The following is a 57,671-nucleotide window of genomic DNA, read 5'->3' on the forward strand; positions in this document are numbered from 1 at the left end:
GTCTAATTGGAGACGAAACATTATTAAATAACATAATATGAAACATGATCGCGCCAATTGTCATTTGATTATTCAACACAAAATAAGCGGTCAGAATAATTATAATTACAACTCCAATTTGCTCCACAAAACTTTTAATGCTTTCAAAAATAAAACTGGTTTTTCGGGTTTCCAACTGATTTTCGGTCATTTCATACTGAATCTTTTCATGGCGATCGGCTTCTGTAGATTCTCGCACAAAAGATTTAATCACCGTTATCGATTCAATCAAACTTATGATTCCGTTATTCTTAGTTTCACGATAATTACGCATTCTTCTTCTGAATCCGCTTAATCTTGTTGCCTGTAACTGGCTAATATAAAAGTAAATCGGAATAATACACAAACTTACCAACCCAACATAAACATTAGCATAAAACATAATAACCAAAGCCACAAACGCATTGGCAAATAAAGGTAGAATGTCAATAAAGAAGTTTTGAACCAATCGTGTCAAACTGCTGATTCCGGCATCAATTCTGGTCTGTAATTTACCGCTTTCGTTTTCATCAGAAGTATAAAACTCCATTCTGTAGCTTAAGATTTTTTCGACTATGGTTTGAGAAATATCACGTGTAATAAAGATGCGGAGTTTTTCTCCATAGAATTTCTGTCCAAATTGCACAACAGAATTAACCAACTCTTTTGTCAATAGGACGATGCTAATAATTCCCAAAAGATGAAATCCTTTTGATAATGGTTCATGCGCTACCATTAAAGTATTAATGGTATCAACCGTATATTTTAAAATAATAGCATTTACCTGCGCTGCAAAGGAACCTAAAAACGTAAGCAGTAAAGTCGCAATTACCATTTTTCTGTAAGGCTTTACAAAAGGCAGGATTTTTTTATAAAGTACTGATAATTGCATTTATTTGAATTTTAGCTAACATATCAAATATAAGAATTCTAAATTTGTGTTGAAAATCATTTAAACACTTAATGCTATGAAACTCGTTTTCGCTTCAAACAACAAAAATAAAATTGCCGAAATTCAAAGTATGCTTCCTGAAAGCATTAAAATATTAAGTTTAGAAGATATTAATTGTTTGGAAGATATTCCAGAAACTGCAGATACCATTGAAGGAAATGCGATTTTAAAAGCAGATTATGTAACCCAGAAATATGGTTATGATTGTTTTGCAGATGACACAGGTTTAGAAGTTAATGCTTTAAATGGCGAACCTGGAGTTTATTCTGCACGTTATGCCGGCGAACAGAAAAATGCTGACGATAATATGAATAAACTTTTGGACGGATTAAAAGACAAAGAAAATCGCAACGCCCAATTTAAAACCGTTATCACTTTAAATCTTAACGGAAAACAATATTTATTTACAGGAATTGCAAAAGGCGAAATAACATTGAGCAAAACGGGTACAAATGGTTTTGGATATGATCCAATTTTTAAACCTGAAAATTTTGACAAAACCTTTGCAGAACTGCCTTTGGAAACAAAAAACACCATTGGTCATCGCGGAAAAGCGGTTAAGCAACTAATTGATTTCCTGAACACCACAAAATAATTGTTTAAAATACAACATTTTAATACTTAATTTTTACATTTTAAGACGTGTTTTTGGGACAAATTCTTGATTTCTTATAAAAAATCATTTTACCAAAATCGTAACTTTTTGATAATCAAATCATAACAAATACATAATTCTTGAAATTGCATTAGTTTATCTGAATAATTAACAGTAATTTTGCACCCTATTTTAAAAACACATATGAATAAATTTGAACAATTAGGATTAAATGAATCGTTACTGAAGGCGATTTTAGATCTAGGATTTGAAAATCCGTCAGAGGTACAGGAAAAGGCGATTCCCCTATTATTGGAAAAAGACACGGATATGGTTGCGTTGGCTCAAACAGGGACAGGGAAAACGGCAGCTTTCGGTTTTCCGCTAATTCAAAAAATTGATGCCGACAACAGAAATACACAAGCATTAGTTTTATCGCCAACACGCGAGTTATGTTTACAGATTACTAACGAACTTAAAAACTACTCTAAATACGAAAAAGGTATTAATGTGGTAGCAGTTTACGGAGGAGCTAGTATAACAGAACAAGCAAGAGAAATAAAGAGAGGAGCGCAAATTATTGTGGCAACTCCAGGAAGAATGCAAGACATGATTAACAGAGGTTTGGTTAACATTAAAAACATAGACTACTGTGTTTTGGATGAGGCTGACGAAATGTTAAACATGGGATTCTATGATGACATTGTATCTATTTTATCAGATACTCCAGATGAAAAAAGCACATGGTTGTTCTCTGCAACTATGCCGCAAGAGGTTGCCAGAATTGCAAAACAATTCATGAGCGAACCATTAGAAATCACTGTAGGAACTAAAAACTCTGGTTCATCTACAGTTTCTCACGAATTTTACTTAGTAAATGCTCGTGATCGTTACGAAGCGTTAAAACGTTTAGCTGATGCTAATCCAGACATTTTCTCTGTAGTTTTCTGTCGTACAAAAAGAGACACTCAAGCTATTGCTGAGAAGTTAATTGAAGATGGATATAGCGCCGCTGCGTTACACGGAGATTTATCTCAAGCGCAACGTGATGGTGTAATGAAATCTTTCCGTGGAAGACAAATTCAGATGCTCGTTGCTACTGACGTTGCTGCACGTGGTATTGACGTTGATAACGTAACACACGTTGTGAACTACCAATTACCTGACGAGATTGAAACTTACAACCACCGTTCTGGTCGTACTGGTAGAGCAGGAAAATTAGGTACTTCTATTGTAATTGTTACAAAAAGTGAGTTACGTAAAATTTCTTCTATCGAGAGAATCATCAAACAAAAATTCGAAGAAAAAACTATTCCTTCTGGAATCGAAATCTGCGAAATTCAGTTGTTGCACTTAGCGAACAAAATTAAAGATACTGAGGTTGATCACGAAATTGACAACTATTTACCAGCAATTAACAATGTTCTTGAAGATTTATCTAAAGAAGAATTGATTAAGAAAATGGTTTCAGTAGAATTTAACCGTTTCATTGCTTATTACAAAAAGAACAGAGATATTTCTACTCAATCTTCAGACAGACGCGAAAGAGGTGATTCTGAGCCAAGAGAATTCAACAATAACGGAGCAGTTCGTTATTTCGTGAATATCGGTTCTAGAGATAATTTCGATTGGATGTCATTAAAAGATTACTTGAAAGAAACATTAGACTTAGGTCGTGATGATATCTTTAAAGTTGACGTAAAAGAAGGATTCTCTTTCTTCAATACTGATCCACAGCATACAGACAAAGTAATGGACGTTTTAAACAACGTACAATTAGAAGGTCGTCGTATCAATGTTGAGATTTCTAAAAATGATGGCGGTGGAAGACGTGACCACAACAACCGTGGTGGAAGACGTGATTCTGGCAGAAGAGAAGGAAATTTTGCTCCAAGACGTGAAGGCGGATTTAGAAGCGATAGAAACTCTTCAAGAGACGGAGGTTCACGCGAAGGCGGATTCAGAAGTGATAGAAATTCATCAGCTCCAAGAAGAGAAGGTGGTTTTAGAAGTTCTGCTCCAAGAAACGAAAACGGAGGCTCAGACAGAGCTCCAAGACGTTCTGAAAGCTTTGGCGATTCGTCTAGACCAAGAAGACCGAGAAGAGATTAATATTTCAATTTCTTAAAATACAAAATCCCAAATTCCAGATATAATTGGAATTTGGGATTTTTTTATACATAGATTTTTTTTGCTATGATGAGCTCTTCAATCCAAAACAATATAACTTAATCTTCCCTATCTCTTTTTATTTAACACAAAAAAGCAATACTGCAGCCTTTGTTAATTTTCTTATAATTAAATTCCAAGACTGCGAGATATTTAATCCCGATTTACTACTTTTAGAGCTTTAAATCAGGATATGAAATATTTCGCAGTTTTCTTTTTTATTCTTATGGCTAACATTGGTTTTGCGCAAGATACGCAGCCAACGGTTCCCCAAAGAGTTTCAGGTTACATTATTAACGACAACAGCAAACAGCCCTTAGCAGGTGTAAACATTATTAATACCAACAAAGTTCGTGGTGCAAAATCTGACGAAAAAGGGTATTTTGAAATTGATGTGCAAGTCAATGATACACTGCATTTTTCTATTCTTGGTTTCCAATCTCTTAGAATTAGAGTTACAAATGACTGGATCAAAAACAAAGTAACACGAATTCAGCTTACCGAAAAAGCAATTGCTCTAGAAGAAGTTATTATTGCTCCGTTTACCTTAACTGGATATCTTGAAATTGACTCTAAATTAATCCCTACTAAAGAAAACTATCGTTATAGTATTTCTGGTCTTACGCAAGGTTATGAAGCTGGAGAATATGCTCCAAATGCTTTTGGTAAGGTTTTAGGATCCATCTTTAACCCCGCCGATATGCTTTATAATTTCTTCGGTAAAAATGGTAAAGAGCTCAAGAAATTGAAGGAAATGAAGAAAGACGATACCGTTCGAACGCTTCTAGAATCAAAATACGACCGTGAAACGGTTGCTGTATTATTAGGAATCAGCAAAGACGAAATCCCCGAAATCATGCATCGATGCAACTATTCTGATTCATTCATTCAAACAGCAAATGATTTGCAGATTATGGATGCCATTAGTGCTTGTTATGAACAGTATAAAGTTTTGAAAAGAAACTAAAGTTAAGTGATCAGTGGTCAGATTTTAGTGGTCAGTATATACAAAAAAAAGGAGTGATAAATCACTCCTTTTTTTATTATAAGTTTTCCAGATTACTGATCACTAAAAAAAAAACTGACCACTGAACACTAATTCTTAACTGGTATATTCTCAAGAATTTCTAAAACAAATTTCCAATATTTCTGAGCAGAAGAAATACTTGCTCTTTCATCTGGAGAATGTGCTCCGTGAATTGTTGGCCCAAAAGAAATCATATCCATATCTGGATAATTAGTGCCTAAAATTCCACATTCTAAACCTGCATGACAAGCTACAACTTTAGGCTGTTCTCCATTTTGCTTTTCGTAAATCTCTTTTAAAACTTCCAAAATCTCAGAATTTACATTTGGAGTCCATCCTGGATAAGAACCAGAAAGTTCTACTTCGCATCCTACTAATTCAAAAGCAGAACGTAAAGAATTAGCCAAATCAAATTTTGAAGATTCAACAGAAGAACGTGTTAAACATCCAACCAAAATTTCTCCATCTTTTATAACTACACGAGCAATATTATTAGAAGTTTCAACCAAATCAGCCATATCAGCGCTCATTTTATACACTCCGTTTTGCGCAGCATAAATTGCTCTAATAATTCCTTCCTGAACACCAAGATCCATTACTTTTTCAGGTAAATCTCCTTTTACAATTTCAATCGTTAAATTGGGCTCAGTTGTTTTGTATTCTGCTTTGATATCAGCAATTATTTCCTGCATGTCATAAACATACGCTTCATCAAACATTTGAGAAATGATTACTTTGGCAACACTTTCTCTCGGAATTGCATTTCGAAGACTTCCTCCATTGATTTCAACAATTTGTAAACCGAAGTTTTCAAATGCATCAAACAATAAACGATTCATAATTTTATTGGCATTTCCTAAACCTTTATGGATATCCATTCCTGAATGTCCTCCGTTTAGCCCTTTTACCGTAATCGTATATCCAACAGAAGCTTCTGGAACTTCTTCTTCATGATACGTTCTTGTAGCTGTTACATCGATTCCTCCAGCACATCCAATATCAATTTCATCATCTTCTTCCGTATCTAGGTTTAATAAAATCTGTCCTTGTAAAATGCCTCCTTTAAGATTTAAAGCTCCTGTCATTCCAGTTTCTTCATCGATTGTAAACAAAGCTTCAATCGCAGGATGCGGAATATCTTTGCTTTCTAAAATTGCCATAATAGTCGCTACTCCTAACCCATTATCGGCTCCAAGTGTTGTGCCACGAGCACGAACCCAGTCTCCATCTACATACATATCGATTCCCTGAGTATCGAAGTCAAAAACTGTATCTGCATTTTTTTGGTGTACCATATCCAAATGTCCTTGCATTACGATAGGTTTACGATTTTCCATACCAGGAGTTGCAGGCTTTCTGATAATTACATTTCGAATTTCATCTTCAAAAGTTTCCAGACCTAAGCTGCTTCCAAAGTTTTTCATAAACTCAATTACGCGCTCTTCTTTCTTTGATGGACGCGGAACAGCATTTAAATCTGCGAATTTATTCCAAAGTGCTTTTGGTTCCAGATTTCTTATTTCTTGACTCATTATATTTTGTTTGATGTTTAACAATTAAGCGCTTCAAAGTTACAAAGTTTAATTGCTTTTTTAGCCGCGAATTATATGAATTAGCACAAATTATAATGGCTCTAAATGGATTTAGAAATATGTACTAAGGATTAAGTACAAATCGAAAACAGTCTATAAAGGATATTTAGAAGGACTTAATGAAGTATTAAAAACAGACATGATGTATACCGTTTTAATTTTTTCATCAATAAAATAAAATATAATAAATGGAAATTTCCTGATAGGAAGAGCGCGGTAATCCTTATATCTAATTTCAAAAAAAGGATTCTTTGATAATATAACTAAGTATTCATCAACTATTTCGTAAAAATGTTCACCTAAGCCAATTCTTTTCGATTCGTAATAATCAATTGCTTCTTGTATATCAAGAATTGCTCTCGGCTCGATTACTACATTAAAAATCATTTTTTAGATTTAAATCGTAATTGTTTTTTTGCTTCATCCCAAGGAACAAAATCGCCTACTTTTGAAGTCGATCTCCTTTCATCTAATAAATTTTTCATTTCTTCAGTTACAGAAAACTCATTAATTACAGTTTCGTAATTAAATTTTTCAATTAACTGCATAAAGAAAGACAATTCATTATCTGGAATATTTAAAGTAATTTGTGTCATTTTTTCCTTATTATTGAATAACAAATTTACAAAAAATAATATCATCCGATTTTTTAATTAATATTTTTATAAAAAAAACAAAACTGTGAAATCAAAATATATTCTTCCCTTATTTCTTTTAGTTCAAATTATCTTTTTAAGAATTCTGAGGTATTTTCCAGATTATGTCGAAGGCTTTTACAGCAACAATCTCTTTCTAAGAATTTCGCATTTTTCGAGAATAGCTTTGGGGAAAATTCCTTTCTCTCTTGGCGATTGTATTTATGCACTTTTAATTTTATCTATAATTGGATGGTTTTGGAAAATCAGAAAAAATTGGAGGACAGATTGGAAAGACAATCTTTTAACAATCTTAGGAAAAATTTCTGTTTTTTATTTTTTCTTCCATCTTCTTTGGGCTTTCAACTATTATCGCAAACCTCTATTTGAAAAAATGGAAATTAAAAGAGAGTATTCAGATGCTGATCTTTATGCTTTTACCAAAAGGTTAATAGTAAAAACAAATGAAATTCAACTTGCCATTACAAAGAATAAGAGTGAAAAAATTGTGTTTCCTTATTCTCAAAAAGAATCTTTTGATATGATTTTGAACGGTTATGATAATTTGGCAAACGAATATCCATATTTCAAATATGAAACTTTAAGCGTAAAAAAATCTTTATTTAGCGTGCCTTTAACTTATATGGGATTTGGAGGTTATTTAAATCCGTTTACAAATGAAGCACAGATAAACTATTTACTTCCAATGTATAATTTTCCAGTCACCACTTCGCATGAAATGGCACATCAGATTGGATACGCTAGTGAAAACGAGTGTAACTTTATTGGTGTTTTGGCTTCAGTTAAAAATGATAATTTATATTACCAATATTCTGGATACAGTTTTGTTTTACGCTATTGTTTAGGAATCTGGAAATACAAAAATGAGAACGTTTTTAATCAATTAAAGAAAACAGTTCATCCCGGAATTTTGAAAAACTATAAAGAAAGTGAAGATTTCTGGAAAAAATACGACACTTTTATTGACAAAGGTTTTCATTTTCTCTATGATAATTTCTTAAAATCAAACAATCAGAAAGACGGAATGGAAAGTTACAGCAAGTTTATTGATTTGATGATTAATTATTATAGAGATAAAAAACTTTAATTCTTCAATCTGAAATCAAAAACACCTAACAGGTTTTGAAAACCTGTTAGGATATTCAACTTATTGAATTAAGGTAAAACCTCAATTTCTAAACCTTTATTCCAATTTTTGTGTTCCTTTTCGTAATATAAATAAGCTGACGAAGCAATTCCTTTATAATCTCCTGGAACAATAGCTTTAAAATCAACATTAATTTTACGGGTTTCTCTAGCGTTCAATTTTCTAAAATAAAACACCAATTCGTTGCCAAAGATTTCATAATAATCCACAGCATTTTTTTCTACTAATTCTTTAAGTTGCCAAGGTTCTGGAGTCAGTCCGCCCGGAATTCCTATTCTTGCAATTGGATTTGAAACTTCTTTTGCGGTTTTATTTTCAACTTCAATTTGAACTCTAAGCGTTTCGCTTATTTTTACTTTGTTTTGTAAAACGTTTGTTTTTAAAGACAATTTACATTCTTTAGAATTAATTGGTGTATACGTATTGTATTGAACATTCAAAGTATAAGGCAACATATTGTCTTCCTGAATTTGAATATCAAACTTATTTTGTCCTTCTTTTATTTTTAAATCATTTAAAGCTGCATTTCCACTTTTATCTTTTACAGACAAATCAATCAATTCATCATTAACACTCATTACCGCTTCTTTAACGGCTACTGTATTAATATAAAGCTTATTAAATTCTGTAATAGCTTTTAAAGCCAAAGCAGTAGCTTGTGTCGAACCAAATCCGTAAGATGTTCTGGAAGTTTGAATAAAATTTAAAGTTTTTGTTACTTCACCTGTAATTTCTTTTTCTTTTAATAAAGCAATAGCATACAAGGAAGCGATTTCTATATTCATCGATTTCCCGTAACTATTAATCACCGTTTGTTCTGCTTCTAAATGATTAAAAACTTGTTTATCCATTTTGGCTTTTATCAAACTCATAAGCGATTTGTACTCTGGAATTTTATTCAAATTAAATGCAGTTAAAGCTGCTAGTTCCATTCGGTATAAATCTCTGCTTTTTAAAGCTTCTTCTAAAGCCGTTTGATACTGCTTTTCAATATCAATTTTTCCAATTTCAGATAAAACATAAACGATATAGGCATTATTAACAGTATTTTTTATTCCAGAGAATCCATATTTTCCAGGATTTTGATTGAATCCACCTTTATCATCTTTTCTGGAATTCAACCATTCTATAGTTCTGTCAATCATTTTCTGATCTACATTAACAAACTCTTTCATTTCATGAAATTGCAATAAACCATAGGCTGTCAATGCTTCATTACCTGGATTGCCTCCATACCATTCAAAACCACCACCTTTTGACCCATAATTTTTAAGTTTTTGATAACCAACTTCTAAATACTTCAAGGCACGTTCTTTAAATTCTGGTGACATGTTTTTAAACTTAAGCAATTGCATCGCCATAATATTTGGATAATTTGAGGAAGAAACTTGCTCAAAACAGCCATGAGGTTCACGCATCATGCCTTCAAGAGAACTGAAAATGGCGGAAAATGGATTATAAAACAATTTAAAATCACTGGTAATTGATCCTGGAAATGCATCTTGAATTTCAAACGCTGCTGTTTGAGATTTTACCCCAGAAATATCAATATTCACAGGGAATCCCTTTGAATAGACATCAATTCTTTTTCTAATAGTCATTTTATAATCGTCTCCGGTTAAGGCGATTCCCAATGGTATATTTCTTCCAATTTTAGACGCAATTAATTTGATAGTAATACTTTTTGTTTCATTTGGTTTTAGTTCCACAGAAGAGGTTTGTTCAACTAAATCCTTTTGTTCATAAAAATTAACTTTATACGTTAAGTTTAAGTTCTTGTCTGAATTATTTTTCAGCCAAAGCGGTACTAAAATTACATCTTCCTGCGAAGCATAAAGTGGCACTTTTACATCGGTTTGAATTAACTCTTTTACAGCAAAAACAGCTTCCGATTTGCCTAAATCACCTTTATAAGATGTTCCTTCTGCTAGAATTTTAAAAGAAGTATTATCATCAGAAGTATAAAAATCAAAATTAGCCATACCGTTTTTATCTGTCTGAATGATTGAATTCCAGTAAATACAAGTTCTAAAATCTGTTTTTTCTTCAACGATTGTAGATTGGTATTTTGGCACATAAAATCTTTCTGCTACACTTATCACTTTAGCCGAAGTTTTATTTATCTGCTCAAAAGAGTATTTGTGTTTTTTTCCTAAAAGAATATTTCCTTGAAACATTCTATTTTTCGTCGTTATCAAAATCACTCCAGAATTTCCTGCAGATCCATAAATCGCTGTTGCCGAAGCATCTTTCAGAATTGTAACTGATTCTATTGAATTTACCGATAAATTGCCAAAAACAGAGGAATTTTCATTATTAACGTATGGAATTCCATCTACAACAATTAAAGGTTGCCCTCCTGCTCTACTTCCATAAACTGAACTTAATCCCCTAATTCTAACTTTGTCCGCAGATCCCGGCTGTCCAGAAGATTCTGTTATTTGAATTCCCGCTGCTCTTCCGCTTAAAGAATTAGTGATATCTGCAGCATTTATTTTTACAATAGCACCAGAAATCATTTTTTTGTTAGTACTTCCATAACCTACAACTACTACTTCTGATAAATTAGCCGAATCTGATGACAATACGATTGGAGTTCCTCTAATTTGACCACTTTCTGTTATGATTTCTTTTGTTTCGGCCGGCCTAAAACTTACTTCTAGAGGCGTTTTATTTCTAAGCGTATCTTTCATTGCCAAAAATTCATTACTATTTGTATATGAATTTGTTATCATATATTGTTTATTGCTTTTTCCTTCAACGACCAAATAAGCAAAGCTTGAAAAAGAAACTTTATTAAACACAAAATAACCGCCGGAATTACTTTTTGTTTCGAAGACTTTACCAGTATCTGAAAAAAGAAGTACTTTTTTCGAAACGCCTCTTTTTTTGTGATTGGTAACAAAACCTGCTATCCCTTTGTTTTGTTCTGGCAGGATGCTGTTTTTTACTTCTGAAATTAAATTTTGAAGATTCTCTTGATTGTATTTTCTCCAACCGTGTGTATTCAACAGCAGATCAATTGCTTCTTCTTTTATTTCCTGAGCTTTATTGTCATCAAAATAAAATCTTGGTTCATGTATTTTACCTTTTAATTCAAATCCAAGAAACAGCCAAGACAAAATATTGTCCTGTTTATCATCAATATAAGTGAGTAATTTTGAATCGACTACAGAAACAGCTAAACTTGACGGAATAGGCACATTATTTTTGTCTTTTGTCACAATTGAAACATTTACTTTTTCTCTAGGCAAATACGTTTCTTTATCGGTTTTAATTTCTATTTTTAGCCCATCTTGATAGTTTAGGAAAACCAATCTTTCGGCGACAACATTCTCTTTTATCAATAAAGAAAAAGAATGAATTCCAACAGGAAAATCTTTTGTACTGACTTCAATAGTATTCCATCCTTTTTTTAGATTCAGATTAATTGTTTTACAAATTTGAGCAAGATTTCTAACCAAAACTTTTCCTTCGATTTCCAATGGAGCATAAATATGCAACGAAACTGTTTCCGTTTTCTTTTTAGCATTTATTGCAAATACATTTTCTTCCGCTGCTGGAAGCGTTATTTTTTCATTCGATTTAAAAGGAGAAGTTACAACAGCAAAATATTTTTTAGTTCCTTCTGTTTTTAGGATTACATTTCCCATTCCATCATGAATACTTTTAAAATCTGTGATTTTATTTCCGCTTTCATCTTCAATAAATCCCGCAACATCCATTGGAAGTCCAAATTCATTTTTAGCAATAAAATATAACGATGATGGTTCATTTAAAACCAAATTCCCACTTTCTGCTAAAAATTGTAAATCAACAAAGTTTAAATTAATTGGGATCGAACGTGTTACTGATTCTTTAAAATTATCATAATCAAGCATTACATTTAGAATTCCATCATTAGAATCTAAATTTTCCGGTAATTTAAATTGAACCACAGCTTTCCCTAAATCATCCGTTTTTCCTTTAAGCGAATCGATTTTTTTTCCTGCAATAAAAACATCGTATCGAAATTCATAATTTCGAATTGGCTCATTTTCCAGATTTTTAAGTACAAAATCGGCCTCACAAGTTTCACCTTTTCCGTAAGCTTTCTTTTTAAAATCCAGATTCATCAAAATTCTTGGAGAGACTACTTTTTGAACAAAAAAGGTTTTCTCAAAAATATTTTCAGCTAACTGGTTTTGAATTTTAGTATACGCTACTATTTTGTACAAACCAGCAGCGGCATCATGTGGAATTTTATAGGAACATACGGCACTGCCATTTTCTATTTCATAATTCTGGCTAATTACTTTTTTATTGCCTTGAAAAATATCAACATATAAATAGGCACTTAATGTACTAGGTCTATTGTCGTTTTCGGTAACAAATGCTTTAAAAAATACAGTTTCACCAAGATTGTAGAGTACATTATTTAACTGCACATATACTTTTTCTGTATTAGAATTTTTACAAACAGAGTTCCAGTCGGCTTCTATGTTTTGAGCTGTAAGAGTTGTAAATAACAGCAAAAACAATATTGAGAGTATATTTTTCATCATCTTAAAATTTTATAGTTAAAGAAGAACCGAAACTTTTCATCATTGGCGAGTTGAAATATTCTAAACCGCTAGTATCTATAGAACCAAACATCGCATTGTTACTAAATGCCGTTTTACTTTTGGCAACAACAAAAACATTATTCATAAAAACAGAAATGGTAAACATTAGTTTATTTCTAAAAATGCCATAATCACTTGTATAGGCTAAATTGATTGAATTGAGCCTAAAATAACTGGCATCTTGAACAGCATCTTCGGCTACACCAGAAGTACCATATCGCACCCAGCGGTTTTGTTCCACCGGAAGATTGCTGTCGTAAAATGAAACTGTTTTGGTATTTAAATCGCCAGATGGTGTAACTCCATTAAAAACATAATTTACAACATCTCTTTGACTGCCTGTTAATTGCGATTTTCCGTAATAATTTAAAGTCTGTTCCGTTCCGTTCCAGATTTCTCCGCCTTTACTCCAGTCAAACGAAAGATTCAGACTAAAATCTTTGTAACGAAACGAATTAAAAAAGCCAACAACGAAGTCTGGATTTGGATCTCCTAAAATCTTTTGCTGTGGATCTACCATCGGAAAACCATCATTATCAACAATTACATTTTGATTTTGATCTCTTAAATACCCACTTCCAACAAGAACTCCAAGTGGCTGTCCTACAATATAGTTTTTATTGACATCTGCAAAACCTGCAAATGGAATTCGGGTTTGATTGTTATTTAAGCTTGTTACTTTGTTTTTGTAATAGGTAAAATTCAAATTGAAACCATAATTAAAATCCCTGCTTCGTTCTGTCTGTTTTTCAATTTCAAATTCAAGTCCATTTTGTTTGTAATTTACATCTGGAGACCAAGTAAAAGAATTAAGATTAGAAACTGGCGCATACAAATCTTGAACATTTTTATAATAATATTCTACATAAAAATTCCAGTAATAAGCAGCTCTATATGAAAGTGTTAAATTTGTAATATTCTCTTTTGTTGGAATTGCATTCTTCGGTGTTATGAGCTCCAAATTATTTCTCAGCTGCTTAAATTGGCTTACTTGATATTGTAAAGAATTAAAATTCAGATTATTGTTTTGTAATGATGGTTCTGTCTGTGTAAAGGTGTGACTCGCTGTAAAATTCAAAGAAGTATTAAACAATCTTTTCATTTCGGCAGCACCTGAATAGTTGAACAAAAGATTATTATTTACAGTAGAGGAATAATTTAAATTTGAACCTGCTTTCAGTATAAACTCTTCATTCGATCCTAAAGCATTACTAAAATAATATGCACCATTTATGTTGTACAAAATTTCAAATCTTTTTTGCAAAACATCGATTTTATCGTGAATTGATCCATTACTAGGAATATCCGATGGTACTATAAAACTAGAGTAAAAAGTACGATCTAAATCTCTTTGCTGGAATCTAAAATCGATTTTAGATTCTATAAATTTCATATATCCAAAATTGCGTCTAAGAACATCCGAAACAGAAAAGCTTCTAAATCCCTCAGATCTCTTGTCAAAATTTGGTGTATTAATTGCCGCAAGATAAAATCCCTGACCGCTTCTATTTCTAATTTCTGACGATTGAAAGCTTGTGTTAAATGTATTCGAATAATGATCATAGGAATAAATATGATTAAAATTGAAGGAAATTGTTTTACTTTTATTTTGATCTAAATTATTCTCTATCAAATAATACGGATTGTTCTCGTTTGCAGCATAACTTCTCTGTAATCCATTTGATAAGGTTGAAGCAAAATGATTATCAAAATGAATTGGAGTTACAGCATTCGCAAAAATGGCTTTATTTATTCCAAAATTTGAATTGGAGAAATTGTTTTCAAAATCATTATATGACAAAATCGCATCTATTGTACTATTGTAAGAAAGCGTTCTGGAATACTTTAAAGAAGTTGTAATTTCATTATTACGACTCGTCGGAATTACAGTATTTCCAGTCTTATATCCAAAATCAATCTTAAAAGTATTTCTCTTTGGACTTTCAATTTGTGCACTAAAAGATAATTTATTGTCCTGCGTATTCTGAAGAAAGCTATTTGAATTAAAAAGCTGTAATGGGTTTCCACTGCTAGAATTTCTATTGATAATATCGCCCTGCGGATAATATTCGGAAGGATTGGCAGAATATTGTAACGCGCTGACATTTGGTCCCCAGCTGAAAATTTCATTGGTTTGAGGTGATTGATAAGTCAAATCTCCATTTAGGCTTCTGCCTTGTGCAAATTGATTTTGGTATTTAGGAAGACGCATTGGCGTTGAATAAACAAACTCCTGATTGACCTGAAATGCAGCTTTCGAATATTGATGATACGTTTTAGCATTATAAACACCCGAATTATCACGACTGATTTTCATTAAGGTCTGATTGTACAGATTATAGAAATAATCAGTAATATCAAAATAATAATTGCCTGAAGATCGAGTCGCTTTTATAGAATCTTTTGGCTTTTTTAAATTTTCTAAATAATCATCACTTACTATTGGAGCAACACTACCATCACCTTCTAACTTCATATTAGCCCCAATTGTTATAATTTGTGTTTTCATTCCAAGATAGCTAATACGGAGTTTATCGCCATATTTCACTTCTATAGAATAATTACCATTAAAATCTGTAAATGTACATCTTGAAGTATTTACTACACAGACAGAAACGCCTGGAATAGGTGTTCCTTGATCACTTACATTACCTTTATAGATTTTTTGCGAAAAACTGGCTGTGGTTATAAGAAGTAAGAGTAATAGTTTTTTCATTTGGGCTGGTTGTTTTTTATATAGAGAACCATTTTTTGCAAAAGGTTGGGAACAATTAAAAAAAAACAAGAATAATACTAATATTTCTATTTCGTATATTTTTTTTATTTTTAAAGCTGTAACAAAATTGGTTGCAATACTACTAATACAAATATGAGCGAAAATCTAGAACAGTCATTTGTTGCGCAATTGCAGGCAAATCAGAATATAATCCACAAGATTTGTAGATTATATACTGATAACGAAGACGCTCATAAAGATTTATTCCAGGAAATCACTATTCAGCTTTGGAAAGCTTATCCTAAATTTAGAGGAGAGAGTAAATTTTCTACCTGGACGTATCGCGTAGCTTTAAATACCGCAATTACGTTGTACCGTAAAACCAAAAGAACAATATCTACCGTAGATTATGAAAGTCATCAACATTTTGTTAGAGATGTTGATTATAACTATGAAGAAGAAGAACAGATAAAATTGATGTACAAAGCTGTTTACCAGCTTAATGACATCGAAAAAGCATTAGTATTTATGTATTTAGAAGACAAAGATTATCAAGAAATAGCTGAAACGCTCGGAATCAGTGAAGTGAATGCACGCGTGAAAATGAACAGAATTAAGGGGAAACTTAAAAAAATACTAAATCCTTAAAAATTATTATGAAAGAACTGGATTTACTAAAAAAAGACTGGCAAAAGAACTCGGGTTCTTTTCAACAAATTTCTGAAACTGAAATCTACAAGATGATCCACAGAAAATCATCTTCTATTGTAAAATGGATTTTGATTATCAGCATTTTGGAAATTTCATTTTGGACTTTTTCAAATATATTTATCAATACAGATGATGTTTTAAGAAAAATGAATCATCCCGAAATTGTAACAGCTTTAGAGTTTCTAACCTACTTTAATTATGTTGTAGTTTTAATATTCGTTTATATCTTCTATAAAAATTACAGAACCATTTCGACCACAATAGCCACAAAATCTTTAATGAGCGCTATTCTAAAGACAAGAAAAACGGTTCAATATTATGTTTGGTACAATTTGGGAATGATTGTAATAACAGCAATTTTAAGTTTTTTTGTTGCCTTTGTTTACAATCCAGATATGGAATTTCTTAGAGATAAATTAGCCATGAACGGAAGAGCTATGTTTGTTACAATAGGCATCTTGTTTTTAGTAATTTTAGGTTTCTTCGGATTGTTCTGGTGTTTCTACAGAATCATTTATGGAACACTTTTGAGAAGATTATATGCAAATTATAAAGAGCTGAAGAAAATAGATTTCTAAGATGCTAAGGATCTAAGTTTTTTTTAGCTTAATATACATCTCCTTGCAAACGAGGCTTCGCCTTCGCTCAGCTTGACAATTTTAAAACAAATCTAAAATCATAAACTCCGAAATCTAAAATTCTAATAATCCCAACGTCTCAATTGGTTTAGTTCTTCTTGTGCTTTTATTTCTTCGGCAGGAATCACTTTTAAAAATGATGGGTGCTGTTCAATAGCATATTCTACTTTTTCTACAATTTCGTCAATTGTATCATTTTCATAATCAATCTGAAGTGGTTCTTTGATAATAAAGGATTGAAGAATATTTTTCTTTTTAAGACGTAAACCTTTTTTATCAAAAGATCTACGAAAACCATCAATTACAATTGGAATAACGATTGGTTTGTGCTGTTTGATAATATGTGCTGTTCCTTTACGAACTGGTTTAAATGATTTTGTAGTTCCTTGTGGGAAAGTAATAACCCAGCCATCAGCAAGAGCTATTTTAATATTTTCAGTATCGTTTGGATTTACTTCTCTTTTTTCAGTGACATCGACACCTTTTGCACGCCAAGTACGTTCAACTGTAATTGCACCAACATAAGCCAAAATTCTAGGCAATAAACCTGCCTGCATGGTTTCTTTTGCTGCAACATAATAAATATTCATTTTTGGCTGCCATAAGTAACCAATATTCTTAATCGTGTCCTGACGCCCGCTTAAACTTGCGTTAAACACATGAAACATCGCTACAACGTCTGCAAAATAGGTTTGATGATTGGATATAAATAAGACATTATTATCTGGTAGTGTTTTAATAATTTCAGATCCTTCAATCTGCAATTCATTAAAACCTCTATATCTTCTATGCGTCATAGCACCCAAGATTCGGATTAACCATTTCTTGATGAATAATATATGCCCAAAAGGATTTCGTTTAAACAATCCCATAACTACTTGTATCTTATTTTTTGTTAGGTCGCAAACATACAAAAATTATTCGTTTAGCAATAGATTTAAACATTTTCTCGGAATTAAAGTTATCCAAATGAATATCAAATTGTTAAATAAATATTTCTAAGCCTCTTTTTCAAAAGTAACTTTCAGCACATCTCTCAATTCACTCAAAATCATTGCCGTTGCTCCCCAAACCACATGATTTTGTATATTAAATGCAGGAACTAAAATATTAGCACCATAAGAAGTTGATAATCTGGCTTCAATAATAATTTCATCATTCAAAAAAATGGATAACGGTAGTTCTATAATTCCTGCAACTTCTCTAATATCAGGATAAAACGAAAGTTCTTCTCTTGCAATTCCTAAAAACGGATGCACTAGAAAATTACTTGGCGGAATATACATGGGAGAAAAATTTTTAACGATTTCTATTTTCTCTCGTTCAATTCCTACTTCTTCGTGAGTCTCTCTAAGAGCCGTATTTTCAAAATTAAAATCGTCTTTCTCAAACTTACCTCCTGGAAAAGCAATTTGTGCCGAATGAATTCCTTCGTATGTATTTCGAACAATCAAAACCAAATGTGTTTTTTCCTGTTTGGGATAAAACAGCATCATTACACCAGCCATTCTAGGATTTAATGCGTTGACATCAAGATTCTTTAAACCTTCAATACGTTCTTTTGGCGCCATTTTCAAATGTGATTCTACTGCTGGCAGCTTAACTGGAATTATATTGGGAACATATTTCAAAAAATCTTGAAAATTCATAATCAAAGCTTATTTTTGTACTTTCAAATAAAACATAAATATACTCCAGAAAACGCAGTACCGCAAGTTTTCTAAAATTAAAGCCTTAAAAAATGTACAGCAGAGAAGAATCACAAAGAATTAAAAGAGAATTTTGGGTAGCTTTTGCCGAAAAATATCCAAGAAAATGGGTTCTTTATGATACCAAAATAAAGGACTTCTCTTTTAAATTTTATGTAGATAATAAAAAAGCACAGGTTCTTATTGACATCGAACATAGAAGTGATGAAAAACGAACTGCTTACTTTGAAAAACTAGAAGCTTTAAAGAATATTCTTGAAGAAGAATTTATTAAAGATTTGGTTTTCGAAAAAAACTATACTTTGGAAAGCGGTAAAACAATCAGCCGAATTTGGGTTGAAAAAACAGGTGTTGGTTTTAGCAATAAAAATACTTGGGATATAATTTTTGATTTTTTCAACGAAAACATGCATGCTCTTGAGATGTTTTATTTAGAGTACGATGAATTTATTAAGGATGTTGAAGTCTAAGATGCTACCCCGATAGCTATCGGGGCTGAGATACTAAGATTCTGAGATGCTAAGTTTTTTTATATAGCAAACCCGACAGATTTTAAAAACCTGTCGGGTTTATTATTTTAAAAAGCTCAAAAGACTTAGCGACTTAAAATCTTAGTATCTCAGAAACTTTTATACCATAAAAATATTATAAACGATTATATGATCATCGTAGTTAATGTAAAGCTGTTTCCTGAAATCTTGTTTTTTACGTGTTATAATTGAAAGCTTACACTCTTTCCCATCATTATCTTTACACATAAAAGAATAGACGATATCGGTATCATTTTCTTCTCTTTCGATATAATCTAAAATATTGAACAACTGAATTTCCTGAGAATACACCACAATCCTATGTTTATCAGTATCTAAAACGATAGAAAGATTTACTAATTCTAAAGCTGACCAATTTCCCCATTTCCCTCTTTCATTTTTCTGTAATACGCTAAAACCAGAAGTTTTAAAATGATAAGACTGACTTTGAACCTGTTGCAATCCGAAAGCTAAAAACAATAATACTATATAAGTGCGTAGAGAATTCATAAATATTTCTTGCAGATAATTAAAACTCAAATGTAGCCTTTTCTTTGCTGGCAACTTCAAATTCGGCGATCATTTGTTTAACAATTTGTTCGACTGGTAAGATTTCATGAATTAGTCCTGAAATTTGTCCAATTTCTAATTCCCCTTCTTCCAAATCTCCTTCAAACATTCCTTTTTTAGCTCTTGCTCTTCCTAAAAGCTCTACTAAATCTTCTTTAGAAGGACATTTTTCATACAAAGCCTGAACATCATGAAAAAATTTATTTTTCACCAATCGAACAGGAGCTAATTCTTTCAATGTCAATTGAGTGCCTCCTTCTTGAGTATTAACTATCGTTTCTTTAAAATTATTGTGTGCAGAGGATTCTACAGAAGCAGCAAAACGGCTTCCTACCTGAACTCCATCGGCACCTAAAATCATTGCAGCCAGCATTCCTCTTCCTGTTGCGATTCCTCCTGCGGCAATTAATGGAATTTTAATTTTTTCTTTTACCATCGGAATCAAGGTTAGTGTAGTGGTTTCTTCACGGCCATTGTGTCCGCCCGCTTCAAAACCTTCAGCAACGACAGCATCAACACCCGCTTCCTGCGCTTTTAAAGCAAAAACACTGCTGCTGACAACATGTACAACTGTAATTCCTTTTTCTTTTAAAAATGAGGTCCATGTTTTAGGATTTCCGGCAGAAGTAAAAACAATTTTAACGCCTTCTTCTGCCACGATATTCATTATTTCCTCAATGTTAGGATATAACATCGGGATATTAACACCAAAAGGTTTATCTGTAGCTTTTTTACATTTCTGAATATGTTCCCTTAAAACTTCCGGATACATCGAACCTGCACCAATAAGTCCTAAACCTCCAGCATTACTTACCGCTGAAGCCAATTTATAACCACTGTTCCAAATCATTCCGCCCTGAACGATTGGATATTTTATATTAAAAAGTTGGGTAATTTTATTCATTAAAAAAATTATTGCTTGATTATCTTTCCTGTTTTATGCAGATTTTCGGCATCAAAACTATAAAAGTAAAGACCGCTTTGCAGAGACTGCATCGAAAGAATTGGATTTGAATTATTTATTTTTTCTTCTATCAATTTCTGACCTAATACAGAATAAATTGTAACAGAAGCAGTATTACTTTCATTTAAAAAAGAAAAAGTAACTGTGTTTTTAACTGGATTTGGATACACTGAAAAAGCAGTTTCTGCTATAAAATCATCAACACTTAAAGTCTTTCCAAAATTTGGAATTCCGTAACCATAATTATTATCCGGAGTTGAATAACGATCAGCAGAAGCCATAATCATTTGTCTGATTTCTTTATTTGTTTTTGTTGGAAATGCCTGCCATAAACAAGCGGCCATTCCCGCCATAATCGGACACGAAAAAGAAGTTCCGCTTGCAGTACCAATAGTTCCATTTGGATCAGAAACTACCGCTGAAGCTCCCTGTGCCATAACTTCTGGTTTTATTCTGCCATCATAACTTGGTCCAATTGAACTCGAGCCCGCTTTGACCTTAGATGCAGTAACAGAACCGATTGCTAAAACAGAAACCGCATCGGCAGGAGCGCCAATATGTTTTTCTACCTGAGTACCTTCATTTCCTGCCGAAGCTAAAACCAAAATTCCCTTACTGAAAGCAGTTTCAGCACCACGCGAAATAAAAGTAGTAATTCCGTTCATATCACTGTAAGTATGATTATATCTAACTTCATCACGATAAAGGAAATATCCTAGCGAAGTTGTGATAATATCCACACCCAAAGCATCCGCTTTCTCTGCTGCTTCTACCCAAAGTGATTCTTCAAGTGGATTTTCCTGAGCATCAATTTCTGTAATAAAAAGATAATAAGAAGCATTTGGAGCTGTTCCTATCAATGCATTTTCTTTGTATCCTCCCATTGTAGAAAGAACCTTTGTTCCATGATCTCCTCCAGCATAAAAATTAGCATTTCGAGTAGTATAATCATAACCTCCTAGAATTTTATTATTATTTCTAAGATTTTCAAATGGCTGAGCGGTATTTACACCTGGAAATCCCGCATCTAAAACGGCAATAATTTTACCTTCTCCAGTATAATTCTGCTGATGCAAAACCTGTCCGTTCATCATTTGAATTTGATTGGCAGAATTACCATAAGCATAATCTACAGCAATCTGTGATTGTTTTTTAGTCTGATTGACTACAGCTTCAGAAACCTTTTTTCCCGTAGTATTTAAAGTTCTGTCTGCAAATTCTACTTTCTGAACAAAAGCTAATGTTTTTAAAGCGTTCACATTTGTCTGTGACCCTCGAATATGAAGTGCATTCAACCATTTAGATTGTGCCATAACTGTTATTCCCGTACTCGCCATAATCTGGTTAACGTATGAAGTTTCCAAAGGTGCATCGGTAATATCCAAAGCAATATTTTGGCTTGTTCTTCGATCTAAAGCTCTCTGAGAAAGTTCTGTCAGCGGATTATCAAAGAATAACTGAGCATTCGGTTTAGATTTAAAATAAACCCAAGCTTCTTCTTGTGCAAATGCAGTGAATGAAAGAAGTATTAAAAGAAAAGTAAAGTTATATCTCATAGTATACTTTTTATGGAATTGCTTCCAAATAAAGTATAAAGCTAAGAAATTACTCCCGAACCAGCTAATTCATTTCCTAAATACCAAGCAACAAACTGTCCTTCGGTAATAGCAGACTGTGGTTCTTCAAACTCCACATACATTCCATGTTCAAATTGGTGTAAAACAGCTTTCTGCAAAGACTGGCGGTAACGAATTCTCGCCATTACTTCCATTTTCTCCCCAGCTTTCAGTGTTAAATCTTCTCTAATCCAGTGTACTTCAGATTCTCCAACGAACAGGGCTTTTTTAAATAATCCTGGGTGTTGACTTGACAAACCTGTATAAATAGTATTGGTTTCAACATCTGTCGCGATTACAAACAAAGGATCTGTTGTTCCTCCTACGTTTAGACCTTTTCTTTGTCCAACAGTAAAATAATGAGCACCTTGATGTTTCCCAACTACTTTTCCCATAGTTGGAAGATATTCTAATTTTTGTGATTCTAATTTTAATTCTTCTTCCAAAGAAAGATCAGCTGATTTTGCAGCAGTATAAATCGGATCGTTTTTGTCTACTTGAACAATTTTACCTTCTTTAGGCTGTAATTTTTGTTGCAAAAATTCTGGAAGACGAACTTTTCCAATAAAACACAATCCTTGAGAATCTTTCTTTTCGGCTGTAACCAATTCCATTTCAGCAGCAATTTCGCGTACTTCTGGTTTGGTCAAAGCTCCAATAGGAAATAACGCTTTTGATAATTGTTCTTGCGACAACTGACATAAAAAATATGATTGATCTTTGTTAACGTCATTTCCAGCAATCAATTGATAAACCGTTTTTCCGTCCACTTCGATTTCGCTTTTTTGGCAGTAATGTCCTGTTGCGACATAATCTGCACCAAGACTTAAAGCGATTTTCATAAACACATCAAATTTGATTTCGCGATTACAAAGCACGTCAGGATTTGGAGTTCTTCCTTTTTCGTATTCGTTGAACATATAGTCCACGATTTTTTCTTTGTATTCTTCACTCAAATCAACAGTTTGAAACGGTATGCCAAGTTTTTCAGCAACAAGCAGAGCATCGTTACTGTCTTCCAGCCAAGGACATTCGTTTGAAATAGTAACCGAATCATCGTGCCAATTCTTCATAAAAAGGCCAATAACTTCGTACCCTTGCTGCTGCAGTAAATAGGCTGCAACACTAGAATCTACTCCACCTGAAAGTCCAACAACTACTCGTTTCATTTTAAAATGTTTGATTTTTTAAGGTTGCAAAGGTACACCAAATAATAGAAAATTTCACAAAGGTTTGCATTACTTTAAGTAATCCCGCAGTAGATAAAACCTATCACTTTTTTAAGTACATTTAATTCTCAATTTCAAAAGCATGAAAAGATACATTTACAGCTTATTTTTCCTGTTTCTCCTAACTACTTTAAATGCACAGCGTTTCGTCTCTTCTCTTCCAGATTACGAAGCTTACAAAGCATTTAAAGGAAAACCTTTATCGGATAAATTCTCCAATATCGAATCGGTTAAAGTTGTGTATGATCTCCGAAAGCAAAAAATGTATTATTTCAACAGCAGTCTCATTTTACTGCATTTTGATTTCGCTGTCAATTATTTAGGATATACTCCTGATTTAGATATTTTCAATGATCGAAATTACAGCAATACAGAAAAAGAAAGGGATTTTCTTCTTGGAAATCTAAATCATATTAAAGGAACTGATAAATGGATCTTCGAACTCGCTGCTTCCGATCATATGCCAATTCAATTGATTGAACGATTTTTCAATTTAGTCAGAACTTCCACTTTTATCGGTATGAAATTAAAATTTTATTTGAATAATCCCGAAATGATGGAATGGTTTCAGCAAAATAAATTTAAAATTCCGTGCGTGAAATCGGATTATATTTTTGGAGAAATTAAATATCAGGAAGTGGTTCGAGGAACAAATGTCGGAATTCTCAAAAAATACAATCTTAAAGAATTAGAAACTGTAAAACCAAATCCGGACGAAATCATCATTTTGAATGGAACACCAGATATTCTTCCAAATGTAAGAGGAATTATTGTAAACGAACTTCAGACACCTTTAAGTCATTTGGTTCTTTTAGGAAAAAACAGAAAAATTCCGATTATGGCGTATACCGATATTGAAAAAGACAACAATATCAAAAGTCTTCTTTCTAAAAAAGTCGAATTAAAAATAGCAATTGATACTTTTTACATCAAGGAAACAACTAAAAAAATCAGTCTAAAAACAATTGGAAAAAAGAAAAAACTCCTAATTGACAACACTATAACCGAATTAGTTAATTTATCTCAAATTCCAAAAAAAGGCGTAAACTATATTGGTTCCAAAGCACAAAACATGGCCTATTTGATTGCCATTTCCAAAGAAATTCCTTTTAAAGTTCCAGAAAATGCTCACGCCATTCCGTTTTATTTTTATACGCAGCATATTCAGAAAACTTCAATTTCTCCTTTAATAGCAGAACTTTTAGCTTTCCCGAAAAAAGATTCCACATTATGGGTTAATAATCAGCTGAAAAAAATTAGAGATGCCATCAAAAAAGAGCCAATTAATCCTGAATTAATTTCAAAATTAAATCTAGCTTTTAAGGATGCCAAATTCAAGAATTTCAGATTTCGCTCTTCAACCAATGCCGAAGATTTGGATGATTTTAACGGAGCAGGATTATACGATTCTAAAACAGGAATTGTAGGCGATTCCATTAAAACTTTTGAAAAAGCAATCAAGCAAGTCTGGGCAAGTGTTTGGAACGAAGCTTCATACAACGAAAGAGAATTATTTGGCATCGATCAGCAGAATATTGCAATGGGCGTTTTAGTGCATCGTTCTTTCCCAGACGAACTAGCTAATGGTGTCATAATTACTAAAAACCTTTTTAGACAAAACTTTCCTGGAATTACTGTAAATGTCCAAAAAGGAGAAAACTCTGTAGTAAAACCAGAAAAAGGCGAAATCTGCGAGCAGTTTGTGGCTTATCATTTTAGCGATGGAAAAGACGACAAAGACTTTGACATTGATTACACCTCCAATTCTAATTTGAACAATAATGAACCTTTATTGAGTAGAAAAGAAATGAGCAACCTGTTTAATGTCAGCAGGAAAATCGAGGAAAAAATGTATCGTTACTGGCGTAAAAACCAGTTTCATCCTGTTGATATTGAATTTAAAATCGTTGGCGAAAAGAGAGATTTATATATTAAACAAGTTCGCCCTTTTAACGATTAATAAAAAACCAACAAATCTATCTCGTTTGTCGCTGTATTAATTAAGACAATTCTAAAATCAAATTCTTCAATTTTAATTTTCTGCTGAATTGATTTTCGAATGAATTCCTGATTTAAAGAAAAACTATCGTCAAGAGGTATTTTCAAATCGACTGAATTCAGATATTTTGAAGCTTTTTTATTGACAATAATTGAAGCGACAATATAGAACCCAATTATAATTATTTGAAAGAAAAGCAATAGTTCAATCTTTTCAAACGGATACATTATATCTAAAATGGACAATGTAATCGTCGCAAAAAGAAAAATTATCGCATTTACGGTAAAAGACTGTGTTCTAAAACGAAGTATTGAAAAAATAGCGAATAATCCAAATCCTATCCCGACTCCGATTTCGATTTTGGTAAAAAGGTAACAAAGCGAAAAAGTACAAAGACCAACAATAACCATCAATGGATTTATAGTGGCGTTATCTTTTCTATTGGAGAAAAAATACAAAACCAAAATTGAAAAAAACAAAAGAAGAAATCGTCCTAAAAGTTCGTTTAAATCCATAGGTTAGAATAAATTGATGACTCAAATGTAAACAATTTACTAATTAGTACTCCATTTATAGTTTTTGGACCACTCGTAAAATTTATCCAATTTATCTTGATTCTTTTTATGCCATTTAGCAACATCTTCCTCGCCTGAATCCACGTACGCGATATACGCAAAAGGTTCAATGAGCTTTTTATTTTTCATTTCGATGAAATATGGCGCTAAAAAATTCCAATAAAAACCAGTATTATCATTTTTTGTTTCTTCTAATGAAGCACAAATAACCTCAAACTTTCGTATAAAATTCTCTGCATCTGTTTTTTTTACATTCTTTTTATCAAAGTCTAAACCTGCGCTCATAGAAAGTATTAAATCTGCAGCAGAAAAATCATTTTCTTTTTTAACTCCTGTAGAATCTGGAAGCGTAGCTGCATCGATATTAATTGTCACTGCTTTCTCACCTGTTTGAGTCACGCCTTTCATCATTAAGCTTTTTAAATTTTCAAAGTTCTTCTTTGATCTGCTTGTTTGCGGTTCGACAATTAAAAATCTCGAAAATGCCATAACAGCAGGAATTCTATTAGAATTTGTCTCTAATATCCCGATAGCATTTAATGAACCAGCATGTTTTGGATTTATACTCAAAGATTTTTGAAAGCAGGAAAGAGCTTCTGAACTATTATTAGAATTCGCATAACAAATCCCCTTATTAAAATACAATTGATAATAATTTGGAAATCTCTGAATTCCTTCTTCGTATATTTTTAATGCTTCTTCATTTTTCTTTAAATGATCTAACGCATTAGCATAATTAACGTAAACATTCTGAAGTCCGCTTTCGGGATGAGTTACAATAGCATGTTTTGAAATAGCTATAACTTCATCAAATTTATTTAAAGAATTCAATGTTAAAGATTTTTCAATTAAAGCAAACAAATTGTCTTTATCTAGTTCTAAAGCTTTATCATAATTTTTAATTGCTCCTTCATAATCACCTTTATCATGAAGAACTATACCAGATTCTACAAGTTTATCTGCTTCATCTTTATTTTGTGCATAAATACCCGTAAACATTAAGAACAAAAATAGTAGACTTTTAACTTTCATATAGGTTTGATTTAGATTATAAACTTACTATATTTTACTTACATAAAAACGAAATCAACAAAAAAAACGATAGCATAAAAAAAAGGACTTAAAAAAATTTTTAAGTCCTTTCGTTAGAATTATTACATCTATTATTTTTTAGGAGCTGGCCCTTTCTCAGAAGCTTTATTAGTATTTTTAGGATCACTCATATTTACTTCTTTTATCAATTTCCCTTTTTGATAAAACTGCCAGATTCCTGCTTTTTTACCGTTTACAAACTTCCCCTTAGATGCCACTGAAGCATCTGATTCATAAAAAACAGCATCACCATTGTATTCATTATTTTTAAAAGTAGATTCTTCTAAAAGTGTTCCGTCTTGCCCTAATTTTTTATAAGCTCCTTCTTTCAAACCATTTTTATACATCATCTCTTCTGCCACTTTTGAATTGGGATAATAAATAGTTTTCAAACCTTCCAGCTTTCCGTTTTTGTAATTTTCAGAAGTCATTAAAACCTTTGAAGCTTTATGATAATATTTCCATTCTCCGTCACGAGATTTTCCAATTTCTTTTCCTTCGCTCACTATGTTTTTATTTTGGTCATAAAAAATAGTATACGAGCTCCCGTCATTGGTACTAAAATCTCTTGTTGCGATTACATCTCCTTTTTTAGTATCATCAAAAAATTTAAAAAGACCTGTTTCTTTTCCGTGATTAAAAGTTCCTTCATAACGCGGACGCTTAGATTCGGCATAAGTACCTTTCCAAAGTCCGTCTTTTTTTCCGGCAGCATCAACTTTATTAATATCTGTTTGTGCATTTAAAACCAATGCATTTAGAAACAGTAATCCGAGAATGATTTTTTTAGAGATCATAGTACATTTTTTAAGCTTAACGAAAATCTGAATTATAAATTATATTGGCAAAAAAAAATCCCGATAAATCGAGATTTTTTATTTAGAATTATTTCTTTTTCTTATTCTGCCCTTGAGCTTTTGCAGCTTCCTGCTGTTCCATTACTTCTTGAAGGCGCTGTTGAAACTTACTTGGTTTCTTAGGCTCTCTCAATTTATTTTCTTGAATCTGAGCGTGAATTTTATCACTGTCTACAATGTAGTTTTTAATTACGAACATAATTCCGATTGTGATTAAGTTCGAAATAAAGTTATACAAACTCAAACCTGCACCGTAACTATTGAAGAAAATTAACATCATTAATGGCGAAACATAAATCATGATTTTCATCATTTTTGCCATATCTGGCATACCTTCCTGTTGAGGCGCCGCCATTTGTTGATCTCCTGAAGTCATTTTCATGTAGAAGAAAATTGCAATTGCCGCCAAGATTGGAAACAAACTGATATGATCTCCATACAATGGAATATTAAAAGGTAATTTTACCACAGAGTCAAAAGATGACAAATCGTCTGCCCAAAGGAAACTTTTTTGTCTTAATTCAAACGCTGCAGGGAAAAACTGGAACGACGCATACATAAACGGAAGCTGAATCAATGCTGGGATACATCCTGCCATTGGGTTTACTCCTGCTTTGTTGTACAGTTTCATTGTTTCCTGTTGTTTCTTCATTGGGTCTTTTTTGAATTTTTCTCCCAACTCTGCAATATCAGGTCTTAAAACTTTCATTTTAGCCTGAGACAAGAATGATTTATATGTAATTGGCGACATGGCCAATTTGATAATTATCGTAAAAATGATAATAGCAATTCCTAATGATAATCCAATAGTTGAACTTAAGAAACCAAATAATGGAATAAAGATAAATTTGTTAATCCATCCAAAAATTCCCCATCCTAACGGAATGATTTTATCAAAATTTTTATCGTAAGCTTTTAATGTTTTGTAATCTACAGGACCCATATACAAATTCATTTTGTAATCGATCTCTCCGTTTGTAAACGCTAAAGGCAAATTTGCTCTGAACTGTTTAGTAAAAACAGTATCGATTTTTTCATCTTTAACTAAATCATCAGACTGTAATTTTGATGTTTCAAATGGTTTTTCTGTAGATAAAATAGTGGCAAAGAAATGCTGTTTAAAAGCTACAAAACTAACTTTGGTAGGAGTTTCTTCTTTTCCTTGTCCGTGTTGACTTACATTATTGTATTTTGACTCGTTGTATTTGTAATCTATTTGAGCAAAACGATTTTCGTAAGAAACACTTTTCTCGTTTCTGTATGTTTTTAAATCCCATTCTAAATTTAACGGTTTAGCTGAATTTAAAACTTTGTTTAATCCTTGAGAACGAATATCAAAACCAACTAAATAATCGTTTGGCTTCAAGATATATTTATATTCCAAAAACTCATTTGCTCCCGCTTTCAAACGCATAGATAAAACTTGGTCTGCACCAATTTTTTCTAATGTTGGTTCGAAATACAAATCTTTAGAATTTAATGTTCTATTATCTGTAGTAAGAAGCTGTAAATTTAAGTTTGAGTTGTTGTTTTTAATTAATTCAACTAACTGACCTGAACCTTTTTTAAACTTTTCAAATTCTTTTAAAGTAGCTTCAACAATGTACCCCCCTTTGTTAGCGATTTTAAGCTTAAGCTTTTCGTTTTCAATTGTAGTAAAAGTTTCTTTTGCAGAAGGAAGCGTTGCAGAATAAGCAAATCCTCCTAAAGTTTTTTGCAACTGAGCCAATTGTACTGTATCTCCAGGAGTTACGGCAGCAACTGGTAATAATGCTGTTTGAGTTTTATCGGCTTTTGCTTGTGCTTCTTGTTTAGCTACTAATTCTTTCTTGGCTTTTTCAGCAGCAATTTCTTTTTCAGAAGGTTGATTTTGATAAAAAATCCAAATCAAAATTCCAAATATCAATACAAAACCAATGATCGAATTGAGGTCTAATTTTTTTTCTTCCATTATTTTTAAAAAAAGTTATTCGTTTGAGGTTATTAGTTACTTGTTTAATTTAAAAGTTACACCTCTTAGAATGAATTATTATTTTTTATGTGCATTTACTGCAGCTGCCACAAAGTTTACGAAAATAGGGTGCGGATTTGCAACTGTACTTTTGTATTCTGGGTGGTATTGTACCCCAATAAAAAATGGGTGATTTTCAAGCTCAACAATCTCAACTAAACCTGTATCAGGATTTACTCCAGAAGCTTTTAAGCCTGCTTTCTGCAATTCATCTGCATATTTATTATTGTACTCATAACGGTGGCGGTGACGCTCCGAAATAGTTTTTTCTCCGTAAATTTTGTGTGCCAAAGTGTTTGGTTTAATATCACATTTCCAAGCACCTAAACGCATTGTTCCTCCTTTATCGGTTACATTTTTCTGTTCTTCCATTAAACTTACAACCGGATGAGATGTTTTCTCGTTCATCTCTGTAGAGTTCGCTTCAGCATAACCTAAAATATTTCTAGAATATTCGATAACAGACATCTGCATTCCTAAACAAATTCCGAAGAAAGGAATGTTATTTTCACGAACGTAACGAACTGCTTCAATTTTTCCTTCAATTCCTCTTTCTCCAAAACCTGGAGCAACTAAAACTCCATCAAGAGTTCCTAATTTCTCTTCTACATTCTCTGCATTAATATGCTCTGAGTGAATAGAAATTACGTTTACTTTTGTTTCGTTTGCAGCTCCTGCATGAATGAACGCCTCTAAAATAGATTTGTAACAATCCTGCATTTCCACATATTTTCCAACCAAACCAATGTTTACAGTTTGTTTTGGGCTTTTTAATCTTTTTAAGAAAGTATTCCAGTTTTTAAGATCTGGAGATGCTTTTTTAGGTAAATCTAATTTCTTTAAAGCCACAACATCTAATCCTTCTTCAAGCATTAAATTTGGAACTTCATATATCGTAGAAGCATCAATTGACTGAATAACCGCTTCTTTTTTCACATTACAGAATAAAGCTAACTTCTGACGTAATTCTTGAGACAATTCATGCTCAGTTCTACAAACCAAAATATCGGCTTTAATACCACTTTCCATTAAAGTTTTAACAGAGTGCTGCGTTGGTTTTGTTTTTAATTCACCCGCCGCCGCCAAAAATGGAACTAAAGTTAAATGAATAACGATTCCGTTATTTTCTCCCAACTCCCAAACCAACTGACGAACAGATTCGATATAAGGTAAAGATTCGATATCACCTACAGTTCCGCCAATTTCAGTAATTACAATATCATAATCGCCAGATTTACCCAGCAATTGCATTCTGTCTTTGATTTCGTTTGTGATATGAGGAACAACTTGAACAGTTTTTCCTAAAAATTCTCCTCTTCTTTCTTTTTCAATAACCGAAAGATAAACTCTTCCTGTAGTAACATTATTAGCTTGAGAAGTAGGAACGTTCAAGAAACGTTCGTAGTGTCCTAAGTCTAAGTCAGTTTCAGCTCCATCATCTGTTACATAACATTCTCCGTGCTCGTAAGGATTCAAAGTTCCTGGGTCAACGTTAATGTATGGATCAAATTTCTGAATAGTTGTACGGTATCCTCTTCCTTGTAACAATTTTGCCAAAGATGCCGCGATAATCCCTTTTCCTAATGAAGAGGTCACACCTCCTGTAACAAAAATATATTTTGTTTGATTCATTCTGCTGTTGTTTGTAAGTAGTTGTGTAAAAAACTTGGCAAAAGTACAAATTTAATTAGACAATTTATCAATTCCAGAATGAGATAATTTTTAAAATTTTAGAGTTCTTTTAATTTAAATGAAGGTTTTAAGTTTTGACTTTATAAAACGAAAGAATTTTATGATTTTAGCTAAAAATTCGCAATTAATAATCCATAACCTTAACAATTTAAAAATACTTTTTTTAAGGCTTTGGATATTGTTTTTTGATATTTCGAATCAACTCTTCCAAGCCATTCAATTTCAATTCATAAATCAATTGCAATTGCTGGCCAAGCTCTCCTTTTGGAAAACCTTTATTATGATACCAAACCACGTAATATTCGGGTAAATCAATTAAATATTTCCCTTCATATTTCCCGAAAGGCATTTTAGTATGCGCTAATTTTATGAGTTGTTTTTTGTCTTGATCCATTTTTTTTCAGAGAGGAAAGAAGCTAGAATATAGAAAATAGACTTCTGCATTTGCTTCGTTATGCAAAACTATTACTTATTTTTCTTTTGCCACAGATTAAAATGATTCACACAGATTAAAAAACTTAGCAACTCAGTCTCTCAGCAACTTAGAAACTAAATAAAAAAAGAAGCAAGAAAAAAGAACATAGTTAATTCTCCTTTCCTGCTTCAAAAATATTATTCAACTAATTACTTACTTCTAAAGTACTAAGAAAAAAAACTTAGAATCTCAAAACCTTAGCATCTTAGCATCTTTTTAATAATGCCATCTCACGAAAGCTTCCATTGCTGCATAAGTTGCCAAACCTAACTGATGGTACAATTGAGCTGTTTCGCGGTTTCTGTCTTCTGCTCTCTGCCAGAACTCTCTTGCATCTGTTCCTTGGAAAACCACTCCATCTTTTTGAGACTGATGTTTGAAGATTCCATGACGTTTTGCTAAAACCTGATCAGGACTCATTGGAACCGCCATTTCAACTTCGTCAATTCCCCATTCCTGCCAAGCTCCACGGTACAACCATAACCAGCAGTCGTTCATGAATTCTTTTGGTTTTAAAACTTTTACTGCTTCAAAAATAGCATCCAAACAAACTTTATGCGTTCCGTGCGGATCTGCTAAATCTCCAGCAGCATAAATTTGGTGTGGTTTAATTTTTTCAATTAAATCCACTGTTAGCTGAATATCTTCTGGCCCAATAGGTTTTTTCTCGATTGTTCCGGTTTCATAGAAAGGCAATTCCATAAAGTGAATTTGAGAATCTGGAAGACCCACAAAATAACTTGTCGCTCTCGCCTCTCCTTTTCTAATTAAACCTTTAATATAACGAACTTCTGGAATATCAATTTCGCTGTTCTTTTTGTTCTGTAAAAATGCTTCTGCTTTTTTGTAGATATTATCGGCTTCCTCGCTTTTGATTCCGAATTTCTCATTGTAATCAATTACGAATCTTGCAAAACGAAGCGCTTCATCATCAGCAACTGCAATGTTTCCGGATGTTTGGTAAGCCACATGCACTTCATGTCCTTGCTCTTGCAAACGCATGAAAGTTCCTCCCATACTGATAATATCATCATCAGGGTGCGGGCTGAAAAGCAATACACGTTTTTTAGCCGGCTCAGCTCTTTCAGGTCGATTAGAATCATCAGAATTTGGTTTTCCACCTGGCCAACCTGTAATTGTATTTTGTAATTTATTAAAAATCTTAATATTAGTATCGTAAGCCGGGCCAGAATCTGCCAACAAATCGCTCATACCATTTTCGATATAATCTGCATCTGTAAGCATTAAAATTGGTTTTTTAAGATCTAATGCTAATCCTAAAACTGCTTTACGAGTTAATTTGTCTGTCCAAACAATTTTTTCAACCAACCAAGGTTTATTGATTCTAGTTAATTTTGAAGAAGCTTCTTTATCTAAAATAAAAACAGCATTGTTATGCTCTTGCAAAAATGACGCAGGAACTCTATTGGTAACTTCATCCTCAACTGATTTTTTTACAATATTTGCTTTTCCTTCTCCCCAAGCCAATAAGATTACTCTTTTTGCTTCCATGATTTTTTTAACCCCAAGTGTAATAGCAGTTCTTGGCGTATTATTTAAACCGTAGAAATCTTTGCTGGCTGCAACTCTTGTAATATGGTCTAATGCCACCAAACGAGTTTTAGAGTTTTGAAGCGAACCCGATTCGTTAAAACCAATATGTCCGTTACCTCCAATTCCTAGAACCTGTAAATCGATGCCTCCTAAAGCTTCGATTTTAGCTTCATATTCGTGGCAGTAATCAGCTATTTGTTCTTTTGTCAAAAGTCCGTCTGGAACATGAGCGTTTTCAGGTAAAATATCGACATGATCAAACAAAAGTTCTTTCATAAAACGAACATAACTGTTGATTGAGTTTGGCTCCATTGGATAGTATTCATCCAAGTTAAAACTGATTACATTTTTGAAACTCAAACCTTCTTCTTTATGCAGACGCACTAATTCAGCATACAAACCTTTTGGAGAAGAACCTGTTGCCAAACCTAAAATACATGGTTTGCCTTCTTTTTGTTTTTCTTTGATTAAAGCTGCAATTTCCTGCGCTACTTCTTTTGAAGCTTCTGTTGAGTTTTCAAAAACAACTGTATTGATGTTTTCGAATCGTTTTTCGAAACCTGTTGCTTTGTCGATTTTACTTTTTAACATGGTATATTTTTTTAAAATTTATTTTCTTATTCTTTAAATTTGAAAACATAACTAAAAAAAGCAACAATGATTCTTTTGCAACCTATTGCGTTTTTTTTGCAAATATCTGCATTTTTATTGCACCACAAAAATAAAATAGTAAGTTTTATTTATTTTTAACTAAGTAGAAGCTTTTTGTTAATGTTCTGAAGTTTTCTAATATAAAACAGATATCTTTTGGTCAGAATTTCATAATTCAACAATAAAAACAGGCTATGTTGTAAAATGTTTCTCTCTATATTTATAGCACTCTTTAAAAGAAATCTAGTTTACTTTTAAAACATTCTACACACTTAAATATAAAATTAATTTTAAGAACATCTATAAAAAAATTAACTGATCAGCTTTCTAACGTTTCATTTTCAAACAATTAACACTCATAAAAACCAAAACCATTAAATATGATCTATTAATCTGCATTAAAATTGCATTGACTCATTTAAGTTTTCAATTAAAAAATCTCCTGTTTTTGTACAGGAGATTTTTAAGACTAACAAAAAAATAACTAAACAACGAATCCAAATAACTATTTTATCTAGAAAATTCAACCGTTTTTAATTTTTGCCATGCCCCTCTCGTAAAATCAGGAATTTCGACAGGAGCTGAGTTGTTATCTAAAGAAATTTCTGTTAACGGACTTAAACAAGACCATTCTGCCAAATCATAAACATCCATATCTAATGGAAGTCCTTTTTGAAGACAGTAAAACATTCTGTAATCCATAATAAAATCCATACCGCCATGACCTCCTACTTTTTTAGCCATTTCTTCTATATCTTTTACAATCGGATTTTTATATTTTTCCATTAATATCTTTTTTACATCTTCCGATACAAATTCTTCGGCATTAAGATTTTGATAATTTTTAGAAATTTCTGCTCCAGCTTCTTTTGCATCAATTGCATAACCTTCTACTGGATATTTATTTGCAAATCCTTTTGTTCCTGACAATTGATACATTCTGCTGTAAGGTCTTGGACTTGTAACATCGTGCTGAATTTGGATTGTTTTTCCCATTTCAGTACGAATCATTGTCATGGTATGATCTCCATTTCTAAAATCAGTAACCTCTTCTCCTGTTTTTTCTTTTATAAATGCTGGATTTCCAACTGCTTTAGTATCCATTGAAACTAAAAAGTTCATTTTATCACCCCTATGAATATTCAAAGCCAAACAAGCCGGTCCCATTCCGTGTGTTGGATAAACATCTCCCCTGTGTTTGCGGTTATAATCCATTCTCCAGTTATTCCAGTAGTTTTGCCAATAGGGCTGAAGTCCATGAATATAAGATCCCTCGGCATGAAGAATTTCTCCAAATAAACCTTGTTGTGCCATGTTTAAGGTAGTCAATTCGAAGAAATCATAAACGCAGTTTTCAAGCATCATACAATGTTTTCTAGTTTTCTCAGAAGTATCAATAATATCCCAGATTTCTTTCATGGTCAAAGCACCAGGAACCTCAACAGCAACATGTTTACCATCTTTCATAGCCTGAACTGCGATATTGGCATGATGCTTCCAATCGGTTACAATATAAACTAGATCCACATTATCTAATTTTGTTACTTTTTTCCAAGCATCTTCTCCAAAAAATTCCTGCGCTTTTGGTGCGCCAAGCTTTATCAGAGTATCGTTTGCCGCTTTTGTTCTTTCTTCCATCATATCACACAGAGCTACAATTTCTACTCCTGGAATATGCGGAATACGCTCTACAGCTCCAGTACCACGCATTCCTAATCCAATAATTGCTACTCGAACATGAGGGATTGCTGGTGTTGCCAGACGTAAAACATCGGTTTGTCCTTTATCTCTTTTTGGTGTTTTTGTTTTGATAAGCTGTGCTGATGTAGTACAAACTTTGAATAGCAAAAATGCTATGAATAAAAATCTTAAACTTTTCATTTTTTTTGTTTTAATGATATTTTTTTTGAACGTTTTCTCTGTAGTAATTTGTTCTTATTACACTTTTATATAGGTTCTGTTTTTGTGCATATACCAAAGTATTAAATAAAGAATGACAAATCCTGCTAAATCACAAAATGCATCGTAATACGCTCCTGTAAACTGCTCAAAACCAAAGAAAATTTGTTTAGCTACAGCTGAGAAATTTAAAACGTGAGAACCTACATAAGCTGCAATGGCATTAAGCCCAATAACCCGAAATGGATAAGCCCATTTTGTATACCCCTTTACATCTACAAGCCAATAGAATAAAGCTAATAAAACAAAGCTGATTCCTGATGAAAAAATTACAAATGAACTTGTCCATATTTTTTTTATTATAGGATGCCATAAACCAATAAGCAATGAAGTTGCTATTCCAACAACACCAATTACAGCCAGATGCAAAGCTATTTTTGATCTTGAATTTGAAGACAGCAGCAACTCTCCCGCAAATAATCCTGATAAAGTTGTTGCCGTAAATCCCAACCCTGTTAATAGCCAAGAATATTGTGTCTGATCATAAAATCGACCAAAAACCTGCTGGTCAATATAAATAGGAAGGTTTTTGTTTGGAAGCAATTCAAAATGATGTCCGAAGAAATTCGGAATCGATAATAATACGGCGTATAAAACAAGACATGTGACAAAAAATAAATATCTTCCTTTTTTAGATAAATTGAGATAAGCAATACATGAAAATAAATAACCAACCGCAATGGCCTGTAATGTATTACTGAAAACATGAAACTTCGAAATATCTAAAAACAATAAATTCCCCTGCACAATCCATCCAAGAATAAATAGAATTACGAATCGCTTTAAAATATGAGCATATAATGTAAATTTTGAACCTGATTCGGCACTTCTATTTCCTAATGAAAACGGAATTACAACTCCAACAACAAATAGAAACAAAGGCATAATGACATCATACAAATGAAAACCAATCCATTCTGGATGTTCAAACTGATCCGCTAAGGCTTTTGTAAAATTGGTTTGAGATGCTACATGTAAATTATAAAAAAATCGATCTGCAACAATGATCATTAACAAATCAAATCCTCGCAATACATCTATAGACATTAATCGATTATTGGCGATAACTTTAGTCATTTCTTCTTTTTCTATTTTATAATAATCCCGATATTTTTTAAATAATCGGGATTATAAAATTATATAAACTCGATAGCTCATGCCATTGGAATCAAAACAATTAATCTTCAAAAAACGCTTCATCCAATGGCACTTTTTTGACCGGCTATCGATGACAAACTACAATTGTAATGTAGAGAACTTAGGTCCTTCAGGGAAATTGGCTACAAGAGCCCATCCTGCATTCATTTCGGTAATGGCAATACCTATTGAACTTCCCAAAGTTCCTAATTGTGATTTTGGAATACTAAATTCAATCGCATTGATAGTTGACGAAAGACTTACAATTCCAGATGATTTCAAGTTAACTCCAGAACCTACTTGTTGTCCCCAGCCCCAACCTCCATTTGGATCGGTATGTTTATAGAAATCGCCCCAGCCGTTACTTACTACTGGACCCTCAAATAAAAACTCTGCTCCAGAACCCTGAGGCCAATTGCTGTGCAAAAATCCAGTTTGGGTATTACCATCAGTATTGATATACATATCTACCAATTCCATTAGCATTTTTTTGTTTCCTTCTAAGTACACATTTACATTTGGACCGCCCGCCCAAATCTTAATTTTTTGAATAGAGCCATTTCCAGAAGTATTTTCATCTGTTACTGCAACATCATCCCAATCCGTAAATTTTCCATCAACTTTAATATCAATGATTATAATTCTTGGTGCTGTAATGGTTTTAGTAATAAACGCTTCTTCTCCCTTGTCATTTGTCACAGTTAAAGAAACTCTTATCTCACCTCCAATTTTATAAGTGTAAATGGGATCTTTTTCAGCAGATGTATAATATAAATCCCCGAAATCCCATCGATATTTTGTACCGTTTGTTGAAAGATTGGTAAATGTAAATGTGCTTCCATCATTTGTAAATGAAAAATCTGCAGTTGGCTTTGTTGCTGAATCCTCTGATGACGAACCATCGCTCGAGCAAGCTGTCAGCAATAACAAGACAACTAGCAATGTTATATATTGGGTTAATTTTATTTTTTTCATGGTTTTGAATTTAAATGTTTTGAATAACTATTTAATAATAACCGTTTGTGATAATTTATTGAATCCTGTCGCTGCTTCCCATGTTCCTGTATTTGCAAAACGAATGCAATAATCAGGTCGGTCTGCCAGTTTAGAAGAACTGTCTTCTATTTTTAAAAGCAATTCGTAAGTTCCTGCTGGAACTCCTGACAAACTCACTGATTCTTTTAAGTCGAAAGTCACTTTTGGCACTACTTTTCTAACATCAAAGTTTAACTTTTTCTTGTATAGAGTCCCTCCTGTTGTTGCTCTCAAGATTAGGAAAGCATTTTTTGGATTATAAACTGGTGCAAAACCAGAATTGTTTATCAAAGCATTAAACTCCAATGAACTATTTAGCGCAACCTCTTTTTTGATGCTTGAAGAAGCCACTGAAAGTCTGTACCCTAATTTTCTCTCAAAATCGGTAAAACAGTTATTGTTTCTCCATTCTTGCAAAACGGGACCATAATAATCCAGATTTAAATACGTCCATTTTAAAAGTGTCATTTCTGTTTCTGCTATACTGCAGCTGGCAATGGGAACATTTGTTGGAGGACAAGTTTCTCCTCCTGTTGGTACATAAAGCGCTTCATTGCTTATGTATGTTTTATCAGCAGTAACATTTGTATATGTTCCATAATCATCAACACTTGCCATAAAACAATCGTTATGAAAACCTAAACGAGCTGTATTTGACGTTCCATAACCCACTGTTGCATCCATTGCTGTTGTTGTCGCAACAAAATCCTGTTTTATTTTTGGCGTTCTTACTTGAATTTTCACTTCTTTTGGAAAAGATTCTAGAAGTTTATCTAGAATCAGTTTTTTATTTGCTGGCGTAGTAAGCTGATTAGTGGTGTAATACCATTCTCCCCAAGCTCCTACAAAACCAGCCTGTACAAAAGCAATTACATCTTTATTTTCTTCCAAAATAGGTTTCAGCTGATCTAAATGTCCAGATATTACGGCAACAGAGGCATCTGAACCATCCTGTGCATCAGTATAAGCAAAACGTAAAACACATTTTAAACCAGCTTCTCTCAAACGAGTAAAATCAGTTTTAATAAGATCTAACTGTGTCTGGCTTAAAGGAGTTGTTTTAAATTTTTCTAGATAATACAAACGCAAAATAAGACTCACATTTTCCTTCTTTAAATTACTCAAAGAAGCAGTAGTGATTGCTGCTCCTTCAGAGTTTACCTGCCACGTATGCATAAATCCACGCTCTGGATTTGTAAAAACTTCGTTAGAAACCGCATACGTAACTTTTTCAAGTCCATTTGTTTGCTCTCCATTATTTTTGTCGCCATCACTTTGGCAGCTTGACGCCATATTTAGGAAAAGACAAAATAGCAATAGTAAGTTTTTCATTTTTTTTATAATTAAATTATCTGATTTCATTTTATACTTTCACAAAAAGTGATAACCTTCTAAATTAATTATATCCAGGGTTCTGAATAAATTTACCTTTACCTTCACTTATTCTATCCAATGAAAAAGGAAATAATGCTTTATAAGGAGCACTTTGACTTGCTGCTCCATTTAAAGCGAGAGCGTGTTCTGTAAATTTTCCGTGTCGGATTAAATCTGAACGGTATTGTCCGTTTTCACACCAGTATTCATGTGATCTTTCCAAGAGAATCATATCGTTAAATTTAGCTAGCGTCGCATAATCTGCTAATTGTATTTCGCTGATTTTAGCTCTTCTTCTCACGATATTTACTAAATCTATGGCTTCTTGTGTTGGAGTTCCTGTTTTATTTACTATCGCTTCTGCTCTTGATAGTAAAACATCAGCATAACGATATACAATAATATCTACGGTTGTTAAAGCAGTTGTTCTAGCTGCATCTGGATCAATTTTTAGCGGAATTGGTCCTAACTGCATGTAATTAGCTGGATTTGACCTGTTATATGTTACACCGTCTGTTCCTGTAAATTCTGCAATAAGTGCATTTTTACGAATATCTGTTGCCTCAAAAGAATCATAAAACGTCCATGAACTCTGAATAGTTCCATAACCGCCACGCCCTGGATAGTTAGCCGGTAATACCATTAACTGCCATTGGTTTTCACTTGTTCCTGCATAATCTGCGGGAACTGCCCAAATTACTTCTTTACTATCCACAGGAGCTTTAATATCCCATAAGCCCACATAATTTTCTTCTAAACCATAATAATTCATTGCCATAATTGCTGCAGCTTGTTCTTCAACTTCTGCCCATCTTTTTTCATGCAGATATAATCGAATCAATACCATTCTAGCCATACCACTACTAAATCTTCCGTAAGCTGTTTCGCCTGGCGCTTTTAAATCTGTGGCTGCATCTTTCAAATCATTTTCGATAAAACTTACCATTTCAGCATTTGAAAGTCTTGCCAGTGGTTCTTCTTTTAATGGATTTTTAAGTACGTCCAGAGGTGCTACCACTAATGGACCGTATAAATCAAAAAGTTCGTAGGCCAATAGTCCGCGTGCACATTTTATTTCGGCAATTGCTTGTTTTTTAATTAACTCATTTACGTTTGATGACTGAATTCTGTCAATACTTAAAGTCATACCACTGATCTTATTGTAAAACACATCATAAAAACGCGTGAAGGCAGTAGAAGTAGCTTTATAACTATGCAAAGAGGCTTCCTGCTGAACACCGTAAGGGCCTTGAAGAATTTCGGTTGTAGCATCCAACATAAACATTAACCCGTTTTCGGAAGTCGTATGAATTCCATTTCCATAAGAACCTCTAAGCGGATAATATGCTGAAGCAACTATCGCCTGAATATCAGCTTCCGAGCTAGGAAAAATACTCGGATTAATTTCATCATAATTTATAGACTCTAAATCGTTGCTGCACCCAGAGAATACAAGCATCAATGCTACTATTATATAACTTTTAAAATTTTTCATATCTTTTATATTAGAACTTAAGATCAATTCCTACTGTGTATGTTTTTACATTTGGATATGCTGCTGCGTAACCATCTGTTTCAGGATCAATACCATCATATTTGGTAATCGTAAAAAGGTTTTGTCCATCTAATCGAATAGCTGCTCCCTGCATATATTTACCAAACCATTTTTTTGGAAGATTATAACTTAACGATACATTTTGCAAACGAACAAATGATGCGTCCTGAAGGAAAAAATCTCCTGAACCGTATTGCGTATACCCAAAATGTGAACCTGGTCGTGTATTTGTTGGGTTATCTGGTGTCCATCTATTGTATACATTTCGTACAGCATTTCTTCCGTTTTGTGCTACTCCTACTGCTGTTACACCGTAAGCAAAATCAGTCTGATCTACAATTTTTCGTCCAAACATTCCGTTGAACTGAAAATTCAATTGAAAATTCTTCCAAGTAATTGTATTGTTCAAACCTGCTACAAAATCAGGGTCAGATGATCCAAGTAAAACAGTATCAGCTTCGTCTATTTTTCCATCTGGAGCTCCAGTTCTTAAGAATCTTCCATTTTCGTCTGTTACAGGATTTCCTGCTGCATCTCTAACAAAACCATTCAAATCTTTAATTTTGATTTGTCCTGGATATAAATCAGGCTGTGCTGGAACCACTTCTCCAATCTGCATTACACCATCAGCGATTTGGCTGTATTGTGCACGAACTGGATCATTGTATCCCATGTAAACTGAAGGCTTCCAATCTGGGGCTCTTTCTTTCCAATTTGTTCTAAACTGTGAATAAGTAAAAGTTGTTCTCCATTTAAGATCAGGACGATCAATATTTAAGGTGCTTAAAGTAAGTTCAATCCCTTTACTTTGTGTACTTCCAATATTTGCCCAAACGGTATTTATTTCTTGATAACTGTTAATAGGTTTTACAGTCAGCAAATCTGAAATTACTCTGTCATATAATTCAAATGAACCTGAAACTCTTCTATTAAACAACTCGAAATCAACACCTAAATTTTTCTCTGTTGTAGTTTCCCATTTTAGGTCAGGATTTTCAAGTCTCGAAGGAAATACCCCAATTAATATTGATTCATCTGGATTTAAATAAGCCGGCTGTGCATAGAAAGCTCCAAAAGCACTTCCTCCAATTGATGCATTACCTGTTTGTCCGTATCCAAATCTAATTTTAAACTGCGACACATATTTATCTATCGATTTCATGAATGATTCCTGAGAAACATCCCATCCAACGGCAACCGAAGGAAACAATCCGTATTTATTGTTCTTTGCAAATACACTCGCACCATCACGACGAATTGTAGACGTCAACATGTATTTATCTTTATACGAATAATTAAATCTTGTGAAATAGGAAATAAAATTGTTTTCAGATTTTGAAGAAGAGGTAACTTTTGTTCCGGCACCAGCATTCATATTATTCCATAAAAAAGCATCTGTAATAAAGTTGCTGTTTCCTAAAGTTGCTGCTTCAGTTCTGTAGGTTTGCTGTGAATAACCTACCATTAAACCAAAAGTATTGTCTTCCATTAATTTTGTAGTATAGTTTAATGTGAAGTCAAATAAATCATCATTCTTTTCTTGAGAATTAATAGTAGCCTTACCATTTTCTAATGCTCCATATAAAGTAGTTCTTGGCAAATAAGTGCTTCTTTTTGAATTCCCCTGATCAAAACCTGCCTGAAATCTTGCTGTAAGACCTTTAATTGGTTTTATTTCGGCGTAGAAATTTGTTAATGTTCGATCAATGACACCTTCATCAGAAATTGTCAAAAGCGAATATGGATTAGGTTCTAAAGCATTGTCTGGGTTTATTGGATAATTCCCCAATTCATCAATAGCTAAAATTTCAGGGCTTTGCTGTATAGCAGACCTTATGATTCCTGAGTTTTCATATTGATCTCCTCCTAATTGTGAGTTTTGATTTTTGATTCGGCTTTTAGTCATATTCATCCCAACATTAATATAATCAGTTAATTTCTGATCAAGGTTAAAATGAAAAGTCGTTCTCTTTAAGCCTGAATTCTTAATAACTCCATCCTGATTGAATAAGTTACCTGACAAAAAATACTTGGTAGATTTTGTTCCTCCGCGAAGTGATAAGTTGTTTTGTTCAATTACACCGTTTCTTGTGACTAATCCAAGCCAATCTGTTCCTTTTCCTGCATTTCTAATTTGTTCATCAGAATAAAGTCTTTTATATGGAATCCCATTTACTGGAGCTGCATTTGCTTCTTCTAAGGTTTTTGGTGAATATGGATAAACTTTATTTATAAATTCCCAATTTTCTTTTGCTGCATCATTTCTTAACTGCATCCATTCTTTCAAATCAAGGACTTCATAACTATTGTTGTATTTTTGATAGGAATATGAACCAGAGTAGTCAACTCTAACATCACCTTCATTTCCTTTTTTAGTTGTAATCAAGATAACACCATTTGCTGCTCTGGCTCCATAAATGGCTGTTGAACTTGCATCTTTTAAAACTTCTATAGATTCAATATCATTTGGGTTAAATGAATTTAAAATACTTTGCGTTCCGCCGTCGTAACGGTTCCCCGTTCCCGGTTGCTCTAAATTTGTAACTGGAAATCCATCAATAACAATCAACGGATCGTTGCTTGCGTTTATAGAACCTGCACCACGAATTTGAATATTAAATCCACCTCCTGGCTGTGCACTATTTTGAGAAATCTGTAAACCAGCTACTTTACCTTGAAGTCCAGTTAAAACTGAAGGAGCAGATGATAATACTAAAGCATCTGATTTAACAGAAGAAATAGCTCCTAACACATTCTTTTTTTTCTGTGTTCCATACCCTACAATTACAATCTCATTAAGGCTATTTGATGAAGGTACCATTGAAACCTTTAGATTAGTGGCATTGGCAATAGCAACTTCTTTTGTTTCATATCCTACATAAGAAAATAATAAAGCTTCGGTTGTAGAAGAAACTACAATGGTAAAGGTTCCATCAAAATCAGTTGTAGTTCCTTTTGGAGATCCTTTTGGCACAATCGTAACACCAATCATTGGCTGTCCCAATTCATCTAAAACCACTCCTTTAATAGTAATATCTGCTTCTGATTTTTTATTCTCTATTGCTAATTTTTCGCTACTGTCTGTAAAAGATGTTGCATTTACTTTTAATGCTGATATCAAGAAAAAGACAGTGAGTAATGTCCTTAATTTTATATCCTGATAATTACAGCATAATAACTTGTTACTTTTTTTCATATTATTCTGGTTAGTTTAAATGGTTAATGTAAAAAGCATACTTTGAGTAAGTCTAAATTGGTTAAGCTATAATCGAACTCAAAGCGAAATAATTTGTCATGTTTTTTTTGATTTCATAATTCTTCTGTTTTTGTTTTTTGTTTGATTTTTTTATTGATGTTTTTTTTGTTTTTCCTTCACTAAAACCCATCTCTTTTGACGTGATTTTTTTTTCTGAATTCTAGTCTCATTTCTTGTTTCTTAAAATTGAAAATTCAACTTCAAAAAGGGTAATAAAAAAGCTGGTTTTCAACTTACTTTTGGCTAAACTAAAGAATATTTTTTAATAAACAATGTCAAAATCGAAAAAATGTGTTCGTGCACATAAAAAAAGTGTTTTCGAGCACATTTTTTCTAAAAATTATTATTAAATTCTTAATGATTTCAAAAAACTGAAGCCTAAAAATTCAAATAATTACTAAAATAAATTGACAATATTTCAACAAATGGCTTATTCTTTTTTATATTCATTTAATTATAAATCTCAATAAAAAACCTTATCTAGTATTATTAATTAAATATTTAGTCCTTATTTACAAATATTTTATTTTTTAAAACATCCTTTTTTTCCTATCAATCGGCTACAATAAATCGGTGATTATAGTAATAAATTCTTGAGCTAATTTGTCTGCTTTTTCTTGAGAAATACTTTCCGTATAAATTCTAATAATGGGTTCCGTATTTGACTTTCTTAAATGAATCCATTGTTCTTCAAAATCTATTTTAACACCGTCAATACAATTCGGTTTTTCTTTAATGAATTTCTCAGCAATCTTTCGCAAAATTGCATCAACATCAATCCTTGGCGTGAGCTCAATTTTACTCTTGCTCATAAAATATTCTGGGTATGTTTTTCTAAGAGTTTTACAGGAAATTTTCAAGCTTGCTAAATGAGATAAGAACAAAGCTACACCTACTAAAGAATCTCTGCCGTAATGTGATGCTGGATAAATAATCCCGCCATTCCCTTCTCCTCCTATAACTGCATTAGTCGCTTTCATTAATTCAACCACATTGACCTCTCCCACTGCACTGGCCTCATATTTTCCTCCATGTTTTATCGTAACATCTCTTAAAGCTCTTGAAGACGATAAATTAGAAACTGTATCACCTTTAGTCTTTCCTAAAACATAATCTGCACAGGCAACCAAAGTGTATTCTTCGCCAAACATTGAACCATCCTCGCAAATAATGGCTAGTCGATCTACATCTGGGTCTACTACAATTCCAAAATCAGCTTTTTCTGTTACGACCCATTCCGAAATATCAGTAAGATGCTCCTTTAAAGGTTCTGGATTATGCGGAAAATGACCTGTTGGATCGCAATACAACTTGATACATTCTACACCAAGCTTTTCCAATAAAGCTGGAATTGCAATTCCGCCAGTCGAATTAACAGCGTCGACAACAACTTTGAAGTTTGATTTTTTGATTGCTTCAATATCCACTACTGCCAATTTTAAAACTTCTTCAATGTGTCGATTGATATAATCTTCTTTCTTTTCATATTTTCCCAAAGCATCAACTTCTGCAAAAAGAAAATTTTCATCCTCAGCAATTTTTAAGATTTTTTCCCCTGCCTCGGCATTTAAAAATTCTCCTCTATTATTCAATAATTTTAAAGCGTTCCATTGCTTCGGATTATGGCTTGCCGTTATTATGATGCCACCATCAGCGCTGTCTAATGTTACAGCAATTTCAACTGTTGGTGTAGTCGACAAACCAATATCAATTACATTTATTCCTAAACCTATAAGCGTATTAGCAACCAGGTTACTAATCATTTCTCCCGAAATACGCGCATCTCTTCCCAAAACAATTGTTAAAGATTTACTGCCACTGCTTTCTTTGAGCCACATTCCGTAGGCAGCTGCAAATTTTACAGCATTAATTGGAGTTAAATTTTCATTTACAATTCCTCCAATTGTGCCTCTTATTCCTGAAATTGATTTTATTAAAGTCATTTTTTATTTTTAAATTATTCCGTTCGATTTTCCATTTTTTTACAGCTAAAAAAAGGCATAAGTTGAGCACAAGCAACTCAAAAACATTATTTGAATGCTTTGCTTAATCTTTTTTATTAAGATCTAAATATTAAAAAAGAGGATTAAAAACTAGAGCGGTTCAATATTTTAATTTTACCAGCTCCTATATTTATGGCCTTTAAATGCAAAAAAGACAATCATCAAATAGGCAGGGAATAAAATTAAATACGCTAATTGATTACCACTTTTTGCTGTTGCAACAACTCCTGAAGCAATATTGGATGCATTAATAGCATCTGCAAGCATTCCATAACACAATGGAAAAACAGCACCACCAATAATCCCCATAATTAAAATTGCGCCTCCGATTTTGGTAAATCCGCCTAAATCCTGAAGTGCCATTGGCCAAATAGCCGGCCAGCAAAGCGCATTGGCCAATCCTAAAAACGCGACTAAAATAACAACTAAAGGCAATTGTGGTATTCCTGGCAATTGAATCATGATTTTTGGAGAAAGTATCACAATTAGCGAGACCAAAATAAGACCTAAGAATCCAGAAACTTTTAAAGCAAAAACTTGAGATACATATTTCGGAATTAAAGTAATTCCTAACACATAGCCAATTACCATAAAAGTCATGGTAAACGAAGTTAATTTTAAATAAAAAGAACCATTTTCTCCATAAACACCTAATTGTTTTCCAAATCCGCCGATAGAATCTCCGGCCAGAACTTCTGCTGCGATATAAACCATCAAAGTAATTACTCCAAAAACCAGCTGCGGATGTTTGAAAGCTTCTTTTATTTGTTTGAAGATACTTAAGTGCTCCACTTGCCCCTCGTCATCCAAATTGATTTCTGGAAGAGGTGAATATTTTACCAAAACTGCCAATACAAACATTATGATCGCCATATAAATATAAGGCATTTGCAATTGCAAAGCGAGTAAATCTAAGGCCGTTTCTTTTTGAACCGAATTCATTGCCGCAATTTTATCTGCAGAATAATCTCCAATATTCGACAACACTAAAGCTGTTAATAATAAGGGAGCTAGAAAGCCTGCCAGCTTATTGGCAATTCCCAAAACACTGATTCGGGCTGCCGCACTTTCGCGTGGACCAATTACGACTACATACGGATTAGCTGCTGTTTGTAAAACTGCTAAACCGGTGCCCATTACAAATAAAGCAATTAAAAAAAGACTAAAAGTTCGTGCTTCGGCTGCTGGATAAAATAACAGAGCACCAACCGCGATTACTCCTAATCCTAAAGAAATACCATTTTTGTAGCCTACTTTCTCAATTAAGAATGACGATGGAATTGCCATTACAAAATAGGCAATATAAAAGGCAAAAGTTACAAAATATGACTGTGATTCGGTTAGTTCACAGGCTAGTTTAAAAAATGGAATTAGAGGTCCGTTAAGCCAGGTTACGAATCCAAAAATAAAAAATAAGGAGGTCAAAATGACCATGGGAATCAAAGTGCTGTTTTGATCTTTTTTTAAAGTAATATCGATTTCTGACATATTTTGGTTGTAGTTTTAGTTAGTTTTCTGAAGATTATCTGCTGACTAATTGCTGCTGATAAAACTCGATTGTCTCTTCTAATGCTCTATCAATTGTATATTCTGGTTTAAAGCCCAATTGATTGAATTTTTCGGGATTTGCTTTAGAGTGTTTGATATCGCCTGGTCTTTCTTCTAAAAATTTTATCTGAGACTTAGAATTGGTTATTTCTATAATTTTTTCCGCCAATTCTAAAACTGATGTACTATGTCCTAAAGCAACATTGTAAGTTTCATTTCCTTTTTGAGAAGCTAGAATATTAGCTTTTACTACATCTTTTACATAAATAAAATCCCTTGTCTGCAAACCATCTCCATAAATCGTGATCGGTTCATTTTGAAGTGCTTTATTGATAAAAATAGGCACTGCAGCCGCATAAGCCGATTCTGGATTTTGCCGTGGTCCAAATACATTAAAATATCTTAAAGAAGCCGTTGGAACCTGATATTGATCGAGATACATTTTTAAATAATATTCGCCGTCTAACTTCGTAATTGCGTACGGTGTCATTGGTTCTGGAAACATCGTTTCTACTTTTGGCAAAACAGGATTATTACCATAATTCGCCGCCGAAGTTGAAAGCACCACTTTACAACCTGTAGTATTTTTGGCCGCCTCTAAAATATTGATTGTTCCAATCGTATTGATTTCGATACATTCTTTAATTTTTAATAAGGACTCTGGAACGCTGACCAAAGCCGCCAAATGAAAAACACCGTTTGCACCGCTTATGACTTCATTTACTAAATTTTCATCACGAATATCTCCTTTTACAAATTCAACATTTAATCCGTTTAGGTTATTTTCGAATCCCGTTCTAAGACTATCAAGTATCAAAACCTGATGCCCTTCGTTTGACAAATGTTCAGCAATATGGCTTCCTATAAAACCAGCACCTCCGGTAATTACATATTTACTCATATCTTATTCTTTTAATGATCCGAGGAAATTCAAATTATACTCTTCCATTTCTTTAAATTGTTCCGAAAGACTTTCTATTAGTTTAAATTGATTTTTAGAACGATCCAAATTATGTTCTGGATATTCCGTTTTATAGTACACATCATTATTCAAAAAATCAGTCAAAAAACGAAGCGCCATTATGAATGTCATAGTTTTTGCCCCAAGAGGAAGGTATTTGATTTCAAGCGGCGAAAGTGATGAACTTGTTTTTTCCAGAAAACCTTTTACGTACGCTTTATAAAATTGCAAATTAAACTGAACCAATTCCAGATTTTTTTCGTCCTCAGCAGCAGTGTTGCAAATCGTTCTTATGGCATCTCCAAAATCATAATGAATAATTCCAGGCATTACCGTGTCAGTATCAATTACACAAAGTCCTTTTTTATTCGTATCAAAAAGTGCGTTTGAAATTTTGGTATCATTGTGCGTAACCCTAAGTTTTATTTTTCCAGTGTCTTTCAAATTCTGCAGAACATGCATTTCCTCTTTTAAATCCTGAGTGATTTTAATCAAACTTTTGGCTTGTTCAATTCTTTGTTCTGAAGCTTCTTTCAGTGCGTTGTCGAACTGAGAATAACGAAAAGCCATATTATGAAAATTCGGAATTACTTCAATTAATTTTCTGGCATCAAAATCACTGGTCAGATTTAAAAATTCTCCAAACAACTTTCCTCCTTCATAAGCAATTTCTTCATTGTTTACGGTTTCAAAAGTCAAACTTCCTTCTATATAAACCATTACATTCCAGAAATTCCCCTCTTTATCCTTATAATAAAAAACACCTTTTTTAGTTCCCACAAAGGTTAAAACACGGCGTTTTAATTCATCATCAGATAATTGTTTTAGTTTTTTCAACAAATGCTGGCTAACACTTACTTTGTTAGCAATAAGTCCTGGGACGTCTTTAAAAACACCTTCATTTATTCGCTGTAAAATGAACTGTCTACGACTATCAGCAGTTACTAAATAAGTATCATTAATATGACCAGAAGACAATTCTTCAAAAGTTTTAAAGACCTCAATATGGTCAAACTGTTCGAATATAAATTTTAATTTTTCGGCTGTCATATTACCAGAGATTAGTTGGATACACGTTTTGAGCTCTCAATTTTTCAATTTCTTTTTTTACGATTTCCTTATCCTCTTTATAAGTCACTCCAAACCATTTTGCATTGGATTGCAATACCTCAACAGAAGCATTATCCGATTTTAAAATTTCATTTACTACTGATGTAATAAAAAATTCTGCTTTCAAATCGTGTTCATTTTCTTTTAGAAATTGTTCAAAAAGCGCACCTCCAAATTCGAAACATTTTGGTGTAAATCCCCAAAAATTCATTGAAACAATTGTATTTTCATCAATAGGAATAAACTCGCCATTATCGTCTTTACGCATTAACTTCCCGTTTATTTTTTCGATATGGGTTCTTTCAGTAACATCTGTCAAATAATTATTCTCGTCAACCTGACATTCTCCTCTTGAAACAAAACCATGATCTGAAACGGTATTTTTAAGCAGATAAGCCATCATATTAAAATTATACGATTTTTTGTCCATTTCGGTTAAGGCTTTTGCCATGATTTCAAAAGCTTCTTTTCCATAAAAATCATCAGCGTTGATAATAGCAAAGTTTTCAGTCACTTCCTCTTTTGCCATTAACAATGCATGTCCTGTTCCCCAAGGTTTTTTTCTTTCCGGATTCAAATACTCTGGTGGCACATTGTCAATTTCCTGAAATACATATCCAACTTCTGCTTTTCCTTCTAGTTTTTTATTGAATATTTCTTTGCATTCTTCTTCAATATTTTTACTTATAATAAATACAAATTTTCCAAAACCTGCCTGAAGTGCATCGTATATCGAAAAATCCATTATTGTATCTCCTTCCGGCGTAAATGTATCCAACTGTTTTAATCCTCCATATCGACTTCCAATACCTGCTGCTAAAATCACGAGTGTAGGCTTATTTTTGCTCATTTAAATAGTAATATTAATGGGTTATTTTTTAAATTTTCTTTTAAACATTTTTTCATTTTTAAAATCTGTCTTTTTTTTTTCGAGAATCTTCCTATAGGTGGTTTTGAAAACTTCTTTTATAAATCGAAAAATATATAGTAATCTGCTATTTTTTAAGTTAATTTTATAGACTATCTGATTAATATTTGGCTAAAATATATATTAATATCCTATAAAAAAAGAAAAATATGTTAAAATGTGCTCGAACACATAAAAAATGTTATCGAACACATTAAATTTAATATTTTGTAATATTCGATTTTTACATATATTTGTTTTATATGGAAAAAATTTACACAATTAAGGATATTGCAGAACTTGCAGGTGTTTCAAAAGGAACTGTTGACCGTGTTTTGCACAAGAGAGGAAAAGTATCTGAAGACGCTTTAAAAAAGGTAAATGAAGTACTGGATAAAATTGATTATCAACCCAATTTAATGGCCAGAAGTTTAAAGAAAAAACAAATTTACTCTATTTGTGTACTTATTCCAGATTCTGCAAACGATCCGTATTGGCAGCCATGTATTGATGGTATAAATGAAGCTAAAAAAGAGTTTAAATCTTTTAATGTTAAAATTGAAATTTTTCTCTTTGATCCTACCAGTACTTCTTCTTTTGTAGAAACCAATCAAAATGTTCTCAGCACTGCTCCAGACGCTGTATTACTGGTTCCATTATTTCATAAAGAGGCCATAGATGCCATAGAGATTTATAATTCAAAAGGCATTATTTCCAGTATTTTTAATAACCAGCTTAAATCCAGCAGCATTAGAAGTTTTGTTGGACAAGACTTATTTCAAAGCGGCAGAATTGCAGCACGATTATTAGATTTATTACTAAGAAAAGGTACAATTGCAATTGTTCATATTGATGAAGATTACGAGAATGCCATTCACATGCAGGAAAAAGAGAAAGGTTTTAGAGACTATTTTAATAATTTGGAGAATGCGACTTTTGAAATTAAAACTTTTAAGGTAAAACATCCACAGTTTAAAAGTACCCTTAAAGAATTTTTAGATGAAAATCCAGCTATTGAAGGCCTTTTTGTTACTACTTCAAAAGCTTATCAAGTGGCGAAAATAATTGCCAAAAAGCCAGAAAAGAAAATTGCCCTAATTGGTTACGATTTATTAGAAAACAATCTTGAATATTTAAACAACAAAACTATTGATTTTTTAATTCATCAAAATCCAAAAAGACAAGCTTATTTAGGAGCTACAAATTTAATTGAGCATTTTATTTTTGAAAAAGAAATAAGTTCTGAAATTCTACTCCCAATTGACATTATCAATACTGAAAATGCTAAAGATTACTTTTTATAATCTTTAGCATCTAACTTTATTTACCATAAATAAAATAAATTACATTAAGGTTAAAGTACCAAAAGAACTTGCTATATGAAAATTTGGTGTTTCAGTATTTGGATTTATCCATGAAATCCAAACAGGTTCGTAATCTAAATTAGATTGTTGTATGTATTTAGCTCTATAAAGCCCTGCTTCGATTTTATTTCCTTTTATTAAATTAAAATTTTTTAGAGATTCAATACTTATGGCTATTTCAACAGTAAAAAAATCTTTTTGCTTATTTGATTTTGCTGTTAGATGCTTTTCTGGCCATTTCCAATCATAATCAAACTGCCTGTCTGGATAAGCAATAAAATCTAATATTCTAGGTTCAGGATCGATTTCTAAACAATAATAAGGATTTAATAAATCATCTTTTCTAAAAAAGATTTCAACTCTATCTGATTTTGCAATACTTTCAACAGTATCATCTGTTTTGTCAATGTGAATATCTCCATCATATACTTTATATAAAAAGAAAATATGATCCAAATCCCACAAAGCTCTCAGTTCAATTTTATCAGGGGTTATAGAATCCCAAGGAGAAACAAAATCAGTTAAAACTGCAGCATTATTCCAAATTGGATTATTTCCAAAACCATCTATTTGCAAAATGTTTTTTTCAATTTGGTTTACATTGTAATTTTTCATTCGAAAAAGGTAAGGAATTTTAAAAATAAAAAAAGGGAGCAAATAAGAAAATCTCTTTTGCTCCCTAAAAGCATTTTTTATTATTTTAAATATATTTTATTACTGCTGATTTCGTTGTCAGCATTAATTTGAAGAATAACCAGTTGTGATTTTTTCAAATCAGAAACATTGATTGTTGCTGTATTCATTTCACTATATTCTTCTTTTAAAAGTACTTGACCGTTTAGATCTGAAACAGAAATTGTTGCTGCCTTAATATCTTTTCCAAAATTAATAGTGATTATATCAGAAGCAGGATTAGGAAAAACAGCAAAAGTAGTTTCTTCTTTTGTTTTTGCTGCAGATCTAGCTGTAGATCCAGTTTGCAATTCTGAGCATCCAATATCAATACGACCATTTCTTTTACGGTTATTATCATCAAAATCTAATGTACCAGAATAAGTTGCATTGTATGTTGGATCACCTTTGTCGGCGGCAAAAGCACCTGAGACTAATGAAAAATCAAAAATAGCAGCATTTACAAATCCTGGAAGACCAACTACTGAACTTACATCCTGTCCTGTAGCTGTTGCAAATTGTGCTGCGTTATAAGATCCTGTTGCTGAACTACCATTGAAACTAACTCCTGTTAAATCGATTATAAAATCGGTATTTTCTTCTCTGTAATACAAATTATAATTGGAAACAAAGTTTGAAATAGTGTAGCCATAAGATGCTAAAAATGCTTTTTTGCCAGTTGTCGCGTAAAGGATATTATTTTTGAAAGTAATTCCTGAACTGTTTTGAAAATGAACTTCACCTCCATAAATATCTGCAATCGTACTTACGGCAGTACCTCCAATAGTTGTAACACCATTAATAGTGGCACCTGTCCTATTTTTATAAAATGTATTATTAAAGATTTTAGTATCACTAACGCTTGTTGTGTAACCACTGCCAATAACACCACCAAAAATTGCTCCGGTTACGACATTATTATAAACTGAATTATTGTTCACAATATGTCCTGTAGACTGACCTCCGTTTCCTGTTGCCGTATTTTGTTCAGCTCCAATAGCAAGTCCCACACCACAATTATAAACTTCATTTCTTTCTATGGTAACATTTAATGCACCATCTACATAAATACCGGCACTATTTGCTACGGCACTCATACAATCAAAAACTTCATTTGAAGCAATGATTCCATTTCTTGCCTGATTATTGCTCGCTGCTCCTGTTGATGTGTAATTTCCTGCCGCTACAATTCCGATATTAGCAATATCGTAAACCGTATTTCCTAAAACCGAAAAACCATTTACGTTTCCAGTTAAAGTTACCGCTTCTCCCCAGCCTGTAGCACAATTGTTTATTTCACTATTTTCAATTTTTACATTGGTAATAGCATAAGTAGCATTTCCTCCATCAACTTTTATGGCATTGGCTACTATACCGCTATTAGCAGGAATCGCTGATAAATTGTTGCTGATCCAGCCAATATTTTTTACAATACAATTCTTGATTGTAATATTGTTTAGATTAGCTGTAGCTCCTGAATTTGCAAGAATCCAAATTCCTTTACTTCCGTTACCAATTTTATTTGATATCGTTAATCCATCAATGGTAACATTACTTGTATTTACAATCCCTAATACATAAGTATCTGTACTTGTCCAGCCAGATGCGTTGAGAACTACAGCAGCTGAACCACTTTTTTGAATTGTTAATGGTTTTCCAACATAAATAGGTCCTGTTACAGGATAAGTTCCTGAAAGAACCAATACAGTTCCTCCAGACGGAGCTGCTTGTACTCCTTTTAAAATGGTTTTAAATGGCAAAGCAGCAGTACCTGTACCCGTTGTATCATTTCCGGTTGTAGAGACATAAGTCTGTGAAAAACCTTGTATAAAGCAAAATAAAATAATAAATGTAATTTTCTTGACTTTCATAATTTTGACATTTTAGGATTAATAGTTTAAAAAAAATCTATAGTTAAATATTGCAATATTTCTATATCGATAAAGAAAGCTGATTGCTATTTATGTTTTTCAAAATCAAATACGACATTACTCCAAATAATGTTAAATTGTTGATTTAAAAACCATTATTCATATAAAAAGCAAACTAAAAACTGGCTTATTTCTGACTAAAGTAAATAATGTTTTTTAACCTGCAATAAAAAACCAAGAAAAAATGTGTTCGAGCACAAAAAATATAATATTTTTAAATTTATATACTATTTTTCATACACAAAATACTATTGAAATCAAAAAAAATGAATGTGCTTGAACACATATAAAAAAAATACTACACATAATTTTACAGGAAGATTTTAGAGACAGCTTTTTTAATGTATTACAATCTAATTCAAAACTTTTAAAAAGAAGATTACAAGATCAATTTTACATTTAAAACAAAATAAGTTTAAACCAAAAAAAAAGGTACTAAAAGTACCTTTTCTAATTTTAGAATTTAAAAATTAATTCCAGTTAAAACTAATCTTCTTTTCGATTTCACTGCTTAAGCTTAAAAATACTGGACAAGTCATTGCTGCACGCTCCAAAATTGTCCTGCTCTTTTCATCGGCATCGCTTTTCATATTAAAAACAATTTCGATTGCGCCAATTCTTCTTGGTTCTGCATTCATAATCTTTGTTACTTCAGCAGTTGAACCTACGAAATCAACTTCTAAATCACGGGCTTTAATTCCCATAATCGTCATCATACAGCTTGCTAAAGCATTTGCCACAGTATCTGTTGGAGAAAAAGCTTCTCCTTTTCCATTGTTATCTAACGGTGCATCAGAAATAATTTCGCTTCCTGACTGCACGTGAATTGAACTTGTTCTTAAATCGCCTAAATAGGTTACTTTTGATGTCATTAATTTGCTACTTTTAAAGTTAAGTCACTATCGTAATATAAGATGTACACCCCTTTGTTAGCGTGTCCGCCATCTTCTTTTCTATAATATTGAAATTTATTATCTACTTGCTGCGTCGTCATCAAATCAGCTGTTTCCTGAAATGTTTTTCCTTGTACCAAACGCATCATCGTATCAAATGTTACGTCAAATCCTCTTGTTGCGTAAGTCGTTGGATTGGCTTTGTTTTTCAGTCGATATTGTTTTTCATAAACTAAAACCGATTGTTCGTCGCTTTCGCGAGTTACAGAAGGGTACATTAATTTTAGTTTTACCAAATTCTCAAAACTAATTTCATCTGTATCTAATGTGCTATTTGGTTCCAAAATTACAAGTTGCACCTGACAGGTTTTCTGAGAATCAAGCAAAGCTTTTATTGTTGCTTTAACCATTGCCGTATTTCCTGTTTCCATTACAACATAATTCAGTCGGTTTGGAATTAAAAGACTTTTTAAATTCGCTACATCCAAACCTCCAGTTTCAGTCAGGGATGCAAATGCAACTCCTTTTTGATTCTGTTTAATATAATTGATAACCGATTCTTTTTTCTTATCTACTACCGCTACAATATTTCCATTTTTAGCACGCATATAATCAAAAACTGAATTTCTGATCACATCGTTAGCTGGTATGGTTTGGTATAAATTATCAATGGGATTTGCAGTATCTTTTGACAATGGCGAAATTACCGGAACATTATATAAACGAAGTGAATTTGCTGTTGCTTCTGCATTACTCTGATAAAATGGTCCAATAACAGCATCTGCATCTTGAAGTTTGTTAATTAAACCCGAAACATTAGAAGTTGTTTTTGTTTCCTGTGAATCGTAAATAGCAACATCAATTGGCAGTTTCAACGTTTTAGCAGAATCTATTGCCATCATAGCTCCGGAATAAAAATCCAAAGTCATATTTAAGAACTTATCATTTTTAATTCTGTTAGCTGTTCCAGAAGTATCACTTTGCACTTTAGCTAAATTAAACGGAAGCAATAAAACTACTTTTTTACGCTCATTTACACCTCGTTTTTTAGTCAATTCTACAATTTCTACATTCTCATTTTCTGTCGATTTTACTTTATCGATAATTCTAATACCACCGCCTGTACTTTCTACAGGTTTAGTAGTTGAAGTTTCGGCTGGTACCTGAGCTGCAACAATCGCAACTGGAGCTAAGTATCCAGTAGGAACTTTCAAAACCATTCCTTCCTTTACACCTTCAGAAAGTGATGGATTAAGTGCTGTTAATTCATCTTGGCTCAAATGGAAAGTACGTGATAAACTGTACAAGGTTTCTTTCGGTTTCACTTGATAATCCATATAAGTTACCGCCTTTTTAGAAGTTTCAGCAGGCTTTTTACTTTCAGCAGGTTTTATTGTTTCTGCCGCAGCACTATCCGCTTTTGGAGCAGTTCCTTTAATTGTCAATCTGTAACCAACAGGTAAATTTGCTACAATATCCGGATTGCGTTTTTCCAATTCATCAACCGTAATATTATATTGTTTTGCAATACCAAATTTGGTTTCTTTTGGCTGTACATCATGATACACATATTTTTCAGCACCTTTTTCTTTTGCAGGTTTTGCTGTCGATTTTGGA

43 protein-coding genes (2 of these 43 running past the window's edge) are annotated in these 57,671 nt (G+C 32.7%); 9 read left to right on the forward strand and 34 right to left on the reverse strand.

Annotation, left to right across the window (positions count from 1 at the left end; all coding sequences use genetic code 11):
- Positions 1 to 910: the 5' portion of an ABC transporter ATP-binding protein gene (locus GSY47_RS13360; RefSeq protein ID WP_179007514.1), read on the reverse strand. Its footprint begins 869 nt before the window's first position; only the first 910 of its 1,779 coding nucleotides appear in the window; its start codon is at positions 908 to 910; the stop codon falls past the left edge of the window.
- A gap of 76 nt (positions 911 to 986) precedes the next feature.
- Between GSY47_RS13360 and GSY47_RS13365 the strand changes: the two genes are divergently transcribed.
- The 3 genes from GSY47_RS13365 (at position 987) to GSY47_RS13375 (ending at position 4,701) form a co-directional block, all read left to right on the forward strand.
- Positions 987 to 1,565 (forward strand): non-canonical purine NTP diphosphatase, encoded by a 579-nt coding sequence (locus GSY47_RS13365; protein WP_179007511.1) that lies wholly within the window; start codon positions 987 to 989, stop codon positions 1,563 to 1,565.
- 204 nt (positions 1,566 to 1,769) lie between these two features.
- Complete coding sequence (locus GSY47_RS13370) at positions 1,770 to 3,677, forward strand: DEAD/DEAH box helicase (protein WP_179007507.1); 1,908 nt, start codon at positions 1,770 to 1,772, stop codon at positions 3,675 to 3,677.
- A gap of 250 nt (positions 3,678 to 3,927) precedes the next feature.
- Positions 3,928 to 4,701 (forward strand): carboxypeptidase-like regulatory domain-containing protein, encoded by a 774-nt coding sequence (locus GSY47_RS13375; protein ID WP_179007504.1) that lies wholly within the window; start codon positions 3,928 to 3,930, stop codon positions 4,699 to 4,701.
- 128 nt (positions 4,702 to 4,829) lie between these two features.
- Here the strand turns inward: GSY47_RS13375 and GSY47_RS13380 are convergent, their stop codons facing one another.
- The 3 genes from GSY47_RS13380 to GSY47_RS13390 form a co-directional block, all read right to left on the reverse strand.
- On the reverse strand, positions 4,830 to 6,293 hold the full coding sequence (locus tag GSY47_RS13380; RefSeq protein WP_179007501.1) for an aminoacyl-histidine dipeptidase: 1,464 nt from the start codon (positions 6,291 to 6,293) through the stop codon (positions 4,830 to 4,832).
- Positions 6,294 to 6,446: 153 nt separating this feature from the next.
- Positions 6,447 to 6,740, reverse strand: coding sequence for a type II toxin-antitoxin system RelE/ParE family toxin (locus GSY47_RS13385; protein WP_179007498.1), 294 nt, complete (start codon positions 6,738 to 6,740; stop codon positions 6,447 to 6,449).
- The gene (locus GSY47_RS13390) at positions 6,737 to 6,949 is read right to left on the reverse strand and encodes a hypothetical protein (RefSeq protein ID WP_179007495.1); all 213 of its coding nucleotides are present in this window, start codon (positions 6,947 to 6,949) and stop codon (positions 6,737 to 6,739) included. Before GSY47_RS13390 ends, GSY47_RS13385 begins: the two co-directional genes overlap by 4 nt.
- 85 nt (positions 6,950 to 7,034) lie before the next feature.
- On the opposite strand from GSY47_RS13390, the gene GSY47_RS13395 reads away from it, so the two are divergent.
- Positions 7,035 to 8,096 carry a DUF3810 domain-containing protein gene (locus tag GSY47_RS13395; RefSeq protein WP_179007492.1) on the forward strand — a complete coding sequence of 354 codons (1,062 nt, stop codon included), beginning with the start codon at positions 7,035 to 7,037 and terminating at the stop codon, positions 8,094 to 8,096.
- A 68-nt stretch (positions 8,097 to 8,164) separates the two neighbouring features.
- Here the strand turns inward: GSY47_RS13395 and GSY47_RS13400 are convergent, their stop codons facing one another.
- Both GSY47_RS13400 and GSY47_RS13405 read right to left on the reverse strand, forming a co-directional pair.
- Complete coding sequence (locus tag GSY47_RS13400) at positions 8,165 to 12,697, reverse strand: TonB-dependent receptor plug domain-containing protein (RefSeq protein WP_179007489.1); 4,533 nt, start codon at positions 12,695 to 12,697, stop codon at positions 8,165 to 8,167.
- Between the two features lie 4 nt (positions 12,698 to 12,701).
- Positions 12,702 to 15,476 carry a carboxypeptidase-like regulatory domain-containing protein gene (locus GSY47_RS13405; RefSeq protein WP_179007486.1) on the reverse strand — a complete coding sequence of 925 codons (2,775 nt, stop codon included), beginning with the start codon at positions 15,474 to 15,476 and terminating at the stop codon, positions 12,702 to 12,704.
- 153 nt (positions 15,477 to 15,629) lie between these two features.
- Between GSY47_RS13405 and GSY47_RS13410 the strand changes: the two genes are divergently transcribed.
- Both GSY47_RS13410 and GSY47_RS13415 read left to right on the forward strand, forming a co-directional pair.
- Positions 15,630 to 16,124 (forward strand): RNA polymerase sigma factor, encoded by a 495-nt coding sequence (locus GSY47_RS13410; RefSeq protein ID WP_179007483.1) that lies wholly within the window; start codon positions 15,630 to 15,632, stop codon positions 16,122 to 16,124.
- 8 nt (positions 16,125 to 16,132) lie between these two features.
- Positions 16,133 to 16,765, forward strand: a complete 633-nt coding sequence (locus tag GSY47_RS13415) for a hypothetical protein (protein ID WP_091491381.1) — start codon at positions 16,133 to 16,135, stop codon at positions 16,763 to 16,765.
- Between the two features lie 122 nt (positions 16,766 to 16,887).
- On the opposite strand, the gene GSY47_RS13420 is transcribed toward GSY47_RS13415, so the two are convergent.
- Both GSY47_RS13420 and GSY47_RS13425 read right to left on the reverse strand, forming a co-directional pair.
- On the reverse strand, positions 16,888 to 17,697 hold the full coding sequence (locus GSY47_RS13420) for a lysophospholipid acyltransferase family protein (protein ID WP_179007480.1): 810 nt from the start codon (positions 17,695 to 17,697) through the stop codon (positions 16,888 to 16,890).
- 126 nt (positions 17,698 to 17,823) lie between these two features.
- Positions 17,824 to 18,474, reverse strand: coding sequence for an NUDIX hydrolase (locus GSY47_RS13425; RefSeq protein ID WP_179007477.1), 651 nt, complete (start codon positions 18,472 to 18,474; stop codon positions 17,824 to 17,826).
- A gap of 92 nt (positions 18,475 to 18,566) precedes the next feature.
- On the opposite strand from GSY47_RS13425, the gene GSY47_RS13430 reads away from it, so the two are divergent.
- Positions 18,567 to 19,004 (forward strand): DUF4268 domain-containing protein, encoded by a 438-nt coding sequence (locus GSY47_RS13430; protein ID WP_179007474.1) that lies wholly within the window; start codon positions 18,567 to 18,569, stop codon positions 19,002 to 19,004.
- A gap of 159 nt (positions 19,005 to 19,163) precedes the next feature.
- On the opposite strand, the gene GSY47_RS13435 is transcribed toward GSY47_RS13430, so the two are convergent.
- Genes GSY47_RS13435 through mnmA form a run of 4 tightly spaced genes read right to left on the reverse strand, consistent with a single transcriptional unit; the run spans position 19,164 to position 23,383 of the window.
- Complete coding sequence (locus GSY47_RS13435; RefSeq protein WP_179007472.1) at positions 19,164 to 19,574, reverse strand: hypothetical protein; 411 nt, start codon at positions 19,572 to 19,574, stop codon at positions 19,164 to 19,166.
- A gap of 19 nt (positions 19,575 to 19,593) precedes the next feature.
- Entirely contained in the window at positions 19,594 to 20,538 is a 945-nt protein-coding gene (locus tag GSY47_RS13440) for an NAD(P)H-dependent flavin oxidoreductase (protein ID WP_179007469.1), read from the reverse strand.
- 8 nt (positions 20,539 to 20,546) lie between these two features.
- Entirely contained in the window at positions 20,547 to 22,154 is a 1,608-nt protein-coding gene (locus GSY47_RS13445) for a S8 family serine peptidase (RefSeq protein WP_179007449.1), read from the reverse strand.
- 41 nt (positions 22,155 to 22,195) lie between these two features.
- Positions 22,196 to 23,383, reverse strand: a complete 1,188-nt coding sequence (mnmA, locus tag GSY47_RS13450) for a tRNA 2-thiouridine(34) synthase MnmA (protein ID WP_219071408.1) — start codon at positions 23,381 to 23,383, stop codon at positions 22,196 to 22,198.
- A 142-nt stretch (positions 23,384 to 23,525) separates the two neighbouring features.
- On the opposite strand from mnmA, the gene GSY47_RS13455 reads away from it, so the two are divergent.
- Positions 23,526 to 25,403 (forward strand): PEP/pyruvate-binding domain-containing protein, encoded by a 1,878-nt coding sequence (locus GSY47_RS13455; RefSeq protein WP_179007442.1) that lies wholly within the window; start codon positions 23,526 to 23,528, stop codon positions 25,401 to 25,403.
- On the opposite strand, the gene GSY47_RS13460 is transcribed toward GSY47_RS13455, so the two are convergent.
- The 18 genes from GSY47_RS13460 to GSY47_RS13545 form a co-directional block, all read right to left on the reverse strand.
- Positions 25,400 to 25,957 carry a DUF4956 domain-containing protein gene (locus GSY47_RS13460; protein WP_179007439.1) on the reverse strand — a complete coding sequence of 186 codons (558 nt, stop codon included), beginning with the start codon at positions 25,955 to 25,957 and terminating at the stop codon, positions 25,400 to 25,402. The two genes, GSY47_RS13455 and GSY47_RS13460, sit on opposite strands and share 4 nt — an antisense overlap.
- 39 nt (positions 25,958 to 25,996) lie before the next feature.
- Positions 25,997 to 27,049 carry a tetratricopeptide repeat protein gene (locus GSY47_RS13465; RefSeq protein WP_179007436.1) on the reverse strand — a complete coding sequence of 351 codons (1,053 nt, stop codon included), beginning with the start codon at positions 27,047 to 27,049 and terminating at the stop codon, positions 25,997 to 25,999.
- A 131-nt stretch (positions 27,050 to 27,180) separates the two neighbouring features.
- The gene (locus GSY47_RS13470) at positions 27,181 to 27,906 is read right to left on the reverse strand and encodes a toxin-antitoxin system YwqK family antitoxin (RefSeq protein ID WP_179007433.1); all 726 of its coding nucleotides are present in this window, start codon (positions 27,904 to 27,906) and stop codon (positions 27,181 to 27,183) included.
- Positions 27,907 to 27,994: 88 nt separating this feature from the next.
- A complete protein-coding gene (gene yidC, locus GSY47_RS13475; protein WP_179007430.1) occupies positions 27,995 to 29,917 on the reverse strand; it encodes a membrane protein insertase YidC in 1,923 nt (640 codons plus the stop codon).
- A gap of 78 nt (positions 29,918 to 29,995) precedes the next feature.
- Positions 29,996 to 31,609 (reverse strand): CTP synthase, encoded by a 1,614-nt coding sequence (locus GSY47_RS13480; RefSeq protein WP_179007427.1) that lies wholly within the window; start codon positions 31,607 to 31,609, stop codon positions 29,996 to 29,998.
- A gap of 223 nt (positions 31,610 to 31,832) precedes the next feature.
- The gene (locus GSY47_RS13485; RefSeq protein ID WP_008462478.1) at positions 31,833 to 32,063 is read right to left on the reverse strand and encodes a DUF3820 family protein; all 231 of its coding nucleotides are present in this window, start codon (positions 32,061 to 32,063) and stop codon (positions 31,833 to 31,835) included.
- Between the two features lie 297 nt (positions 32,064 to 32,360).
- Positions 32,361 to 34,289, reverse strand: coding sequence for a glucosamine-6-phosphate deaminase (gene nagB, locus GSY47_RS13490; RefSeq protein WP_179007424.1), 1,929 nt, complete (start codon positions 34,287 to 34,289; stop codon positions 32,361 to 32,363).
- Positions 34,290 to 34,859: 570 nt separating this feature from the next.
- Entirely contained in the window at positions 34,860 to 36,230 is a 1,371-nt protein-coding gene (locus tag GSY47_RS13495) for a Gfo/Idh/MocA family protein (protein WP_179007421.1), read from the reverse strand.
- 57 nt (positions 36,231 to 36,287) lie between these two features.
- Positions 36,288 to 37,385, reverse strand: a complete 1,098-nt coding sequence (locus GSY47_RS13500; protein ID WP_179007418.1) for an acyltransferase family protein — start codon at positions 37,383 to 37,385, stop codon at positions 36,288 to 36,290.
- Between the two features lie 159 nt (positions 37,386 to 37,544).
- Positions 37,545 to 38,420: a PKD domain-containing protein gene (locus GSY47_RS13505; protein WP_179007415.1), complete on the reverse strand. Its 876-nt coding sequence runs from the start codon at positions 38,418 to 38,420 to the stop codon at positions 37,545 to 37,547.
- A gap of 27 nt (positions 38,421 to 38,447) precedes the next feature.
- Positions 38,448 to 39,812 carry a DUF4832 domain-containing protein gene (locus GSY47_RS13510; RefSeq protein ID WP_179007412.1) on the reverse strand — a complete coding sequence of 455 codons (1,365 nt, stop codon included), beginning with the start codon at positions 39,810 to 39,812 and terminating at the stop codon, positions 38,448 to 38,450.
- Positions 39,813 to 39,876: 64 nt separating this feature from the next.
- Positions 39,877 to 41,349, reverse strand: a complete 1,473-nt coding sequence (locus GSY47_RS13515) for a RagB/SusD family nutrient uptake outer membrane protein (RefSeq protein ID WP_179007408.1) — start codon at positions 41,347 to 41,349, stop codon at positions 39,877 to 39,879.
- A 10-nt stretch (positions 41,350 to 41,359) separates the two neighbouring features.
- A complete protein-coding gene (locus GSY47_RS13520) occupies positions 41,360 to 44,605 on the reverse strand; it encodes a SusC/RagA family TonB-linked outer membrane protein (RefSeq protein ID WP_179007405.1) in 3,246 nt (1,081 codons plus the stop codon).
- A 620-nt stretch (positions 44,606 to 45,225) separates the two neighbouring features.
- Positions 45,226 to 46,608, reverse strand: a complete 1,383-nt coding sequence (gene glmM, locus GSY47_RS13525; protein WP_179007400.1) for a phosphoglucosamine mutase — start codon at positions 46,606 to 46,608, stop codon at positions 45,226 to 45,228.
- Positions 46,609 to 46,782: 174 nt separating this feature from the next.
- A complete protein-coding gene (locus tag GSY47_RS13530; RefSeq protein ID WP_246611333.1) occupies positions 46,783 to 48,156 on the reverse strand; it encodes a sugar MFS transporter in 1,374 nt (457 codons plus the stop codon).
- Positions 48,157 to 48,190: 34 nt separating this feature from the next.
- On the reverse strand, positions 48,191 to 49,117 hold the full coding sequence (locus tag GSY47_RS13535) for an NAD-dependent epimerase/dehydratase family protein (protein WP_179007397.1): 927 nt from the start codon (positions 49,115 to 49,117) through the stop codon (positions 48,191 to 48,193).
- A gap of 3 nt (positions 49,118 to 49,120) precedes the next feature.
- On the reverse strand, positions 49,121 to 50,227 hold the full coding sequence (locus tag GSY47_RS13540) for a phosphotransferase enzyme family protein (protein ID WP_179007394.1): 1,107 nt from the start codon (positions 50,225 to 50,227) through the stop codon (positions 49,121 to 49,123).
- 1 nt (position 50,228) lies between these two features.
- Positions 50,229 to 51,137, reverse strand: a complete 909-nt coding sequence (locus tag GSY47_RS13545) for a sugar phosphate nucleotidyltransferase (protein WP_179007392.1) — start codon at positions 51,135 to 51,137, stop codon at positions 50,229 to 50,231.
- Between the two features lie 320 nt (positions 51,138 to 51,457).
- On the opposite strand from GSY47_RS13545, the gene GSY47_RS13550 reads away from it, so the two are divergent.
- Entirely contained in the window at positions 51,458 to 52,498 is a 1,041-nt protein-coding gene (locus tag GSY47_RS13550; protein ID WP_179007389.1) for a LacI family DNA-binding transcriptional regulator, read from the forward strand.
- A 39-nt stretch (positions 52,499 to 52,537) separates the two neighbouring features.
- Here the strand turns inward: GSY47_RS13550 and GSY47_RS13555 are convergent, their stop codons facing one another.
- The 4 genes from GSY47_RS13555 to GSY47_RS13570 all read right to left on the reverse strand — a co-directional run.
- Positions 52,538 to 53,173 carry a carbohydrate-binding family 9-like protein gene (locus GSY47_RS13555; protein WP_179007386.1) on the reverse strand — a complete coding sequence of 212 codons (636 nt, stop codon included), beginning with the start codon at positions 53,171 to 53,173 and terminating at the stop codon, positions 52,538 to 52,540.
- Between the two features lie 80 nt (positions 53,174 to 53,253).
- Positions 53,254 to 55,101: a T9SS type A sorting domain-containing protein gene (locus tag GSY47_RS13560; RefSeq protein WP_179007383.1), complete on the reverse strand. Its 1,848-nt coding sequence runs from the start codon at positions 55,099 to 55,101 to the stop codon at positions 53,254 to 53,256.
- A gap of 530 nt (positions 55,102 to 55,631) precedes the next feature.
- Entirely contained in the window at positions 55,632 to 56,033 is a 402-nt protein-coding gene (locus GSY47_RS13565) for an OsmC family protein (protein ID WP_179007380.1), read from the reverse strand.
- Positions 56,033 to 57,671, reverse strand: the 3' portion of a protein-coding gene (locus GSY47_RS13570) for a PBP1 and LysM peptidoglycan-binding domain-containing protein (RefSeq protein ID WP_179007377.1). Its footprint extends 425 nt past the window's final position; 1,639 of the gene's 2,064 nt are visible here — the last part of the coding sequence; its start codon lies beyond the right edge, outside the window — the gene reads right to left on this strand; the stop codon is at positions 56,033 to 56,035. Before GSY47_RS13570 ends, GSY47_RS13565 begins: the two co-directional genes overlap by 1 nt.

The sequence above is a fragment of the Flavobacterium quisquiliarum genome, from assembly GCF_019308285.1.
Lineage (GTDB): Bacteria > Bacteroidota > Bacteroidia > Flavobacteriales > Flavobacteriaceae > Flavobacterium > Flavobacterium quisquiliarum.

Excerpts from the sequence above, each read along its gene's own strand:
- GSY47_RS13400 (WP_179007489.1), bottom strand. The coding sequence starts at position 12,697 with ATGAAAAATATACTCTCAATATTGTTTTTGCTGTTATTTACAACTCTT.
- GSY47_RS13540 (WP_179007394.1), bottom strand. The coding sequence starts at position 50,227 with ATGACAGCCGAAAAATTAAAATTTATATTCGAACAGTTTGACCATATT.
- GSY47_RS13425 (WP_179007477.1), bottom strand. The coding sequence starts at position 18,474 with ATGAATTTTCAAGATTTTTTGAAATATGTTCCCAATATAATTCCAGTT.
- GSY47_RS13390 (WP_179007495.1), bottom strand. The coding sequence starts at position 6,949 with ATGACACAAATTACTTTAAATATTCCAGATAATGAATTGTCTTTCTTT.
- GSY47_RS13565 (WP_179007380.1), bottom strand. The coding sequence starts at position 56,033 with ATGACATCAAAAGTAACCTATTTAGGCGATTTAAGAACAAGTTCAATT.
- nagB (WP_179007424.1), bottom strand. The coding sequence starts at position 34,289 with ATGTTAAAAAGTAAAATCGACAAAGCAACAGGTTTCGAAAAACGATTC.
- GSY47_RS13485 (WP_008462478.1), bottom strand. The coding sequence starts at position 32,063 with ATGGATCAAGACAAAAAACAACTCATAAAATTAGCGCATACTAAAATG.
- GSY47_RS13440 (WP_179007469.1), bottom strand. The coding sequence starts at position 20,538 with ATGAATAAAATTACCCAACTTTTTAATATAAAATATCCAATCGTTCAG.
- mnmA (WP_219071408.1), bottom strand. The coding sequence starts at position 23,383 with ATGAAACGAGTAGTTGTTGGACTTTCAGGTGGAGTAGATTCTAGTGTT.
- GSY47_RS13500 (WP_179007418.1), bottom strand. The coding sequence starts at position 37,385 with ATGACTAAAGTTATCGCCAATAATCGATTAATGTCTATAGATGTATTG.
- GSY47_RS13505 (WP_179007415.1), bottom strand. The coding sequence starts at position 38,420 with ATGAAAAAAATAAAATTAACCCAATATATAACATTGCTAGTTGTCTTG.
- GSY47_RS13510 (WP_179007412.1), bottom strand. The coding sequence starts at position 39,812 with ATGAAAAACTTACTATTGCTATTTTGTCTTTTCCTAAATATGGCGTCA.
- GSY47_RS13520 (WP_179007405.1), bottom strand. The coding sequence starts at position 44,605 with ATGAAAAAAAGTAACAAGTTATTATGCTGTAATTATCAGGATATAAAA.
- GSY47_RS13535 (WP_179007397.1), bottom strand. The coding sequence starts at position 49,117 with ATGAGTAAATATGTAATTACCGGAGGTGCTGGTTTTATAGGAAGCCAT.
- GSY47_RS13470 (WP_179007433.1), bottom strand. The coding sequence starts at position 27,906 with ATGATCTCTAAAAAAATCATTCTCGGATTACTGTTTCTAAATGCATTG.
- GSY47_RS13460 (WP_179007439.1), bottom strand. The coding sequence starts at position 25,957 with ATGGATTTAAACGAACTTTTAGGACGATTTCTTCTTTTGTTTTTTTCA.
- GSY47_RS13410 (WP_179007483.1), top strand. The coding sequence starts at position 15,630 with ATGAGCGAAAATCTAGAACAGTCATTTGTTGCGCAATTGCAGGCAAAT.
- GSY47_RS13375 (WP_179007504.1), top strand. The coding sequence starts at position 3,928 with ATGAAATATTTCGCAGTTTTCTTTTTTATTCTTATGGCTAACATTGGT.
- GSY47_RS13435 (WP_179007472.1), bottom strand. The coding sequence starts at position 19,574 with ATGAATTCTCTACGCACTTATATAGTATTATTGTTTTTAGCTTTCGGA.
- GSY47_RS13560 (WP_179007383.1), bottom strand. The coding sequence starts at position 55,101 with ATGAAAGTCAAGAAAATTACATTTATTATTTTATTTTGCTTTATACAA.
- GSY47_RS13530 (WP_246611333.1), bottom strand. The coding sequence starts at position 48,156 with ATGTCAGAAATCGATATTACTTTAAAAAAAGATCAAAACAGCACTTTG.
- GSY47_RS13380 (WP_179007501.1), bottom strand. The coding sequence starts at position 6,293 with ATGAGTCAAGAAATAAGAAATCTGGAACCAAAAGCACTTTGGAATAAA.
- GSY47_RS13465 (WP_179007436.1), bottom strand. The coding sequence starts at position 27,049 with ATGAAAGTTAAAAGTCTACTATTTTTGTTCTTAATGTTTACGGGTATT.
- yidC (WP_179007430.1), bottom strand. The coding sequence starts at position 29,917 with ATGGAAGAAAAAAAATTAGACCTCAATTCGATCATTGGTTTTGTATTG.
- GSY47_RS13455 (WP_179007442.1), top strand. The coding sequence starts at position 23,526 with ATGAAAAGATACATTTACAGCTTATTTTTCCTGTTTCTCCTAACTACT.
- glmM (WP_179007400.1), bottom strand. The coding sequence starts at position 46,608 with ATGACTTTAATAAAATCAATTTCAGGAATAAGAGGCACAATTGGAGGA.
- GSY47_RS13420 (WP_179007480.1), bottom strand. The coding sequence starts at position 17,697 with ATGGGATTGTTTAAACGAAATCCTTTTGGGCATATATTATTCATCAAG.
- GSY47_RS13495 (WP_179007421.1), bottom strand. The coding sequence starts at position 36,230 with ATGAAAAGTTTAAGATTTTTATTCATAGCATTTTTGCTATTCAAAGTT.
- GSY47_RS13430 (WP_179007474.1), top strand. The coding sequence starts at position 18,567 with ATGTACAGCAGAGAAGAATCACAAAGAATTAAAAGAGAATTTTGGGTA.
- GSY47_RS13545 (WP_179007392.1), bottom strand. The coding sequence starts at position 51,137 with ATGAGCAAAAATAAGCCTACACTCGTGATTTTAGCAGCAGGTATTGGA.
- GSY47_RS13515 (WP_179007408.1), bottom strand. The coding sequence starts at position 41,349 with ATGAAAAATTTTAAAAGTTATATAATAGTAGCATTGATGCTTGTATTC.
- GSY47_RS13385 (WP_179007498.1), bottom strand. The coding sequence starts at position 6,740 with ATGATTTTTAATGTAGTAATCGAGCCGAGAGCAATTCTTGATATACAA.
- GSY47_RS13480 (WP_179007427.1), bottom strand. The coding sequence starts at position 31,609 with ATGAATCAAACAAAATATATTTTTGTTACAGGAGGTGTGACCTCTTCA.
- GSY47_RS13365 (WP_179007511.1), top strand. The coding sequence starts at position 987 with ATGAAACTCGTTTTCGCTTCAAACAACAAAAATAAAATTGCCGAAATT.
- GSY47_RS13555 (WP_179007386.1), bottom strand. The coding sequence starts at position 53,173 with ATGAAAAATTACAATGTAAACCAAATTGAAAAAAACATTTTGCAAATA.
- GSY47_RS13550 (WP_179007389.1), top strand. The coding sequence starts at position 51,458 with ATGGAAAAAATTTACACAATTAAGGATATTGCAGAACTTGCAGGTGTT.
- GSY47_RS13405 (WP_179007486.1), bottom strand. The coding sequence starts at position 15,476 with ATGAAAAAACTATTACTCTTACTTCTTATAACCACAGCCAGTTTTTCG.
- GSY47_RS13370 (WP_179007507.1), top strand. The coding sequence starts at position 1,770 with ATGAATAAATTTGAACAATTAGGATTAAATGAATCGTTACTGAAGGCG.
- GSY47_RS13445 (WP_179007449.1), bottom strand. The coding sequence starts at position 22,154 with ATGAGATATAACTTTACTTTTCTTTTAATACTTCTTTCATTCACTGCA.
- GSY47_RS13415 (WP_091491381.1), top strand. The coding sequence starts at position 16,133 with ATGAAAGAACTGGATTTACTAAAAAAAGACTGGCAAAAGAACTCGGGT.